The sequence below is a fragment of the Lyngbya aestuarii BL J genome, assembly GCF_000478195.2.
GTDB lineage: Bacteria > Cyanobacteriota > Cyanobacteriia > Cyanobacteriales > Microcoleaceae > Capilliphycus > Capilliphycus aestuarii.
Window position 1 is genome coordinate 1 of record NZ_AUZM01000053.1, and the last position, 45,573, is coordinate 45,573.

The following is a 45,573-nucleotide window of genomic DNA, read 5'->3' on the forward strand; positions in this document are numbered from 1 at the left end:
TCTTAACTGTAAAACTCACCACGATTGTGACAGTAACGCCGCACTCAACATAAGAAATGAAGGCATCAGAATAATACATTTTGGCGGAGGGAACCCCGTCTCTGCTGAGGGAGCCTGTTTAAGACCAGATAACCGCGACGGTGAAAGGGCATCGGGCTGAGAAATCAGAAGCTTACACTGTACCGCGGCGGTCAGTGTGAGTAGTTCACTATCATATCCCCTTGCGATCGCCACTAAAATTCTATCTTCTGGATCTTTAGAAAATCTCGGGTAAGGATTTACTCGCAGTCGGACAAATTATTCAATGAAAAAAGGGCTGTGAACTTCACAACCCTGATGGTGTATCGCCAATTGTGGGCGATGTCGTTTAACCCTGAAGTGCTTCCGCGCCCCCAACAACTTCCAAAATTTCTTGAGTAATTGCGGCTTGTCGAGCTTTGTTGTAGGATAACGTCAAGCTTTTCATCAACTCTCCGGCGTTCTCACTAGCATTACTCATCGCCGTCATCCGGGCAGCTAACTCACTCGCTGTTGATTCTTGCCACGCCCGTAACAGTTGGTTGGTTAAATAAAGCGGTAACAAAGCATCCAGAATCTGTACTGGATCTTGTTCAAAAATCATATCACGGGGGATGATTGTTGGGGTTACTGCTACTTTTTCACGAGTAACATCAAGTTGACCCCCGCTTGTTGTCAGTCGGAAGACTTCATCGTCTTTAACTTCCAAACCTTGAAAATTGAGGGGAAGAAGGGTTTGAACGACAGGTTTAGAACTAATCAACGAAACAAACTTCGTGTAAATTAATTCTACCCGATCCACTTCTCCCGATAAAAATAAGGAGAGAACTTCTTCTGCCGCATCGGCAACTTTCTCGCCAGGAGGTGTTTTTTCGGGGTTTTCAGCCGTTCTTTGAATCGGGACATTCCGGCGTTGAAAATACTGAATCGCTTTTCGTCCAACCAGGATATAAGTATAATCAACCCCTTCTGCGGTCAATTCTTTAGCGCGACTTTCCGCCCGTTTGATAATATTACCGTTGTAAGTACCGCACAAACCCCGATTACCGGAAATCACCAGTAATCCGACTTTTTTGACTTCCCGTTGTTCGAGTAGGGGAGAATCAATATTTTCAAATTTTAGACGGGATTGTAGGGCATAAAGAATCCCGGCTAATTTATCGGCAAAAGGACGGGTTGCTAAGACTTGTTCTTGAGCGCGACGAACTTTAGCAGAGGCAACTAAACGCATCGCCTCGGTAATTTTTTTTGTATTTTTGACTGAAGCAATGCGATCGCGAATCGCTTTTAAGTTTGACATAGTGGGGTCAGTTATCAGTTATTTGTTAACAGTGACCAGTGAGATTTGATCAAAGCTAAATGCCCGATTTTTCACTGGCCACAAAACCTGACTAGGCAGAAACGAGGAAGGTTTGCTTAAATTCGTTAATTCCTTCTTTGAGGAGATTTTCTGCTTCTTCAGTTAGGACTTTTTCGGTTTGGATGATTTCGCCATACTTGGGCTTGCTATTTTTCAGGTAATCCCGTAATCCCGCAGCAAAAGCAACCACTTTGTCCACCGGAATTTCATCAAGATAACCGTTAATTCCCGTGTAAATAATCGCCACCTGTTCAAACAATTGCAGAGGCGAGTTTTGGGGTTGTTTTAGGAGTTCGCGTAGGCGTTCACCCCGAGACAACTGTTTACGGGTTGCTTCATCCAAGTCAGAAGCAAACTGAGAAAAGGCAGCCAACTCAGCATACTGAGCCAACTCTAGCTTCACCTTACCTGCAACCTTTTTAATGGCTTTGGTTTGAGCCGCAGAACCCACACGGGATACAGAAATCCCCGCGTTTACCGCCGGACGCAAACCGGAGTTGAACAAGTCAGCCGACAGGAAGATCTGACCATCCGTAATCGAAATAACGTTTGTGGGGATGTAAGCCGAAACGTCACTGGCTTGGGTTTCAATAATCGGTAAAGCCGTCATACTCCCGCCACCGAGTTCATCATTCAACTTCGCGGCTCGTTCTAACAGACGAGAGTGAAGATAGAAAACATCTCCAGGATAAGCTTCCCGACCGGGAGGACGACGCAGCAGTAGCGACATTTGACGGTAGGCTTGGGCTTGCTTGGACAAGTCATCATAGATGACGAGAGTTGCCTTACCCTTATACATGAAGTATTCGGCGATGGAAGCTCCCGCATAAGGAGCGAGGTATTGTAATGTAGCAGGTTCACTAGCGTTGGCAGCTACGATTACGGTGTAGTCCATTGCGCCCTTCTCTGCCAGGGTTCCGGCGACCTGGGCGACTGTAGAGGCTTTTTGACCCACAGCCACGTAGACGCAAATCACATCTTCGCTCTTTTGATTGATGATCGTATCAATCGCGATCGCAGTTTTACCGGTTTGTCGGTCACCAATAATCAGTTCTCGCTGACCTCTACCAATCGGAATCATCGCATCAATCGCGGTAATTCCGGTTTGCATCGGTTCGCACACGGAGCGACGGTCAATAATTCCAGGAGCGGGAGATTCCAGTAGACGATCTTCTGAGGATTGGATTTCACCTTTACCATCAATGGGACGACCTAACGCATCCACAATCCGGCCAAGCATTCCCTCACCGACCGGAATTTGAGCAATTCTTCCGGTTGCGGTTACGGAGGAGCCTTCCTCAATTTTATGGCCATCTCCCATCAATACTGCACCCACGTTGTCTTCTTCGAGGTTGAGGGCGATGCCGATTGTACCATCTTGGAACTCTAGCAGTTCTGAAGACATGGCTTGATCTAAGCCGTAGATCCGAGCAATACCATCACCGACTTGCAGAACTGTACCCACGTTGGAGACTTTTACATCTTGGTCGTACTGTTGAATCTGCTGTTGAATGATGCTGCTAATTTCGTCGGGTCTGATTGATACCATAGTTCTCGTTATTTTAAGTGATCACTGATTGGGTAAACAGAGGGGTGAGTTTAGGGTCTCTTGAGTTAATGTTTGACAACACTGATAATCCTTAAATTGATCAATCTGATTTGTCGCATTAACGGTTTACTCCTTAAATCAACCGATCTGCAAGATTTCTGTTGTTGATGGGTAGAAGCACGGACATTCAAAAATCTCAACCTGATGCGTTCAAGCTTAGAATTACCGTGTTCTGACTGTTGGGAGTTGAGTCTGTCTCAAGCGAGGCTGAGATCCCAACTCACCTAACTGATGTTTTAAGCATTCAGGCGAATACCAATTCGACGCAATTGCCCACGTAGACTGGCATCAACCACCCGAGAGCCAACTTTGATAATCACACCCCCGATCAATGCGGGGTCGATTTTGGTGGTGATTTCGACATGATCTGCGCCAGTCATCCCTTTGACTTTCTCAGAAAGGTGGTTTCTTTGACCTTCATTCAACTCCACTGTCGAAGTCACTTCAGCCAACACCGTTTTATTGAATTGACGCAGTAAAGCGAGATACTGCTTGACGATGGGTTCGAGAAAGGAAATCCGTCCTCGATCAACCAGTAACAGAGTAAAGTTTCGCAGGTAAGGATTCATTTCCTCACGGAAAATTTGTCCAATCACTGCTTTTTTGTCATCCGGTTTGATGACAGGATTTGCCAAGAACTTTCTTAATTGTTCTGAATTTTCCATCAATTCCAACAAACTGCGGATATTGTCTCCGATTTCGTTGGTGAGGTTATTCGACTTGGCGACTGACATTAAAGCCTGTGCGTAAGGCTCTACAATTTCTCCAACAATTGCACTCATTAACTACCTCACAATAACGCCAAACTGCGATCAATTAATTGTTCTTGAGCAGAATGGTCAAGTTGTTCTTTGAGTCGGACTTCTGAGCGCTCTAGAGCCATTGCTACGGCTTGAGCGCGTAAACTCGCGATCGCCCGGTCTCGTTCTCCATCCATTTCTTGACTTGCCGCAGCTTTCATGCGTTCAACATCTTCAATTGCCTGAGCTTCGATCTGAGCTTTGAGTGCTTTGGCTCGTTCTTGGGCTTCGGCTCGAATGCGTTCAGCTTCAGCTTGAGCTTGAGTCAACTTTTGTTGTTGCTGCGCCAGAGTCTCTGCCGCTTGCTTTTGACGTTGCTCTGCATCTGTGATCGCCTGCTCGATACTCGCTCGTCTTTCACTCAGGATTTTGCCTAAAAAACCTCGTCCAAAGTAGATTAGAACTCCAATCAAAATGGCAAGGTTAATCAGGTTGCTGTCTAAAATATCGAAGTTGAATCCAAACTCGCCTTCAGAGGCTGCCTCTGTAGCTAGTAATACTACCGTCTCCATGATGTTCTTCTCATAACTGCGCTGCTAACAGTTTGACCTAAAATTATTGGGGATTATCTCACCAATTCAGGCCCTAATAGCTTTTCTAGAATTTGCCGACTGAGTGGTTCAACCTGTTGCTCTAAAGTTTGTAAAGCTTGCTGCTTTTCGGTCTCAATTTCCTGAACAGCTTTTTCTCTTAGCTTTTGGGCTTCTTGTAGAGCTTCAGCCATTTTTTCTGATGCAATTTTGCGAGCATCAGCTTGAGCAGTTACAATCACGTTTTGAGATTGCTTGCGGGTTTCTGCCAGTTCTTGCTCGTATTGTTGAGCTAACTTTTCCGCTTTGGCTAACCGTTCTTGAGCTTGCAGTCTATTTTCTCGAATATACTCGGCACGCTCATCAATTGCTTTTCCGAGTGGCTTGTAAAAAATCGCATTTAAAATGACTGCAAGGAGCAAAAATTGTACCGCCATGAGAGGCAAGGTTGCATTGAGATCAAATAGTCCTCCCTCTTTGGCCGTTTCTTCAACCGCGAATAGAATCGTCCAGTGCATCATTAGTTATTGTGTCTAGGGTTCCCATGCTGTCTGGTTGTAGAGTTTAGATTTCAGACTTTTTGGGTGAGGAATATCCCGGCTATCTAAAACCTAAACTCCAAACTTTTTACGCGAAGGGGTTAGCAAAAAGCAACACTAGAGAAACGACAAGACCATAAATGGTCAGAGCTTCCATAAATGCCAAGCTCAATAGCAAAGTTCCGCGAATTTTACCTTCAGCTTCGGGTTGACGAGCAATCCCTTCTACAGCTTGACCCGCTGCATTTCCTTGACCAATACCAGGCCCAATTGCACCTAAACCTACAGCTAGAGCAGCAGCAATCACGGAAGCAGCAGCAATTAACGGATCCATAATGATTTCCTTATCTAAACGACGAAATTGACAATTCAAGACTACAAATCTACATCCTCGTTTTAACTCTCAGCAGTATTCATCCCGGCTGAGAATTTTGAGGTCAACTCAGTTTTCGAGCTTAGTGATGTTCTTCACCATGCCCTTCTAGAGCTTCTCCAATATAGTTGGCTGCTAGAGTGGCAAAAATGAGAGCCTGAATGGAACCCAGGAATAAACCCAGTACCATCAACGGCAGGGGAACAAATAGAGGAACCAGAAATACCAATACCGCTACTACTAATTCATCCGCCAACACGTTACCGAACAGACGGAAGCTTAGAGAAAGAGGCTTGGTAAAATCTTCGATCACCCGGAAGGGGGCGAGAAACGGTACGGGCTTGGCATAGTCAGCGAAGTAGCCGACAACGCCTTTTTTACTCATACCTGCGTAAAAATACGCGCCGGATGTCAACAATGCCAAGGCTATCGTTGTGTTGATGTCGCTTGTCGGTGCGGTAAGTTCTCCGGCCGGTAGCTCAATCAGCTTCCAAGGAACTAATGCCCCTGACCAGTTCGACACAAAGATGAACAAAAATAATGTACCAACAAACGGTACCCAGGGGCGATATTCTTTTTCCCCGATTTGGTCTTTAGCCAGGTTGCGAACAAATTCCAGGACAAATTCCATGAAATTCTGCATTCCACTGGGAATACGCTGAACGTTGGTTGTTGCTAAAATAGCTCCCAGCATTAGCACCGCTATCACAAACCAAGAGGTTAGGAAAATCTGTCCGTGTACTCTTAGATTGCCCAGCTCCCAGTAGAAGTGCTGACCAACTTCCAAACTGGCGAGGGGAAAACAGTTAATAGCGTTGAAAAATTCAAGCATTTGCATTCAAAAGGCTTCCCCATACTTGTACAGGCCCCAAGTCTGATTTTGCCTGAAACTGACTAACTCTCAGGCATCAGTGCTGTTTTCAGCACATACAGAATGAGCGCAGCTTTGTACGTCAGAAATCCCAAAAAGATGGGCAGAATCGACAGACTATTCCATTGAGTTGCAACAACGATCAATCCAATGAAGATAGCTAACCGAGCTTTGCTCAGACGTTGTTGCTGTCTACCCAGTTTCTCAACGTCTTTTGCTAACATTCTTAAGTAAACCACACTTACAACCGCTCCTAATAAATAATTTAGAGCAATCTTGAGCGGATAAAAGCAGCAGACCGTCACAAAAATAACGCCTGTCAAAATTACCGTCACGATTAGTAGGTCCTGCTGGAGCTGATAATACTCCTGCATCGAGGCATCCGGTTCAGGATCTAGCACGCCTGAGTCGGAACTATTCTCTACGGGGGGTGTGGTTTCAACTATGGAATCAGACAAGATCACAAAACTCACAAACTCAAACTTGGGTTATTGGCTGCGCTCTGCAAGCCATCACCGATAATACCATGTATCGGGAACAAAAATGGCAATAGTCAAAAGGGAATAGGCAAGAGGCAAAAGGCAACAGGTAACAGCTCATATGGCAAAAGGTAACAGATAACAGGTAATAGGCGATCTCCCGATCTCCCGATCTCCCGATCTCCCCATCTCCCCATCTCCCCATCTCCCTATCTCCCCTGGTCACTGTTTACTGTCTACTGCTGCGGCAATTGATTTCTGAAGATATGAAACGACATCTTCTAAAGCCACTTCTTGGGAGTTGTGGGTCGCCCGTTCAACAATTTCTACTTTGCCGGACTTGAGCGATCGCCCGGTAACAATCCGATAAGGAATTCCGATCAAATCTGCGTCTTTGAACTTCACTCCGGCCCGTTCATTGCGATCGTCGAGTAACGTTTCAATTCCGACTTGATTGAGTTGAGTATACAAGTTTTCTGCTGTTTCTAGCTGCTGAGTGTCGTTAATGTTAGGAATCGTAACAATGGCATGATAAGGAGCGATCGCCACCGGCCAAATTATCCCGTCTTTATCATAAGATTGTTCAACGGCTGACTGCGCTAAACGCGATACTCCTACCCCATAACATCCCATCACCAACGGAATTTCTTCGCCTTTTTCATTGGTACAAGTCGCCCCCATTATTTGAGAATATTTTGTTCCGAGTTGAAAGATATGACCGACTTCAATCCCTCTTGCTGTTTCTAATACTTGATTGGCGTCGTGAACGGCGCGATCACCAACTTTTGCTGTTCTTACATCAACTACAATTTTAGGCAAATCAAACTCTTTTTTCCAGTTCGCCCCAACTACATGATATCCCGACTCATTCGCCCCAGTAACAAAATTTTCCAAGTCTACAGCCGTTCGATCAACCATTCGCAAAAACTTAGAATTAACCGACTTACTTCCGGTAATATATTCATCTGATAAATCCGGGGCAATATAACCCAAAGGCAACGGTTTAGCCGCCCATTTTTGTTGCGCTTCTTCATCAGGAACGGTTAACGAAATTAACGCTTTTGCCTGATATTCCCCCGCCAATTTTGTCAACTCATTTTGCAATTTCACCTCATTAACATCTTGATCGCCCCGAATATTTACCAATACTAATACCGTCATTCCAGTATCATAAACTGCCTGATAAAGAACATTTTTGACCAATTGTGTTGGCGAACATTTCAGAAACTTACAAACCGTTTCTATCGTTGCTGTATTCGGTGTTTCTCGTTTTTCATAGGCTTTAAAGGTCGAAGGTTCGGCGTCAGCAGGCAAAGAAACCGCCTTTTCAACATTCGCCGCATATTTGCCATCTTCGGTGTAGAGAACTTCATCTTCTCCCGCTTCAGCTAACACCATAAACTCTTGCGAACCCGATCCACCTATCGCCCCAGAATCGGCTTCTACCGCCCGAAAAGCTAACCCAGAACGTCGTAAGATATTCCGATAAGCTTTATCCATATCCTTGTAAGTTTCTTTCAAACTGTCTTCATCAGTATGGAACGAATAGCCATCTTTCATAATAAATTCTCGTCCCCTCATTAACCCAAAACGAGGGCGAATTTCATCTCGGAATTTAGTTTGAATTTGATATAAATGTAGGGGAAGTTGTTGATAAGAACGGATCATTTCTTTGGCAATGGTGGTGATCACTTCTTCGTGCGTTGGGCCTAATGCTAAATCACGGTTACGGCGATCGCGTAAAGCAAACATAATCCCTTCTGCTTTTGTATAAGTATCCCATCGACCCGACTCTTGCCACAATTCCGCGGGTTGAACTTGAGGAAGTAAACATTCTTCGGCGCCGGTGGCGTTCATTTCTTCGCGGACAATTTGGGAAACTTTTTGCAATACCCGCCACATCAACGGAAGATAGGCATATATTCCGCTTCCGATGCGACGGATATAACCCGCACGAACCAAGAGTTTATGACTGGGTATTTCTGCTTCTGCCGGATCTTCGCGTAACGTTACAAATAACATTTTCGAGAGTCGCATCGTTTCTAATTTCCTGTAGAGAGCAATTTGTCATCATTTCCAGATTACTCCCAATGGGTGCATTTCGTGGAGTGCATTAGCTAATCGATAGGTTGTCTAACTATAGAGAGGTGCAATCATACCAAATCTAGCTCAAATAGGAGCCAACTACAATCAGATGAGTGATCGATTTAGTGACTTGACCCATCTACTTGGTGTTAAATAGCAAATATTAACAAGCTTTAGACCATGAAAAGTCAACAATCTATTACGGGTAAAGAACCTTGGCTAGCTGTCAGCCTATCAACTGTATTCCCCGGGTTTGGTCAAATCTATGCAGGCAAAACCTCAAGGGGATTGCTCCTAATTTTTATCGCGCTGATTTTGTTTGGATTTGGTAAATGGTTGATTTTAAGTCCTACGGGGAGCGTTCGGCTTGGAACTCTGTTGGAATTCGGAGAGTATCTACTTTATATTTTTAATCTATTTGATGCTTATCGTTGTACAAAAAAGGCTAACAGTCTTGAGTTTGAAAGTCTCCGAAAGGATGGTAAAGATCCCTGGAAAGCCGTATTTCTCACCAGAATTGTCCCCGGCTTTGGCCATATCTATGTAGCTAGAAACGGGCAAGAACAATGGGGGTTCGTTATTCTGTTCTTAATCTTGATGAATGGGGCGGATGCTTTATTTTCATCGGCAGAATTTTATTCATATTTGCAGGTTGCTATACGTTTGCTTGCTGTTTGTTTGTTTTCCTATCATGCTTATCTTTCAACTCCAACTCATCGCGAAAAGTATCGGCGTTTCATTTTGGGGATTTGCTTGATTTTGTTGGTTCTTGATTTATGTAGTAATATTGTTAGATTTTCTTTAAGAGAATTTATTTTTGATACACATTGCATAACACAATATGATCACAAGTCAGTGCCACCCGAACTGCAAATCCGTGATTGTGTCGTCGAAGAAAAAATTAGTTACCATTTTTCCGATCCCAAACGGGGCGATATTGTTGTGTTCCGCACCACCGATGAAATGAACCATAAAAAGTTGAACTCGACAGATGTTTTGATTAAACGGATTATTGGATTACCCAATGAAAAAGTAGAAGTACGGGACGGCTTAGTTTACATCAATGACAAGCCTTTCAATGAGAATTACATTGCAGCCGAACCAGACGATCAATGGGGTTCACAAGTAATTCCAGATGATACTTACCTTGTTTTCGGAAACAATCGTTACCGTTCATTAGGAGGCTATGGCTACGATCCTCACATTTTAGTTCCCCGTGATAATATCACTGGTAAAGCAACTAAAATATCTTGGCCCCCTAAGAGGATGGGAATCATCAAGTAAGTAAGAGAACCAAGTGTTATTGTAGATCCTCCTTGTGTTGAAATTTATTTCTAATTTAAGAGTTAAACCGGGGCGGAAATACTTTTGATAACTCTAAAGAAAACTCAGGAAAACAAGGCAATATAACCGTTTCATTCGGTAAAACGATTAATTTTCTTCGATAACCGAAGGTTCGATCTAATTTTTGGTAGGGTTCGCCGTAACATTCCAGTTGATAATCAATTAGGTTAAAAATCCAATACTCTTTTATATTATGTTCAGCATAAGCCCTCAGTTTAACTTCTTGATCGTACTCTAAAGACGAGTCGGATATCTCAATTAAAAGTAAAATATCCTCGGAAGTCGGATGAGAACTTAAATAATCATCTTCACGATTTATGACAATTGTAAAATCCGGTTCGGGTTCGCTGTTTTGTGATAAAATAATCGGAGATTGACATTGTAGGGTAGCTTGAGTTGTGATTAATTGACTCAGTTCCCGTAATAATTTTCTTAAACAAGTTTCGTGTAATACCCCTTTTGCTGCCATATCAAACAATTCTCCGCCAATAAGTTCAACCCGATCATCTTCGGTAAAAAAACCCAATTCGGTTAAGCGGTGATATTCTTCTACTGTAAAACGTTTGGGAGTTGCGATCGCCATAACTTTCAACGGACTCGGTAATGATGTTAATTATAACAAAAAAACGGATGAGGATTCTATAAATTTTTCTCCTCACCCGTTCAATTTTAACTGAAAATCAAACTTACCAGATAAATGGAATTAGTCGCCGAGTTTTGAGTTTGTATTCCTGATATTCGGGATATTTTTCGCTCATGCTGAGGTCTTTTTGATTGATTCTTAGTAGATAAAGAGCCGTTACCAACCCCGGTACAATGTAAGCCCAGAGTGAACCCGCAACCACAGCAAAACTGAGATATCTCATCAAATCTCCGAAGTAGTTAATATTGCGAGAAAGACGCCAAATATTATCTTTAACCAAACCCGCACCGAACTCTTTTGCGGTTAATTTTTGTACGTCCGCACTGGCATTAATTAAACTGCCAAAAAAGAACAGAGGTAAACCAATTCCAACGGTTAAAAATGAAATAGGTTCGGGATTAACAAAGGCTAAATAACCGGGAAGGGCGTAAATAAACCCAATAAATAACAACGATAAAGTAAACCCGCCAATTCCCACAGGTTCACTAAATAATACTTCTCGGCGTTTGGGATAAAACCACTGTTCAACCAACCACCAAACGCAATAACCAATGTGCAAACACAGATAAATCACCTGACGCATATCCCGAATTCCTAACAGGATAGCGCATCCAATTAAAAAGAAAATTGTTACAGTTTTTGCGACATTAATCGCCGTCATTTGAGTAATTTGAAATTGTTTATTTGCGGTACTTTCCATGATTTGAGTGAATCAACCTCAACTAATAATTTAAACCGAATTTCAAAACTATGCGCCGAACACTACCATGTTACCTTATCCCGCAAATTTTCGGTCATTTTCGGGCCTATTCCTGACACCCGTTGTAAATCTTCTAAAGAGGTAAAGGGTTGTTGTTGGCGGGTTTGAATGATGCGTTGGGCTAATTTTGGGCCGACTCCGGGTAGGGTTTCTAATTCTTCTAAAGTGGCGGTATTTAAGTTAACTTTGTATCCCAAACTCCAACGGGGGGGTTTTGAAACGGTTTCAATGTTTCCTTGACAAGCTTCTATATCCCGTTTAAATTTGGCTAAAATTCCCCCAGGAAGTCCCAAGGTTGCGGTGTTGTAAAGTCGGTTAAATTCCCGGTTAAAATGGGCGGCGACGGCGGAATTTTTAATCACAATTAAGGTTTCGTCGTTGGTTGTATTCGCCGCTTCCGTCCAGTTTTGAGAACCCGAAATTACAACTTGATTATCAACAATTCCAAACTTATGATGTAACTTATCACCGGGGGATAAATTGGGAACGCCAACGGTAGAAATAGGTTGTTTCCAGGGACGATTTTTGGCTTCATATTTGCAGTTACTCACCGCCGCAACTCCCATCATATCCAACATTTCGCTATAATTACGATAGGCAAAACCTGGATCAATAATTCCTTGTAAAGTTATTGAACGTTGAACCGTTGTTTCCATAACATCAACTAACCTTTGATCAGAAAAAACAAACAACGCAAAATCGATTGATTCCTGGGCTTGAGTTAAGGTTTTAGCAATCAAACCATTAACACTATTTTCCCAAGTTTGACTGCGAGTAGTGGGTGCAAATTGAACGAAAACGGGTGTATTTCCGACAGTAATATTCTCAACCCTTCGATCAGGTTTTTTCGTCCCAAATAGACTATCCGGTTCACCTCCGGGGCCATCTCCCCACATGAGGTTAAATTCTTGAGTAAATAAACGGGCGAGTTGTGAACTTTCTATTTTTAATAAATTATTGGCATTTCCCCGACTTTCCGGTTCATCTAAGTCGCCGTGAGTTCCACTGAGGGTAAAATTAGCCGAAGTCACAATTACCGTTTTCCCGTCAACAATCACAAATTTATGGTGCATTAAACCGCTACCTTTTGAACCATCTGCGGTATCATCAATCAGAGGAATTTTAGTATTATTCAGAATCACTAAAGCATCTCGTTGATTGATTTCTTCTGTCGAGAGTTGACCATCTTGATTAATATCAATTAATTGAACTGCTTCTAAATAGCGATCGCGTTCTTGTTGGGAGAGTTGAGCGACTTCATTTTCGCTTAAAAAACTCCAAGGACGACTGTAACTATTTTCGAGAATTATTCTAACTTTAACCCCCGCTTGATGTCGGTTAGCAAGAACTTCGGCAATTTTCGGTAAACGCAATTCTTGAACCGCCACATCAACGCTAGAATTTGCCGTTTTAATGCTATCTATGATAATTTGTTCGAGATCGTCTCCGAAGCGAGTTTGTTGGCGGTAGGGTTCAGTATAAACAGAAGCTTGAGACTGATTAAAATAAGCTTGAATTAGGGGTTCTTGGGGTAAAGTCTCTCGCAGCGGTTGAAGTGTCGATTGAGATGGTTTTTTATCCAGCAATAAACGACCTAAAAAAAGTAAAGCCAACAGAATCGCTAAACTAATTAGAAGCCGTTTTTTTTTGAGTAAATGCACGGGTTAATCAGGTGAGTGAGGATTGATAATAATTATTTTAGCGAGGCGTCAACGATCTAAAGATAGATAGTTATTGACATTGATAAATTCTCTGATGAAGATTTATTCTGTCCGGCCTTGCAGGAAAGGTCAGCTTTTGACGGGCTAGGTTGAGTTTGATAATCTTAATATTTCTCCTATCTTCTCAAACCCGTTCATCTTTTACACTTTTAATACTACAACTAACGAGAGTAACTTTTTCAAACCTATCCGCTTGGGGATGTCTCTCAAGGCAGGTAATCTATTAAATAGAGCTTAATTTGAATTTGTGCAGAATGATTTTTGCATAACTACCCGCAACCTTTTTACAAGGGCTGTAGGACTTCCTATTTTGTTCGAACGACCTGGGTCAGAACCCTCACATTAGTGTTATGCCTAGAAGAAAGAGAACATTTCCGTGTGGCCACAAAGGATATGGAAAAATCTGCCATCGCTGTAAACAAAAACAGATGGTAGAACAGCAAGAAGATCAACAACTAGCAGAGAAACGAAATAAAAAGCAAGAATGGGAAGCATCCTTCGAGCAAGATATTATCGATCTCAGAGGCTTACCCGACTATGTGGTCATCAAAGCGCGGGCTATTCTTGCTGGACTCAGCGATCAGAAAACTTATCGTGACTTTGGAGGGAAGCGACTGCGACATAATCGGCTGATTATCAGTATTCCAGTGACTCGCAACTATCGTATGCTATGCCATGATCACGGTAATTTTGTTGTCCCGCAGAAAATCCTCTCTCACGAAGATTACAACGTTTGCAAGCCCGGAGTCTGAACTCACAATCATAGTAGACGAACAAACAGACTTTTCTGTTCCCTAAAAAAGTTCGCTAATCTTGAAGCTTTGATTGGAATCTTCTGATTAACACCTTAAACCAGCCAATAAACCCATGCAAATTTATTTAGACTATAGTGCAACCACTCCCACCCGTCGAGAAGCGATCGCAGCCATGCAAGCCGTTCTCACCCAACAATGGGGGAATTCTTCGAGCTTACATGAATGGGGTCAAAGGGCGGCGACCGTCTTAGAACGATCTAGAAGCCAAGTTGCTCACCTGATCAACGCCCCGCCCGAGTCAATTATTTTTACCTCTGGAGGTACTGAAGCCGATAATATGGCAATCATGGGCGTAGCTCGATGTTATTCTACTCCCCAACATCTGATTATTTCCAGTGTCGAACATTCGGCGATCGCAGAACCTGCAAATTTACTAGAACAATGGGGATGGGAAGTCACCCGTCTTCCGGTTGATAGTTTAGGGCGAGTTCATCCGTTAGACTTGCAAGCGGCTATTCAACCCAATACTGTCTTAGTCTCGGTCATTTATGGACAAAGTGAAATCGGCACCTTACAACCCATTGAAGCATTAGGTAAAATCGCCCGTTCTCAGGGGATATTATTTCATGTTGATGCTGTACAAGTCGCTGGACGAATCCCCATCAATGTTGAAACCTTACCGATTGATCTGTTGTCGCTGTCGAGTCACAAATTTTATGGCCCTCAAGGATGCGGCGCCCTTTATGCAAAACCTGGCGTCGAGTTGCAACCTTTGTTAACTGGGGGCGGTCAAGAAATGAAGTTTCGTTCAGGAACTCAAGCGATTCCAGTCATTGCCGGGTTTGGAATGGCCGCAGAACTGGCGATCAAAGATATGGTAACAGAAACCCCTCGGTTAATTCAGTTACGCGATCGCTTGTTTGATGGATTGGCAGATGTTCCGGAGTTAATTCCCACAGGTGATCGGATTCACCGACTCCCTCATCATGTCAGTTTTTGTTTCCAGCCACAAACCGGAGAAAGTTCATCACCCATTACCGGAAAAACCCTAGTTAGACAAATGAATCTCGCCGGAATTGGCATTAGTGCAGGTTCGGCTTGTCATAGTGGTAAACTGAGTCCAAGTCCAATTTTATTGGCGATGGGATATGACGAAAAAACCGCTTTGGGTGGAATTCGCCTGACGTTAGGACGAGACACCGATCAAGTTGATATTGATTGGACAGCATTTGTGTTAAAACAAATTCTACAAAGACTGCAACCCTTATCTGTGGTTGTGAGTGTTTAATGCGGTTGAGATCCCCCAAGTATCTGAGGCTTTGATTCAGTATAAGGGGGGATCAATCTTAATAAATTTATCGTCATTATTTTTTTAATTCGGATAAAGTTAACCTCTTAAATTACGATATAATACTGACAGAAATTAGAGTTTTGACCAATTTATTGAAAAAGATTAATCGTTTATGACGCAATTACCTAAAAGCATAGAAGAAGCTGTCGAACAAGCCACTCAAGCCACTCAAGCCGCACTCGATGACGGTTACAAACTTGTGCAAGTGGAGTTAGTTTTCCCCGAAATCGAACTTCAAGCCCAATCCATTGCTCAACAATTTATTCCCGCTATTGAAGAATCTGGAACTGTCCTCAAAGTCTTTTTTCCTGATGCGGGTGCTGCTGCATTAGCCCGTCGAGATTGGGGCGAAATCCCCTTTAAAATCAGTGATCTTGGCAGTAGTCGATCTCCGATAGATAGCCGGGTTGAAGACGATGATGGACGTTTCTTAGTGGTTTCTCCAACTCCGGTGGAAGTCGAACAGGTGGAAAAATTATCTCAGTTAGCAGGCGATCGCGCCACGATTTTACTCAATCCCCGTCTAGAAGATGTTGCTATTATAGGAATAGGCTATGCTGCTCGCGCCTTGCGTGATCGGTTTATTAATACGATTGAATCCTGCTATTATCTCAGACCCCTAGAAGGTGATGCCGCCCTCTATCGCTGTTATCCTTCTCTCTGGGAAGTTTGGCAAGAAATTGACGGAGAATACACACTCCTGGCTCAAGAACAAACAAAGCCAGTCGGAGATCAACTCGATCAAATTTTAGCAGGAAATAGCTCCAGTGAGGGAGACTCAACCCAGTCCTCAAGACCACAGCCGAAAAAACAAGGCTTTCTGGCGGGACTGCAAAGCTTTCTCAATGCTCTCAGTCGATAAAGCCTGATCTGATCGATCATTGAGCAACCCCGGTGAAAGAAAATGTCGAACCGACGCCTGATCATTGGTGATGTACATGGTCATTATGACGGTATGATCACCCTGCTTGAACAATTTGCTCCAGGGTCTGACGATCAGGTCTATTTTCTCGGAGATTTAATGGATCGTGGCCCGAAAAGTGCTGAAGTTGTTGAATTTGTTAAAAATAGTCCCTATCATTGCTTGATGGGAAACCACGAACAATTGATGTTAAATGCCCTACCGGAAGTCGGCAAAAATACTCAAGCTTGGCAGGCTTGGCTTTATAGTGGCGGATATGCAACGATTTCTAGTTATCAAAAAGCAGGTATTATGCCGCGAGAACATCTAGAGTGGATGCGATCACTTCCGATGTTTTTAGACTTAGGAGATGTCTGGTTAGTTCATGCAGGAATTCACCCGTATTTATCCCTGTCTCAGCAAACTGAAGCCGAATTTTGCTGGATTAGACGAGAGTTTCATAATATTCCTAAACCCTATTTTAGCGATAAATTAATTATTGTTGGTCATACGATTACTTTTACTTTTGATGGGATAGAACCGGGGTCTTTAGTTCGAGGACAAGGATGGTTAGGCATCGATACGGGAGTTTATCATGCGAAAAGTGGTTGGTTAACGGGTCTTGATATTACCAATAATAAGGTTTATCAAGTGAATGTTTTATATAATAATAAAGTGCGGATTCTATCGTTAGAAAAAGTGGTAACTCAGCTTAAACGTCCTTCTTTTTTGGCTCGTTTGCGATATGTTCCTCCGAAGAAAAAACTAGATTAGAAAAAGTGAATAGATTAGACAACCTTTATTTTTTCGTTGATATACCATTCGTTATCGCACTTGAGAGGAGTTGAAATCAAGTTTTAGGTGGGGTTGCGGATCATCGACAATGACTAAAATCACAACGTTTCAACTTGAATTTCTGGTAAACTTGATGGTATTATAGATTCAGTTTGGAAATTAATTTTGTCATCCAACCTTTTCAAGATTAGTCATTGGTTTTATCAAAAAAAATTGTTGTATTGTTATCTATTTTAGCCTAAAAAGACAACCTAAAAAACAATAAAATACATTAATGAGGTTTATTGTTTATTAAATCTAACTTAGAAAATCAAGGGCAAAACAGACAACAATAGAGACAATCCACAAAAGAAAGTTAAAAACTCATTTTTTCTAGAATCAACTTCCTCTGTCAAAAATGTCTAAAAACTTAATCTTAGATCGAGGAAATTCTCATTCCTCGGGTGCATTTACTTATTCCAAAATCTACTCTAACTCTGCTCTTGCCCTAATTGATTTTACCATAAACAACCCTACCGATCTGATTACAGGTATCAGTCCGGGAACCAAAATTGTATTGCTAGATCGCGATCGCAATGGTATTATCGAAATAGCAGAAATCCTGAATCAACATCCTCCCTTTGCATCTGTTCACCTGATCAGTCATGGTTCACCTGGATGCTTAAAGTTGGGGAATATCCAGCTAAATTCTGACAGTCTCCCTCGGTACACCTCTATACTCAAGTCTTGGTTTCCGCCATCTTGTCTACAAGGAAGTGTTTTAGTTTTATACGGATGTGAACTTGCTGCGGGTAAACAAGGTCAGAACTTTCTCAAACAACTCAGTGATATTCTAGGAATAGAGATTATTGCATCTTCCCAGCGAGTGGGAAATGCAGAGTTGGGGGGAAATTGGGATTTTGATTGGAAGACAGAAAAACAAACCTTTTCCCAGATTTTTTCTGAGAGTTTTAAACAGACTTATCCCGGAGTATTTGCGAGTATTCGGGTAAACAGTAACGCTGACAATACCACACCGAGTGATGGTTTAGTTACCCTACGCGAAGCCATTATCGCTGCGAATAACAATACAACAACCGATCTCGGAGATACCGGATTAGGGGCGGATACAATTATATTTGATGCCAGTTTAACTAATTCTACCATAACCCTGAACGGTTCACAACTGAATATTAGCAGTGATCTGACAATTGACGGTTTGGGAACGAATATTATTGTTAGTGGGAACAACAACAGTTTCCGGGTTTTTCTAGTTGATGATAACACCAATACCAAAATTAATGTCACCCTACAAGGATTAACCATTCAAGACGGAGTAGCAGAAAATGATGACGGTGGCGGAATTTATAACAAAGAAAATCTTACCCTAAATCAAACGATTATTCGCAATAATGTTTCAAACGATGATGGGGGAGGAATTCGTAATGACGGAACTTTAGCTATTATAAATAGTAGCATTGTTAACAATATTGCTAAAAGTATTAGTAGCAATGTTAGTGGCGGTGGTGGAATTCTAAATACAACCAATGGAACCGTTACCATTAGCAACAGTTGGTTTGAGGGAAATATTGCTAAAAATGGGAGTGCAATTCGCAATGATGGGATTTTAAGCTTAACAGAAAGTACCGTTAGTAATCACAGTGCGATCGCGGATGGTAAGTATCCGAGTGCTATTATAAATACTACGGGAACCCTAACTATTGAAAATAGCACAATTAGCAATAACCAAGTTTCGGGAATTGTTAATGGTGGGTTAATTGATCAGATTAATCATAGCACAATTGCCGGAAATCAGGGGAAAGCAATTGATAATCAAAATACGATTAAACTTCTCAGCAATAGTATTTTAGCGGGGAATACAGATAACATAGTTATTGGAACGACTACTCAAACGAATAACTTAACCGGAACTTTTGCAGAAGTTGGACTCAATTCTACTCTTGCTAATAACGGGGGTTCAACTCCAACCCATGCTTTGGTATCGGGAAGTTTGGCTATTAATTCAGCCGATAATTCTACCGCAACAATAACCGATCAACGGGGAATATCTAGAGATAGTTTACCCGATATTGGTGCTTTTGAGGCAATATTTTTCCCTCTGAGTGTTGTCATCAATGAAATTGCTTGGATGGGAACACCTAGTAATGCTAATGATGAATGGATAGAACTTTATAACCCCGGTGAGACAAGCATTAACTTGAGTGGTTGGAGTTTACAAGGAACTGGTGGTGTTCCCATTAATACGACAATTCCTAATGGAGTTATTATCGAACCCAAAGGTTATTTATTATTAGAGCGAACCGATGATATTCCCCTGAAAAATATTAAGGCTGACTTTATCTATAAAGGAGGGTTAAATAATCAGGGAGAAACGCTAACTTTAAAATCTCCAGATGGGAATATTATTGATCGTGTTAATGGGGATGGTGGGGGTTGGGTAGCGGGAGAAAATTCTCCTAAATTTACAATGGAACGGATCGATCCCACTCTACCCGGAGATGATAGCAACTGGCGAACCAATGACGGACTAACAATTAACGGAATTGATGCCAACGATAACTTAATCTATGGTACACCCAAATCAGCTAATTCTCTCGGTGCAATTCCGAACCTCTCAGTTAACGATGTTAATAGTTTAGAAACAGATAGCGGAAGTTTAGATGCTACTTTTACGGTTAGTCTTTCTCACCCCACGAGTCAAACGGTTACAGTTGACTACACCACCGCAGACGATACCGCAACCGCAGGAAATGACTATATTATTAACACCGGAAGTCTAACGTTTGAACCCGGAGATACAACTAAAACGGTTAACGTTAGTATCACAGGAGATAGTTTATTTGAAACCGACGAAAGCTTTAATTTAGTTCTCAGCAACCCCTCCCACGCGGGAATAGAAAAAGGAACTGGAAAGGGAACTATTTTAAATGATGATACGGCGCCGATGGTTAATTTTACAACCGCCAACTCTAGCGGTGAAGAAGGGGAAGTTATAACAGCTATTATTCAACTTTCTGCTGTCGCGGGGGTTGATATTACCGTTCCGTTTTCAGTTGGGGGAACAGCGATAAAAGATAGCGACTACACTATTAATTCTAGTTCGATTATAATTCCTGCGGGGAATTCTCAAGGGGTTATTTCGTTGAACTTGAGTCAAGATAACCTCGATGAAGTTGATGAAAGTATTATCTTAAACTTAGACAACCCAACAAACGCTACAGTTGGGGAAAGTTCAACTCATACGGTTACGCTTGTCGATATTGATCCTTCTCCGAATGTTAGTCTGAGTTTGAATAATTCCTCGTTTTTAGAAACCGCAGACACAACGACTCTTACCGCAAGTTTAGATACTGTTTCCAGTCAAGATGTAACAGTTAATTTAAGCTTTGGAGGAACAGCAACTTTAGGAACAGACTACACTATTAATAATACCTCTATATTAATTCCAGCAGGAGAGACTGAAAACAGCATTACATTAACCGGAAAGATAGATAATCTCGCAGAAGGAAATGAAACGGTAGAACTTAGTGTAAATAGCATTATAAATGGAACAGAGACGGAAACTAAAACCGTAACTACAACACTTCTTGATAAGAATACTCCTCAAGTTATTGTAACTCAGAACACCCTCGATATTAGCGAAGGAGAAACAACCACTTACACCCTCCAACTCGCGACTCAACCGACTCAACCTGTGACTATTGCTGTGGAGACGGGAAGTCAAGTTGAAGCGGTTTCTCCTATTATTTTGAATGAGACAAACTGGAATATTCCCCAAACGGTTAGTATTACAGCAATAGATGATACTGTTATTGAAGGAAACCACAGCCAAACCTTAACTCATACTGTTACTAGCGATGATGGAAATTACGATAATATTGGGGTTGAGAATGTTGAGGTTAATATTGCAGATAACGAGATTAGTTATAGTTTATCGGTTGATAATACAGAAGTAACAGAAGGAAATAATAGCAGTCAAACGGTTACTTATACGATTACTCGAACTGGGGATATCAGTCAACCGAGTGAGATTAACTATAACATTGAAGGGACAGCTACTCCTGAAATAGATTATCACAATATTCAGCTTGAGGGAACGCTTACAAATACCAGCGGAAATATTAGCTTTGATGTCGAAGAAACGACTAAAACCCTAACGGTAGATATTTTAGGAGATGAGACTTTTGAACCGGATGAAACTCTAGAACTTAGTCTCAACTCACTGGAAACAATCACTTTAGCTAATTCTCCTCTAACTGTTGCGATCGCAAATGATGATCAGCTTCCTATTATTAATTTTGAAACAAAGAGTTACACGGTTGATGAAATTACGGAAACGGTAACTATTAATGTCAGTCTCAGTAACCCTTCGAGTTCAGCTATTACAGTGAGTTATTCAACCGCAAACGGAACAGCAACCGCAGGAACAGACTACACAGAAAGCACAGGAAGCCTAACGTTTAACCCCGGAGAAACCGAACAAAGTTTTACAATTTTTGTTCAAAACGATGATATTATAGAAGCGGATGAAACGGTAAACCTCCAACTTTATAATTCCACAAATGCGACTTTGGGAACAGTCAGCGAAGCCGAACTTATTCTCGCGGATAATCAAACCGCAACGGTTAGCTTGGAACAGGTTGATTATACTGTTAATGAAAGCGAGGATGTAGTTGAAATTATCGTTAATCTTGATCAAGTTGTAAGTATTCCTGTCAGTATAGACTATACAACATTGGGAGGAACAGCAACCGCAGAAGTTGACTATACACGCACTCGCGGAGTTCTTAATTTCAATCCTGGAGAAACCCAAAAAGCCATCGGGGTTCCTATTATAGATGATCGAGAAATAGAAGCAGATGAAACGGTTAATTTTGCACTCACAAACCCCAACCCCAAACTAACATTGGGTTCACCAGATACAGCAACTATTACCATTATTAGTGATGAGGTGACAGTCGCCAATAATGACACGGCGATCGCAGAAGAAGATGAGTCTGTTGATATTGCTGTTTTAGAAAATGATAGTATTCAAACCGGAACCCTAACGTTAGTCGAACTTCCCCAGTTTGGAAATGCGAGTGTTAAGACAACAACTGGAGAAATTGTTTATACACCCAACCCCAACTTTTCGGGAACCGATAACCTCACTTATACTGTTACCGATAATTTTGATAATACTTCGTCTCCCGCTACGGTAACGATAACGGTTAATGGGGTTAACGATCCTCCCGAACTTTTAGAAGCGATCGCGGATCAGACTATCGAAGAAAATCACAATTTTAGTCTCAATATCGCCAATAATTTCCAAGATTTCGATCCGGATGATGTTCTGAGTTTTGATGCGACTTTGGAGGAGGGTTCTACACTTCCGGTTTGGCTTAATTTTAACAACACTACGGGTTTGTTTACTGGGGTTCCTCGTCGGGAAGATCTGGAAAAATTGCTAATAAAAGTTACTGCTAGCGATAAAACTAATAGTCTTGTTTCTGATACTTTTACTCTCACAGTTCTTTCTCAACCCACTCCGACTCCAACTCCGACTCCAACTCCAACTCCAACTTCGGGTTTTGAACCGACTATTGAACCCACTCCGACTCCAACTCCAACTCCAACTTCGGGTTTTGAACCGACTATTGAACCCACTCCGACTCCAACTCCAACTCCAACTTCGGGTTTTGAACCGACTATTGAAGCAACTCCGACTCCAACTCCAACTCCAACTTCGGGTTTTGAACCGACTATTGAAGCGACTCCGACTCCAACTCCGACTCCAACTTCGGGTTTTGAACCGACTATTGAAGCGACTCCGACTCCAACTCCGACTCCAACTCCAACTCCAACTTCGGGTTTTGAACCGACTATTGAACCGACTATTGAACCCCAACCGTCTAATATTTTTGAGGTTCCAGGTTCATCAGATATCTTTGATCTGACTGCTTACATTCCTCCTATTAAACCCCCTAGCCGACCTTTAGATCTAAAATTTGATGTAGAATTAGAATTACAAGAAGAAGCGATCGCCGTTTCGACAAATGCTTCAGATCGTGTGATCGGAACATCCGCAGATAACCAAATTTTTGGCTTTTTCGGGGAAGATACCCTATTTGCGGGTGAAGGTAACGATATTGTGATCGCCAATAAAAATAATGACTTCCTCAGTGGAGACGAGGGAGACGATACGCTTCACGGTGGACAGGGAAATGATACTCTCCAGATGGGTTCAGGTCAAGATCAAGGGTTTGGAGATCAAGGAGAGGATTACATTTGTGGCGAAAATGGAGAAGATCGTTTATATGGAGGGGAGGGAAGCGATCGCCTTTTTGCTGATGACGGGAATGACTGGGTAAACGGAAATAGCGAGGCAGATTATATATCAGGAAACCAAGGAAATGATACTCTTTATGGCGGAAAAGGTCAAGATACTCTGCAAGGTGGAATAGATCATGATTTTATTGAAGGAAATCTCGCAGAAGACTGGATCGAGGGAAATGCGGGAAATGATCACCTGTGGGGAAATGCGGGGGATGATACACTCTCAGGTAATCGCGATCATGATATCCTGTTTGGTGGTGACGGAAATGACTGGCTAGATGGAAACGCCGGAGATGATGAAATTTTTGGAGATCTCGGGGATGACACGCTAGATGGAGGGGAAGGAAACGATCGCCTTTCAGGAGGGGATGGGGATGACTGGTTGGTGGGAGAGGAAGGCGAGGATACCTTGTCGGGTGGAGAAGGAAACGATCGCTTTTTTGTATCAGAGGGTCGAGGCTTAGATGTGTTGCTAGATTTTGAGGAAGGTAAGGATCTGATCGTTCTCGATGGCGGCTTGCAGTGGGAACAATTAGGCATCTCCCGGCGCCCACATTCTCTCATTTTAACTATAGCACAAACCGGGGAAGAATTGATCGAGTTATTCGGAATTGACCGTGAAATGTTCACAGTTGATGATGTTTTATTCAGATAAATTCTGAGATTAAGTGGGAATAAATTTCCCCACTAACCAGTTAATGATACTCTTGGTATAGGATTCACAAATTTTATTCACGGCTGTTTCTGAGTAGACACAGTTGTAAAAACTAATAATATTTCCGTATACGGCGTCAGGATAAAAGAGGGTGTTTTCATCGAGAGATAGCGATCGCAAGTCAAAAATTTTAGGTTGGGTATTTGCAGCATAATCAATCATTATACTAAAACCATAGCCACATTGCTGTAAAGTGTGTAGACTACTCATTGTACCCTCTAAAAACGGAGTAGACCACCCTTTTTCACCACTCCCGCGACGACTTCCTCCTCCGTATTCAAACATGACGACTTTGGGAAGTAGAGGTTCGGGTAAGTTGAAAAATTGCTTGATAATAACTGATTCCCAACCTTCTATATCGAGTTTAAAGCAAGTAATTTTTTGAGTATTTATAGTTTCTAATAGCTTCAATAAATCTAGGGTTTGAACTTGTCGTTTTGACGCGGAAGAACCAAACCAACTTGGGGAAAGAGAACTAAAATTGGAATTCATCAGATTGCCAAATTTTCCCTTGTAAAGTGTTTGAGTTCCATTTTGATCGGATAAACAACTTTCGATTAGGGTGATCGGATATTGTTTACAAAGTTTATAAAGCTTGGCTACAGGTAAAGGTTCAACTGCAACGGTGGAGAAATTTAATTGTGAAAATAGTTCACAGTAAAATGCAAATGTTCCAACGCCAATATCAAAACAAATTCCTTCTCGATCTGGATCGATTTCTGGTAGAATTGACTTCAGCAACGCTTGACAGCAAGATTCAACACGCATTGAGTTCGATTAAGAGATTTAGAGATTGCTTGATTTAATTTACCAGGTTTTAGCCGTAGATCAGCTATTTATCCAGAAATTGTATAGATGATCCAACAGTTGACATTTTTCTGAATCTTAGCGATCGCACAATACCAGGATACTCTGATTGCTGAACAGGATTTCTGTCTTCAGACTTTTCAAGATTCCGGGTATTGATACAACTCTATTTTATCCAATACAAACCACAGATCAAACAAAATCATCCTTTTTTAAACATTTTCACGACAACTCTATCCATTCCCACAGATTTTGTTAGAAAATCGATTCATCCTCAAAAAACGTTAGAACTAACTAATGAATATTATGGAGTTGAATTATTGTTGTTTCAGTCAAAAGCAGTAGACTATTATGCAGACTAAAATAAAGTCAAGATTAATTAGATAACTGTTCAACAAACTGCTGATGTTCAACTGTTGTTAACCCCTGTTGACAAACGGCCAACACTTGCGCTAGATTCCCCGCTAACAACGCTGAAACATCTAACCACAATCCCGGAAAAACTTGACTACACAAAACCCCGTCAGCATTAACATTTAGAAGTTTGTATTCTCCCTCAGTTAAACGATACCAATCAAATTCACCGTCATAAACTCGCCAAACTAAATACTCTTGAACTTGATTGCGACGGTACACTTTGAGTTTATCATGCAAGTCAATTGATGCGCTACTGGCTGCGATTTCTACGATTAATTCCGGCGCACCTTCTACATAGTCATCTTCACTAATGATGGACTGTCCCCCAACTTCAATTCTTAGGAGTGCATCGGGTTGGGGTTCGTTATCCGCATCGAGTCGAACTGTTGTATTATCTGCAATACCCACACCAGGGGTATTTGCGACATAGGTGAGTAGCCAACCCATAATTTGAGCATGAGGTACTCCATGATTACGATAACGTAAAGGTGAAGCCATATAAACCACTCCTTCTATTAATTCCGCTTTCTTAATCTCTGACATCGCTTGATAACGCCGTTCAAATTCTGGGCGAGTCAGAGAATCACCGCTTTCGAGAGGAGGAGTTTTTAGAGTAGGAGAAACTTGTATTTGAGTCATAGGTCTAATAAATCACGGTTCATCTTGATCTGAAAAACCTACTTCTTCTAAAGTTTTACCAGATTGAGAAGGTATTAACCATTCGGCAAATTCTTCAGAAAAGCGATCGCGAAAAATAGCATCTCGAATGCGTTGAGTAAAGCGAATTAACTCAGTAACATTATGAATGGAAAGCAGCGTATAAGCCAAAAGTTCTTTAGCTCTGACTAAATGACTAAGGTAAGCGCGACTAAAATTTTGACAAGTGTAGCACGGACAAGTTTCGTCAAGGGGTTGAAAATCTTCTCGAAATGGAGAATTTTTCAGATTCCAACGTTCTCCTTTAACCAACGCCGCCCCGTGACGCGCCAAACGAGTGGGTATCACACAATCAAATAAGTCTATACCAGAGGCGATCGCTTGTGCCATTTCCCGATAAGTTCCCACGCCCATTAAATAACGGGGTTTTTCGGGGGGAAGAAAAGGCGTTGTCACCTTAACAATTTTTTCAATCAGTTCGGCGGGTTCTCCCACACTCACGCCCCCAATTGCGTAACCGGGGAGATCGAGTTTCGTCAGTTGTTGGGCGGCTTCTTGTCGCAACTCAGGATAAACGCCCCCCTGAACAATGCCAAATAAAGCTTGATCCGAGCGTTGATGAGCGGTTATACAGCGTTCTAACCAACGATAAGTCCGTTCTGTCGCTGCTAACACCTGTTCTCGACTGGCGGGGGAGGGAGGACATTCATCAAACGCCATGATCACATCCGCCCCCAATTCATTTTGAATTTGAATAGAGCGTTCTGGCGTGAAATGAATCATTAGACCATCGTGAGGCGAACGAAAGATCACCCCCTCATCGTTGATGGTGCGAATTTCACTGAGACTAAAAACTTGAAATCCACCAGAATCGGTTAAAATCGGCCCCTTCCATGCCATAAACCGATGCAACCCCCCTGCGCTGGCAACAATTTTCTCACCCGGTTGCAGATGCAGATGATAGGTGTTAGACAGCACCATTTGAGCGCCTGCGGCTTCTAAGTGAGCCGGAGTCAGCGTTTTAACATTAGCTAACGTTCCGACTGGCATGAATCGTGGTGTTTCTACCTGTCCGTGAGGTGTCCAGAAAATACCCGCTCGCGCTGAGGATTGAGAACAGCGAGCCTGAATATCAAATGAATTGGGTTCTGACATGAATTAACAGATGAGGGACTAGCACTTAGAAGTGATTCCAGTTTCCTTCTAAATGTCTTACTCCTCATTGTCTCTAAAAAGGGCAATCCTCATCAAGCTGACTATCCCAATTTCCTGACAAGACTTGATCCATAACCGCATCAAGAGCCGCTGCATTGAATTTGCGACTGGCGTGTTCTTCTAGTGGGTTAGAAATGGGAATCAAGCGGAGTAAACGTCCCTCTTGAATGAGATCGAAATAGGTTTCTTTCTCGGGAGATTGTTTCAGTTCGAGATAATCAAAACTATTAACATTCAAGTAGAGGGCATGATTTGCCACTAGGGTTGCTTGCTGCTCCGAGGCAAACACTTCTACGACATAGCCTTCAGCCTCGTTGCACACCTGTCCGTCTTGGATATGAAGATAACGAACACGCGCCAGATCAACAAGCAGTTTTTGCATATCACGCTTGTTAACAACTATGCCTGTATCAATGATACACGGAGCAGACACCCTGCAATCTAATTGATCGTAACTCATGGAGCAAAAGCCTCTGATGTAATAAGTTCCTTTGGTGGTAACTCTATCTAGTCCAATTCGTAATGTTGTGGAAAGAAATTGAACACTTCATTTTCCCCACACTTAAGTATATCCGAACTTGAGATAAAAGCTACCAATTTGAAGTTGCAGTTCAAGACGACTACTTTTGTTAGTCATTTGTTTTGGAAGTTCTGTATCACTTCAGACTGAATTGATTTTTTCTTCAGTCCCCAAAAAATACTGATCCCTTCCACTTAAATACCTTTACCTAAAGCATATACAGAAAATCTATACAAAACTTTAGATAAGCGTTGATTAACTTAGCATTATTTGTGATCACACTAAGGTTAACGCTCCAATTCTAGCAAAGCTTAGACGAAGTGATCTCATACATGAGTTTGATCACTCTGCTTTTGCTGCGCTGATCGCAACACTTTGCTCAATAATGAGAATGACAGGACGAAATTTCACAAAATTGATCGAATTGGCACCCTTTGGAAAGAGGAAAATCTGAAAATTTCCGAACTAGAGCAAGCGATAAGAGAGTTATTATTTCAATTGTGGCATAGCTTAGAAAATATTCATCCCCTCTATTAAAAAATTGCTTGTCGCCACCTCACACCTCAATAACAGACAAAGGAAAAATTTCAGGTAAAGTAAAGAAATCGAGCTGACCGTAATGTTATGGCAAATGACAGACTCATTCAGTCTATCCAAAAATTTTGGCGACAACAGACCGCCGCCTTCGCCGCTGCGATCGCCTTCTATACCTGCTTACCCGTACCGCTCTCCTGGACGCTAGAATTTCGCGGTATTGCTCGACTCGCCCCTCTAATTGGCTTGATGATTGGAGCGCTGTTAGGACTCATGGATACGGGGTTAAACCTGCTTGGGTTTCCATCCTTGCTGCGTTCGGCTCTGGTTGTCTTGGGGGGTGTCGCCATTACAGGGGGATTGCACCTTGACGGGGCGATGGATACAGCCGATGGATTAGCCGTGACTGATCCTAACCGCCGACTCGAAGTGATGGCTGATAGTCTCACCGGAGCCTTTGGAGTCATGGTTGCCATTGCAATTATGTTATTAAAAACAGTCGCTCTGAGTGATTTAGATGAATATCGCACTCTAGCATTAATGGCGGTAGCCGGTTGGGGACGATGGGGACAATTAGTGGCGATCGCTCGTTATCCCTATCTCAAAGCCGTCGGAAAAGGTGCTTTTCACAAAGATTTAACGTATACCCCTTTTGACTTTATTCCAGGAATTCTACTGTTGTTAAGTTTGAGTGGTTTACAAATTATGCTCAACCCAAGTCGTTGGTTAGTTGCTGTCGGAATGGCTTTCGGCGGTGGTGCGATCGCGATTTTGATTGGGGCTTGGTTCAACGCTCGACTCGGTGGACATACAGGCGATACTTATGGCGCCGTGGTCGAATGGACAGAAACTTTTCTTTTGTGTTTATTAGTGGCTTTAGAAGGCAGTTAAATGACTCAGTTAAAAACCCAGAGATGATTCCTCAAATTTATTCATCAATCTTCTGATTTTGTGGATTGACTTTTATTCATTAACAGCTCTCGCTCGCCGCAGAGCGTTGATTTTTGCTTTTGTACGAGCCTCACCCCTGACTCCTGCAACCCATCAAACACATAGAATAACTCAATGGTTCTCAATCAGTATCCTTGATCTCTGAAAAAAGTTTGACTGTATTGTTACCTGAGTTGAAAGATCAACATAAAGAAAGTATGATTATAATAGAGAATACTTTATAAATTCAGGAGGATAGCTCAGATTGCTTAAGTTTAGAGACCTAAACTGATCGCAGAGAATACAGTAGAGATTCTGGAGAGTCTCTGGAAAATCAACACGCTCTACCAGGAAACTCCGGCAAACCAGTAGACTCAGCGGTTAATCTTCCGGAGGGCATGATTTCCATCTGTAAGCGTAGATCATGTCAGTCAAAGCTAGTCTGAGTAAGAGGAGTAAGAGGCTTTCTGACTCGTACCCCCATCAAATCTAAGCTAGGATTAATGAATAAAACCGAGTCATCTTCGAGGTCACTCCATGCAAAATAACAAACTATATCAACAGGGTTTAATCAAAGCCCGACAAGGAAACTATAGAGGCGCATTGGACGACTTAAATCAGGTACTCAGTCGCAATCCTAACCATGCTATTGCTTATACTAATCGCGCCTTACTCTACTACCATTTAAAAGATTATAAAAACGCAATCAAAGACTTAGATTATGCTCTGCAAATTAATCCTAAGTTATCAGATGCCTATCTAAACCGAGGGAATGCTTGGCGTCATTTAGGGAAGTATGAAAAAGCGATAAAAGACTTAAAAATGGCTTTAAAGTTCAACCCGACTAGCGATGCAATTTACAATAATTTGGGTTTAGCAATTGCTCAAAGTGGAGAATATGAAGAAGCTTTAAAATATTACAATAAAGCCTTATTATTCAATCCCAAAAATCATAGAACCTATCACAATCGAGGTCGAGCCTTTTATATGGGTGGACGAAAAACAGATGCCCTTCAAGACTTTAATAAAACGATAGAACTTTCTCCCAGCTACACAAAAGCTTACATTAACCGAGGTCTTTGCCATCATCAACTCGGAGATCATCAAGCCGCAATTGAAGATTACAATACCGCTTTAAAAATCGATGCCTATAACGTGTATGCCTATTATAACCGAGGTTGTGTTTACTACAGCTTGAAAGAGATGAGGTCTGCAATTGATGACTTTAATCAAGCAATACAACTCGATCCAACCTATATCAAAGCTTATCTTAATCGAGGATTAGCTCGTTACAAATCAGGTAATCAAACTGAAGCCAATAAAGACTTTTATCATGTGATGTGTGTTAACGCTGATGCTTATGTTTACTATCAAGCCCAACGGGGAACACCTAACGATGGTAGCTATTCTCGTAATGCTCCTCAAGTCGAAGTTAATCAAGGTGGAGAATATTTTCACACCACTTTTTTAGAAGGATTATGGGATGAAGTCGATCTCAATTACCGAGAGTCAACGATTTGTGAAGCTGAATTTCTGGATGATTAACCTCATCTTGATTCTCATATGATCACAAAACATTAAATAGGGGAAATCATAATCTCCCCTATCTTTTTTAAACTTCTTTATTCTCTGATGGGATTTTCTTTTAAACTCATGGAGTTCCGAAAACCTGAGTCCAATAATGATTCCAGTTTTCATTTCCGGTATCATTTTCAAGGAAAAAATAACCGACTCCAATTTCTGTAAAATCGGGATTGAGAAGATTCGCCCGATGTCCTGGACTATTAATCCATCCTTCTACAACCGCTTCTGGAGTTGAATAACCCGCCCCAATATTCTCTCCGGCTGTAAAATAATTATAACCGATAATGGAAATGCGATCAATCACATCATCCCCATTAACGCCTTGATGATCGAAGAAATCCTGTAACGCCATATTTTCGCTGTGATTTTCGGCCGCCATTACCAATTGAGAATTAAGACTTAGAGGAGATAAACTATTTTCAGCCCGAAATTCATTTGTTAATTGTACCACTTGATTGATTAAATTTTCAGAAGTATCAACAGGTTGAGAAAGACCAGAAGCATTAACAAAATCATCAAGAGTAATTTCAGTCGGTTGAATTCCCTCCAGTTGGGCGATCACTTCTCCAGTCGCTACTACCGTAATTTGAGTTAAATTTGAGCCATTATTTTCAACTCTAAATTCCGTCACACTATCGGGAAGTTGCATCAAATCAATACCATCTTCAAAGTCTGTAATCACATCAGTTTCTTGACCATTTTCTCGCAATCCAAAAAGGTCTGCACCTGAACCCCCCGTTAACGTATCTACCCCTAAATCACCAGAAAGGGTATCATTTCCACTTCCGCCAGAAAGTTGGTCATTTTCTCGACCTCCAAATAAACTATCATCATCCTCACCACCAATTAGCGTATCTTCACCCAAATTACCAAACAAAATATCATTACCCGCTTCTCCATCTAAGGAGTCATTATTCTTTCCCCCAAATAATGTATCATTTCCATTTCCTCCCAATACAAAATCATCACCTTGATTAGCAAGAATTGATTCAGAATCAATTGAACCATTGATAGTATCTTCCCCTCCTAATGTCAATACACCCAACGGAAAACCCGTTAATTGATCCGTATAAAGTGTAATTAACTCAGAAGAATTGTCCCCAATCCAAGCCCCTAATTCTGTATCTGGTACTAAAACCATGATTCAACTCCGATTTTATCCGTATTTTGCTAAAAACGACAGTAAAGTTTAGAAGCAGCATTTCGCGATAATGTTAGGCTACCCCAATTTTTCTATTTCAAAACAAGCCCTTCTCATTTTAGAAAAATCAACAAAACTTTACTTGTATTGTGTCACTGATTAAACTGTCTACAATTTTTAACCGTTATCTTCCGTAAAACTTCAGATTTTAGATGAAGCTTAAAGAAGTATCACACTGAAGGTAGAAACTTCTTGAGAAGATTTTAGACTTTTAGTATATAGGAACATTCCTCAATCAACTTTCGACAAATTTATTGAAATTAACTTCTGTCTTGCTAACCCTTACCCCCAAGTCCTTACCATGAACTATCCCATCAAATCAATTTCTCGTTTCGGTGAAATCAAAGCAATACTTAACCAACCAACCCTCTATATTTTTGAAGGAAAAGAAGGACAAAACCTGACTCTGGGAGTTTACGAAGGAACTTCTAAAGCAAAACTTTTAACGCCTTCAGGAGAAGGATTAACGACTCTTTATTCTGGTGAGTGGAAAGGGATTTTACCGGAATCAGGTATTTATCGAGTTTTAGTTTATCCCCAACAAGAATCTACAAATTCAGCTATTAAAGTTGATTTAAGTCAACATTTAACGATAAATTCTGAAAATTATTCTCGATTAAATGACTGGCGCTTATTGGAATATACTTATAAAAGTAGTCGTTTAATTAAATCTTTTGAAAATGAAGGTAAATCTTCTCTAGAAATCAGTTTATTTGCAGAACAAATTCAACCTCTAAAAGTTCGCTGTAAACTTGGTCAAACCCTGACAATTAAAGCAAATGCTGTCACTATTGCGGTTAAATCTCCGACGGGTCAGTTATTAGCCTTAAAAGAAGAATTAGTTTCGGTTTCTGTCACCCAAAACGGTGTTTATCAGGTTTTAGTGATTGGTGAAGATTATCCCATGACAACTCCAATCAGCATAAATTTGCAGTAAATGCAAGGGAGAGTTTTAGCAAATAGGTCTTAAAACTTTCTCTTATTTTTGCCTTAATTGTCAACAGGATGCTGTCCATAAAAGGGTAATGCTTCCGACCAGTGAGGATATTTTTCTTGTTTAAAGTCTATATTGGCTAACTCTAATAAACTGATTGCTGAATCTCCAAAACCTCCTTCAAGTTGAACAAGTTTATAGGGATTTTGCCACGTTTCTAGTGTTTTTTGCCACGTTTCCAGCGACATCACACTATCGGGTAAACATTCAATTAAATTATCTTGTTTAGAATAAATTGCCACAAAAAATTGATTGCGTTGGGCTGGCATTTGTAGGGCTAAATTCTCCGATAAAGTTGAATCTTTTTGAAAGATTTGCCAAGCCATCCCTGCAAGAGTTGAAATTGAAAATAAAGGAATATCTAACTGTTGGGCGAGTATTCTCGCGGTGACAACACCCATACGAGTCCCGGTAAAACTTCCTGGGCCTTTTGCAACCGTAATAAACTTCAAATCTGACCAGGTTTGAGGTTGAATAAACTCCGCTAGATATTGATGTAATTGTACCGATAAATCTCGTCCTAAATTCCAAGATTGAGAACGAATTTCTCCGGTAAAATTACTCAAGGCTAACCCAAGTTCGGGGCTACTGGTGTGAATTGCTAAAGCATATTGTGAGTGATCAGATGACATTATTTCAAAAATATTGTATCGTTTCCTAATCGTTTTCTAATAGTTTCCTTTAGAGTAAAACATCGGCATGGCAATAAAAATCCCGGCTAAAATAATCCCAAAAAATCCTTGATTTGCCTCCTTAATTTGCCAAAAACTAAAGAGTACAAATAAACTCGCTATCGTACCAAACAAAATACTAATTTCAACTTCACTGCTTTGAGAAACTAGACTTTTCACCTTGAGAAAACCCAAAGCAATTACAAAAGCCATAAGTGGGGTAAAAACAATGATATTGGTTGTAAAAATAAAGGTAATCATTGACCCCATTAAAATATCCATCCAAAACTCTTTTTGGTTGATTTTACTCATCCAAAACTTATGAGAAGTGACTTGAGAGAGTTGTAAATACCGAGGATGAGTTTGAAGCTTAATCAATTGATTTTTGAGTTGAGTTTTCCGATTCAGAATTAAAAGCTTTTTCCATTCGGGAACATTATTTTTATTGAGTCGCCCTAACAACTTCACTTGACGAACGTTCTTCAGTTGAAGTTGTGTAAGTTGATAACCAATTATTTTCGATAAATAAGTATAGTTAACAACCGTATTTTTGGAACGGTTAATCACAACAGTAAGCTGATGTTTTTTAACCAAACTCACTTGAACTTTGACCTGATGATAATTCAAAACCTCTTGTAATTTGGCTTGAACAATTTCTCCTTGTTTGTGTTGAGATTTAGTTCGATATTCAGATCGGGTGCGAGGCTGAAGTTCAGAATAATCTCGCCCAGAAGTTAAATTTTCATCTGCTTTTTCTACAAGATTTGACGACCTTTCATCAGGAATTTTTAACCCTGGAAAAGCATCAATATAAGTCGGACGAGGATTCAAATATCGCAATACCGCCGCCGCAGAATGATAACGTCGGCTTGTCGCCCCTTGCAACATTTTATCTAAAATACTTCCTAACTCATCACTCACAGGAGTCTTTAAATAATCTCGCCAAATCCAATTTCCTTCTTGACTATCAAACAAATCAAACGGCGAAATTTCGGTTAATAGATGAATACAAGTTACGCCCAAACTATAAATATCACTCGCAAAAACAGCTTTTCCCATCAACTGTTCTGGGGCGGTATAAGCCGCACTTCCGATCATTGTTCCCGTTTTGGGTAACATTCCACCTGTAATTAACTTCGCCGCCCCAAAATCGACTAAAACCAGATTTCCGTTTGTTCCTGATGTCAATCGACGACGAATAATATTTTCCGGTTTGATATCTCGATGAATAATTTTATGACTGTGAATAAACTCTAAAACAGGCAATAAATCCTTTAAGAGTTGTCGAATTTTTTCTTCCGAATAAGCACCTTTTTCCCATAACTCTTGGGCTAAATTTTTACCTTCTATAAATTCTTGCAGTAAATATTGATAACCATCCTGTTCGAGATAACCTAACCATTGAGGAATTTGAGGATGTTCTCCTAAATGTTTAAGTTGTTTCGCCTCTTGCTGAAATAATTCAGCCGCTTTTTTACCGTTCATTCCTTGAGGAAAAAACTGCTTGATCGCGCATTGAGGTTGAGAAACTTGAGACTCATCCACCGCCAAAAATGTCCGACCAAATCCTCCTTCTCCAATTAATTGAATCCCTCGATAACGAGAAGTCAGAGTTGTTTCACCTTGAGGTTTCAAAACCAAAACAGAACCGCAATTTTGACAAAATTGGGCATCATTAGGATTGTGCGGACGAGTGCAATTGGGATTAAAGCAATGACTCATTTGAATATTGAATGCAGAGATTCATGGATTTTCAATTTAAAATCTTAATAGAAAGAACTTGAGGGAATAGCCAGAAGATCAAAAGATAGAGAACAGGAAATATCAAATGATTTTAGATTTTAATCGTGCTAATTATGCTAGATCAAATCTCCTCTCCTGTCTGGGGGATTTCCTAATTTTTCTCCATCCTTTGATCTCATCCGCCCTGTATTGTTATGTAGGAATCAACTCACCGGGACGTAACTTCGCCCATTTTCCCATTTCTTCGGTAAAACTCTGACAACCCACAACATCCCATTCCATCTCAATCTCCTCGTCTCGGGAACGAATGTTAACATTGATTGTAGGTTCAATCGGCTCGAAGGTTGGGTCTTCGGCAATGTGAGATTCCTGGTGCTGTGTTTCTACGGCGTGGTAGGTGATACAGCGATCAACATAGTGACAATTGACACAAATACACATTTTTAAAAAATCCTCTGTGCATTTCAGCAGACTGAATTTCATTCCAGCCCTTTATTAGCTAATGTAGCTTAGGCAAGACCTTACTGGCCGAAGAAGTCGGTTGATTTTTGTTGCAATGTCAAAAGCGTTTAACTCGATCGGGTTTACAGATACTTGGCCATTTACTCTAGAGTGGCTACCCCAACCTGCTTATTTAGTCGGAGGTGCAGTGCGAGATGGCTTGCTTGGGCGCAAAGCAGACTATTTAGATTTAGACTTTGTTGTATTGGAACAAGCGATTCATACTGCACAGAATATAGCTAAATATTATAAAGCCGGATTTGTCTTATTGGATGCTGAACGTCAGATCGCCCGAGTCGTTTTTCCCGGTGCAACCGTTGATTTTGCCCAAGCCCAAGCCAATAGTCTCGCCCAAGATCTCCAACGACGAGATTTTACACTCAATGCGATCGCCTATAACCCCTTTACCCAAGAACTGATCGATCCCCACCAGGGTCAAACCGACATCCAAAACCGACTCATCCGCATGATTTCCTCTCAAAACCTGCGCGATGATCCCTTGCGACTTCTGCGGGGCTACCGTCAAGCCGCCCAACTCGGATGTCAACTCGAACCTCAAACCCAAGCCACTATCCGTCAACTCGCCCCTTTCTTATCTCAAGTCGCCGTCGAACGAGTCCAAACGGAGTTAGGGTATTTGTTGAATACGGCGAAAGGTGTCGTTTGGATCAAACAAGCCTGGGAAGATCATTTACTCTCTGGCTTTTTTCCCAGCGCCTCAGAACAATTTGACCGACTCCTGAAAATTGATCCTGCTGTTGAGACTCTCCACCAACATTCACCCACATTAACCCCAAGATTATCCCATCCGCTCCGCAATACAATCAAAACCTCACAACTGGCGATCGCTAAACTCACTTGTTTACTAACTCGTGACCCCAGCGTTGCTGAAGTTGAGTTAACTCAGCTTAAATATAGCAAAGCCGAAATTCGCGAGTCTATCGCCATTCTTAAGGGTTTAGCTACATTACAGCAAACTCCTCCCTCCCAGATGTCTCTCAGACAGCAGTATTTTCTCTTTCAGGAGGTCGGAACCCTATTTCCAGCCTTAGCAGTCTTAGCGGTGGCTTCTGGAGTCCCGGTCGCGAGTCTATCGCCTCTCATTGCACGTTACTTGAACCCCGATGATCCGGTTGCTCATCCGCAGGTGTTGGTCACGGGGAACGAATTGATGAAAATATTAAATTTGTCTCCCAGTCCGAAAATTGGTCAACTGCTGATGAAGATTCAACTTGCACAAGTAGAAGGTCAAATCTTGACTCGCGAACAAGCCCTAAGATGGGTCGCCCAAAGCCTCGAACACGGCGAGTAAGTCTTAATTTCTTCTCCTTGTGCCGTGACTCAGACCGGGAGAATCTGTTTAGACCGTTACCCGATTCTCAGTTGCGTTTTAATTTAATAGGGTTTGCGTCAAATTTTTAACGGTTTAGGAGTGTTGGTGATGAGTCGCTGGACTTGGATGGAGTGCATTGTTTGGGTGAGTGCGATCGCTGCAATTTCTTCGATTTCGCGTCCCCAGTCTGATTTTCTGATTTCTGTTCAGTCTAATTTGGGTTCGGCTCAATTGCGATCGGTGGTGATCCCTCGGGAGTGTGACCAACCTGACGATCAAGAATTGTTACGGTTGAGCTTGATTAATCTTTCCCCAAAATCTGCTTCTGAGTCGGCTTGTGAGTCTTTTCATCGTCACGATCAACAGCATCAGGAAAATTCCTTTTCTCATTTGGGTTTTCGCGTGCAGTTGATCCCAACTCAGTTCAATACGTCAGACCAGACCCCAAAAACGACTCGGAGTTAGTTGAAATTTAAGACGTGATTCTATTGGGATACACGTCTTTTTTCTTGACAAAACCAAACTGTACAGTCTATCATAGTTATATATCATCTGATCTGCCTGCTTTTAATTTTCTTTAATCAAACTGTACAGTCTAGTGAAATGGCAAATTGATAGATGGACATTATTTCACTCTCTTTACTTTTAGGACTAATAGTTGTATCTGATCACATCCTCAACGGTCAATTCAAAATTTCACACAAACTGTTGAACTGGCTAGATGAACCAACAAAGGATTTCAAGCGTCAAGACCAATCCAACTCCAAGCCTCAACGTCCAACCGAATAACCGCTCAAAGTTAGTTTTCTAGAAAAAAGCAAAAACCATTTCCCGGTCTAACAGGCTTGATCGCGTCAATGAGCAACATCGTTCAGGAGTGACTGCATAAGTGATGAGTTGGCAGACATAAGTACAGATGAGTTCAATAGACACCTCAAGCAACAGATCTTATGGTTATGCAAAAACACAACTCAAAGGTTATCCAAAACCAAAATCCTAAAAGCAATCGCGACCCCGGTGGAAACCCTCGAAGCACCTTGCCTTTCAAACCCAATATTGCTCAAAAATTAGCAGTAGCAGCCGGTATTGCTTTCAGCTTAGGATTTATTAATGTCATGCCGATCCAAGCAAACCGCTTTGAATTCCAACAACAAGTCGGAGAAGAACAGCTATCGGGTGTCTTTGAAGGCACAGACAAAAACGCCGATGGAGTCGTAGACCTCTCAGAATTAGAATCCTTTGAAGCCCGTTGGGGTAGCTATACCTGGACAAAAGAAGATTTAGAAGTCTTTAGCTGGGGAGAAAAAACAATTAGTCAAAATCAAGAGAAAATTTACGGCATCAATGGCTTAAATCTATTCGCCCGAGGACGCCAACAACTCAAATCTCAAGCATTACAAGTCTGGAACCGAGAAGTCAGTACACCGGAAGGTCAATCAAAAAATCAAGGCATTTACGGCATCGAATACGCAGCCAATACACCGGACAATCTCTTATTTTCCCAAGAACAACTTTCTCTAGAAATTAATCATAACCATCAATCACCCGTGGATATTTCGGTGTTAATGATGTTATTGCTAGTGGGGATAACAGGTTTATTGGTATTAAATCCCTACGGTTTTTCTGTCCACCCGCCAGAGAACAAACCCTGTTCAAGTTCAGGAAAAATTTAAGGTAGGTTGACGATTAACCCACCTTGACTAGATTGTTTGATTGACTACTCCCCCGAATAAATTCGTGGGGAATCCCCGAAGGGTATTTCAGAACTTCTGACAACAAAAATTCGCGCCTGCTCTTAGGCAAAGTCAAATTGCCTCTAACACACCGGACAAACCGGATAGCTTACTTTTAATTAAATGCCTTTCTCAACCTCCAACACAAGTCAGTGCGATACGCTCAGTTCCCTGCCATTATCAATCTCGGAGTTGCAATGCAATATTGTACTTTCGGATTTTCGGGGTTTCTCCGATCTCGGAAAACTTCAACGCGCAGTTGGTAGAGCTTTACTCAGTCATTTATCTACTATTTTACGGCAACTAAAGTTGCCCGTGTCACCTTTGGGCCCCTGAATAAATTCAACGATGCTCCCAGTTTACCGGACTGTTTCCCGTGTAGAAATTTTAATCTGATTAAATCCTAGAGAACCCCTTTAGAACTCGGAATTGTACCCGCACGTCGGGGATCAATTGCAACCGCCATCGAGAGCGATCGCGCCAAAGCTTTAAACGTCGCTTCAATAATGTGATGGGAGTTAATCCCGTCAAGCTGACGAATATGCAAAGTCATCAAACTATTATTAGCCAGAGCGACAAAAAACTCTCGGACAAGCTGCGTGTCATAGGTACCAACCCGTTGAGTGGGAATTTCTAAGCCATAAGTCAGATGAGGACGCCCCGAAAAATCTAACGCCACCTGAATTAAAGCTTCATCAAGAGGGGCGACAAAATGACCAAAACGGTTAATCCCTTTGCGATCGCCTAAAGCTTTTGCTAAGGCTTGTCCGAGGGTAATGCCAACATCCTCATTGGTATGATGATCATCAATTTCCACATCTCCAACGGCAGCAACATCCAAATCAACCAGGCTGTGAGAGGCGATTTGCTGCAACATATGATCTAGAAACGGAATCCCTGTATTGGCCTGACAGACACCTGTTCCATCGAGGTTAATTGTTACCGTGACATCGGTTTCCTTGGTTGTCCGTTTTACTGTGACCTTGCGTGTTGTTGGGATCAGATCAGAAGAAGGGGTTGTAGGGCTTTGGTTGTTTGTTAAGTGAGTTTGCATGATGTGTTATTAAGACTCAAAAGGCAAAAAGCAAGCAGAGGAAGCCGGGGAGCTCTAGAAAAAGGTGGTCAGATGATCACTGATTACTGTTGACTGTCAAAACTGTTCACTGTTCACTGATCACTGTAAAGTTACATTCCCATAATGCAGTAGCCCGAATCCACATACAAAATTTGACCCGTAATGCCACTAGCAAGATCACTACAGAGGAAAGCTGCGGTATTTCCGACCTCCTGTTGAGTTACGGTGCGACGCAGGGGCGCAACTTCTTCGACATGATGAATCATATCTAAAATTCCCCCAACGGCCGAAGAAGCCAAGGTGCGAATCGGGCCTGCTGAAATCCCATTCACCCGAATTCCTAGAGGCCCCATTTCTCCGGCCAAATAGCGAACATTCATTTCTAAAGCGGCTTTGGCAATTCCCATGACGTTGTAGTTGGGGATGACTCGAACCCCCCCGAGATAAGTTAAGGTGACAATACTTCCCCCTTCACTCATCAAAGGTTTAGCCGCAGCGGAGAGTTGGACAAGCGAGTAAGCACTAATATCGAGCGCCCGAGCAAATCCTTCCCTGGAAACTTGACTAAAATCTCCTGATAAGTCGTCTTTGTCAGCAAAGGCTAAACAATGAATCAGAATGTCCAGCTTTCCCCACTGATCGTCAATAGTTTTGAAGAGAGTTTCGACTTGGCGATCATCTTGGACATTGCAAGGCAAGAATAGACTGGGTTTAAGGGGTTCTACGAGTTCTCCGACTTTCTTTTCAAACCGACCTTTCTCATCGGGAAGGTAAGTGACTCCCAAGTTAGCTCCGGCAGCATGAAGTTGTTGGGCGATCCCCCAAGCAATCGAGCGATTATTGGCGATTCCAGTGACTAGCGCGTTTTTTCCGTCCAGGTTTAACATCGTCTTTATTCTAGAAGCTATTGGTCTGTTGCTCTCGGCTGACATTCCAATCCCTTATCATAGGATGAATTGGCACTCGTTACCACTCCCGGCGAATATTGCGAAGATATGCTAGCGTATGAGTCGGTAGGGAATACTGCCAAAACTGTATACTCAGTGATCATTGAAAAAAGCTCAAATTTCAATGGTTGATTTTGATTAGAGCTGCTCGTAATCTGAGGTTCTCTGTTAAGCTTATGCTAAGACAAGTCTATGATGATACGAGTTGAGCAATGGTCACAGTAGGCTCCGTTGTTCTAGGGTGAACCAGTAGTACAGTGTCGTATTGGGATTTTCCCAAGTCAAGCGCAATTTTAGCAAAGTTTGCGGTTGTCGTAACTGGTCAACCCGAAAGACGGATTAAAGGGTGACTTAGAGATCAAATTCTCTGAAATTAAAAATAAGTCGTAAAGTACAGTAGGGCATTGGTTAGCGCAAGGGATCGGGACGTGACGTATGATAGACCGTTAGCATTAATGTTTCGCCAGATCGGAGGCGGAGCATATCCTCCCGTTGTAGAAACGTTTGAACGGGGGAAAACCATATTTTTTCCAGGAGATCCAGCAGAGCGCGTTTACGTTCTCATCAAGGGAGCGGTCAAACTATCCAGAGTCTATGAAGCTGGAGAGGAAATAACCGTAGCCTTATTACGAGAAAATAGCGTCTTTGGTGTCCTCTCCTTGATTACGGGTCATAAGTCAGATCGGTTTTATCATGCCGTCGCTTTTACTCCCGTAGAATTACTCTCAGTTCCGATTGAACAAGTCGAAAAAGCTCTCAAAATTAACCCAGAACTCTCAATGGTGATGTTAAGAGGGCTATCATCTCGGATTTTGCAAACGGAGATGATGATTGAAACTCTAGCGCACCGAGATATGGGATCGAGATTGGTGAGTTTTTTGTTAATTTTGTGTAGAGATTTTGGTGTTCCTGGCCAAGAGGGGATTAGGATTGATCTCAAGTTATCTCATCAGGCAATAGCCGAAGCGATTGGTTCAACCCGAGTGACCGTGACTCGTCTACTGGGGGATCTCAGACAAAAGAACATGATCTCCATTCACAAAAAAAAGATAACGGTTCATAATCCTGTTACCCTCAGCCAGCAATTTACCTAGATTACAAAGCCGTTCATAGAAGCTTCTTTTTTGTTGGAAACCACCGACTTTAGGGGATGGAAAAAAACGAATCGAAGTCTTTCGGCATCTGTGTTTTTTGGGGCGTGGGAGTGCCAATCCTAACCGTTAACAGTACATCAAGCCAGGAGCTGACTTTTCACCGGACGACTGCTACAAAAAACTGAACACGGATTACTGAAATGACCGCCGGATTCATCCTAGTAATTGCGATATTAGTGTTGGGGGGCGTGATCGCAACAGTCAGCGATCGCTTGGGGACAAAAGTCGGTAAAGCCCGTCTGAGTCTGTTCAAACTACGTCCTCGAAGCACTGCTGTTGTTGTCACCATGGTCACGGGTACCGTTTTGTCGGGTATGACACTCGGCATTTTATTTGCAGCCAGTAAACCTCTACGTCGGGGAGTTTTTAGAATTGATGAAATTCAAGAACGACTTAATCAATCTCGCAAAGATCTCACCCGTACAGAAGATGAAAAAGAAAGGGTAGAAGCTGAGTTAGAACAAGCCAGAAATACTTTAAATTCAGCTTTGGCTCAACTTAACCAAATCAATTCTTCATTGGATCAAGCCAATACCCAAGCAACAGAAACAGAAACCAAACTCCAACAAACTCAAAGTCAACTCGAAAAATCTCAAGCTCGACTCAATCAACTACAAAGCCAATTGAGTGAGATTGATCAGGCAAAAAATCAAACCGAATCTGAACTCAATCGCACAGAAAGTCAACTTCAGGAAGTCTTTAAGCAAAAACAATCCCTTCAGTCAGAAATTGAACAACTACAAACTGACCGGGAAAAGTTAATCCAACAGCGAGAACAAGTTCAAGCTCAAATTAAAGATCGCGATCGCGAAATTGCCGAGCAAGATCAAGTCATTTCTGAACGAGATCAAGTGATTGCTAAACGCGATCAAGTGATTGTTGAACGAGAAAAACTCCTGAAAGATCTCGAACAACAACAAGTAGAACTTGAACAACAACAAGCTTATTTAAAAGAGCAATTTAAGCTGGTTGAGCGAGATTTTCAACTCTTACGAGAAGGAAGCGTTGTCTTGAAACGGGGTGCAGTTTTAGCAAGTGGATTAATTCGAGTAAAAGACCCCAAAAAATCTACAGAAGTGGTTAATAGTCTATTACAAGAAGCCAATCGCAATGCGATGAATTCAGTACAAATGGGGAATTATACTGTCGAGAAAGAGCAAGTCATTCAGATTACCAAAGCTGAAATCGAAGAATTGATTACAGAGATTGATGATGGTCGAGATTATGTTGTACAGATTATCTCCGCAGCCAATTATTTAGCCGGAGAAAGTCGCGTGGCTGTGTTTACAAAAGCCGAACAAAATCGCTTACTTTTCTCCTCCGGAGAAGTGATTGCCGGAACTTCAATAAAACCCTCAACGCTCAGTAACGATCAGCTTCAACAACAACTCGAACAATTGTTAGATGCGTCTCGATTTCGCGCCCGTTTTGTGGGAATATTAGATGTAGATGGGTTAATTCAAATTGGGGATGCTCACGTCGAAACCTTGGTGGACTTTTTTGAAAAGTTGCAAGAACACGATCAACCCGTTGAATTACAAGCCGTCGCCTCCGAAGATACTTACACAATTGGGCCGTTAAAAATTGATTTACTCGCCCGTCAAAATGGGGAAATTGTTCTCAGTACCCGCCCCCAAGATCAAGAAGTAATTACTAAAGAAGAAACGGAAACTCAACAATGGCAAACAGAGGAGATTAAACCCGAAGATCTTGATCCAGAAAATTCACCGTTTATTATCGATCGCACCCATTCTCTGACCAATGATTAACAATTCGTTTCTCAAGGTGGAAAAAGCAAAACAGGAAGCAAATTATGGAAATGATTCTCGGTTTCGATCCGGGTAAAGATAAATGCGGAATTGCGGTAATGGAGAATAATAATCAACTGCAATATCATCAAGTTATCCCCTCGATAGAAGCGATAGAAACGTTAAAAACATTGTCTCAAAAATATCCCATTAATTTATGCGTGATGGGAAATCAAACCACCTCTAAAAGTTGGAAACAAAAACTCTCAGAAGCGTTACCGACAACCATACAAATTATTCAAATAGACGAACGTTATAGCAGCTTAGAAGCACGCGATCGCTATTGGGAAATGTATCCGCCTAAAGGGTTAACCCGTTTAATTCCTCAAGGAATGCGAACCCCACCTCGACCCATTGATGATATTGTGGCGATTATTTTGATTGAACGTTATTTATCACAAAAATCATAAAAAACACATTAATATTCCATCGGCGTCCAATCCCCAACGGGAACAAACGCCGCCCAAAAATAGGGATGTTGATAGTCTTGAGAATTTAACATCTCTAACTGAGTTTGACGCCACGCCTCTGAACGCCCTTGATTTTGCAACAACCGTTGATAATATTTAATCATCAATTCCTTCGTTCCTTCATCACTAACTGTCCATAAACTCATCAATAAACTTTCCGCCCCCGCTAACGCAAACGCCCGCCTCAACCCATAAACCCCCTCACCATTTTCTATTTCTCCCAACCCCGTTTCACAAGCGGATAACACCACTAATTTTGTGCCTCGCAGCTTTAAATTTGCCACTTCCAACGCCGTTAACACCCCATCATCCAAACCGCTTTCACGGGGATTAAAACCCGCCAACGCCAAACCGGAACGCAGCAAAGGATTTTCTTGAATTGGGGTATTTTGTTGAGTGTTTTCCGAGATTAAACCAAAAGAATTATCCGGTTCAACTCGGGGAAGATTTTTTAAGAAAAAGCCATGAGTTGCGATATGTAAAATATTCGGGGATTGCAACTGTTTAACCGCATTTTCTGTTGCTTGAGATTGGGTCAATAACGTCACATCAGACAATAAAGGTGCAATAACCTTTGCTTCTTCTGCGGTTCCCGGTAACGCCCTAAAACTCATGTCAACCCCTCTCGAAAGTTGATTAATTCCGCGAGTATTTGAAACAGCAACCGTTGTCGGTTCTCCGGGTTTATCATAGTCCGGGTTAGCAACAATAACGGGTGGTTGTTTGTGAGAATATTCGAGTTGTAAACGAATTAAATCCCGTCCGGTTGTGAGATAAGTAATTTGATAAGTTTCTAACAAATAGCGATTATTTTCATCAACCAACGCCGCAAACGGAATCAAATTTAACTGAGCATCTGGTGAGATGATAATATGATTAATATTCCCCAACTTTTCCCGAATGGGTTGCATGAGAAGTTCATCAAGTTGGCGTCCAGTTTGTTTAATGTCATCTGTATTTCCGATAAAAGCATCTTTTTTATCTTTCAGGGCTAAAGTGAAACGAAAGAAAGCCGCTTTGTGAATGGGTTCAACTTCCCCTAAATCAACCCATTGCGGTTCGCCGGAAGATTTAAGAATATAAGCCGCATAATGATCTTTTCCCCATTGTCTTGCTTTAATATCAGCAGGTTTATATAAAATAAATTCAATTAACGCTGCATCTTCGGGAATCAACTGTTGTACCGCTTCAATGGTAATGGGTTCTGAAAGGGTTCTAAATTCGGCACTGCGGCGAGAAAGTTCCGCTTCGAGTTGCTCCGATTTTTGTCTTAAATTTGCAACCAGTTGACGGTATTGTTCATCGGAGAGATTTT

38 protein-coding genes are annotated in these 45,573 nt (G+C 41.7%); 15 read left to right on the forward strand and 23 right to left on the reverse strand.

The window, feature by feature from the left end:
* Positions 1-367: 367 nt before the first annotated feature.
* From M595_RS19540 to proS, 9 genes are all read right to left on the reverse strand, one after another.
* Positions 368-1,318 (reverse strand): F0F1 ATP synthase subunit gamma, encoded by a 951-nt coding sequence (locus M595_RS19540; protein ID WP_023068142.1) that lies wholly within the window; start codon positions 1,316-1,318, stop codon positions 368-370.
* Between the two features lie 91 nt (positions 1,319-1,409).
* Complete coding sequence (gene atpA, locus M595_RS19545; RefSeq protein ID WP_023068170.1) at positions 1,410-2,927, reverse strand: F0F1 ATP synthase subunit alpha; 1,518 nt, start codon at positions 2,925-2,927, stop codon at positions 1,410-1,412.
* 296 nt (positions 2,928-3,223) lie between these two features.
* The gene (atpH, locus tag M595_RS19550; protein ID WP_023068154.1) at positions 3,224-3,769 is read right to left on the reverse strand and encodes an ATP synthase F1 subunit delta; all 546 of its coding nucleotides are present in this window, start codon (positions 3,767-3,769) and stop codon (positions 3,224-3,226) included.
* A gap of 8 nt (positions 3,770-3,777) precedes the next feature.
* Positions 3,778-4,299 carry a F0F1 ATP synthase subunit B gene (locus tag M595_RS19555; RefSeq protein ID WP_023068158.1) on the reverse strand — a complete coding sequence of 174 codons (522 nt, stop codon included), beginning with the start codon at positions 4,297-4,299 and terminating at the stop codon, positions 3,778-3,780.
* 53 nt (positions 4,300-4,352) lie between these two features.
* Positions 4,353-4,838 (reverse strand): F0F1 ATP synthase subunit B', encoded by a 486-nt coding sequence (locus M595_RS19560; RefSeq protein ID WP_023068178.1) that lies wholly within the window; start codon positions 4,836-4,838, stop codon positions 4,353-4,355.
* Positions 4,839-4,944: 106 nt separating this feature from the next.
* Positions 4,945-5,190, reverse strand: coding sequence for an ATP synthase F0 subunit C (gene atpE / locus M595_RS19565; RefSeq protein ID WP_009782610.1), 246 nt, complete (start codon positions 5,188-5,190; stop codon positions 4,945-4,947).
* A 121-nt stretch (positions 5,191-5,311) separates the two neighbouring features.
* Entirely contained in the window at positions 5,312-6,067 is a 756-nt protein-coding gene (atpB, locus tag M595_RS19570) for a F0F1 ATP synthase subunit A (protein ID WP_040484385.1), read from the reverse strand.
* 56 nt (positions 6,068-6,123) lie between these two features.
* Positions 6,124-6,474, reverse strand: a complete 351-nt coding sequence (locus M595_RS19575; RefSeq protein WP_083492849.1) for an ATP synthase subunit I — start codon at positions 6,472-6,474, stop codon at positions 6,124-6,126.
* Between the two features lie 327 nt (positions 6,475-6,801).
* Positions 6,802-8,616, reverse strand: coding sequence for a proline--tRNA ligase (gene proS / locus M595_RS19580; RefSeq protein WP_023068172.1), 1,815 nt, complete (start codon positions 8,614-8,616; stop codon positions 6,802-6,804).
* A 228-nt stretch (positions 8,617-8,844) separates the two neighbouring features.
* On the opposite strand from proS, the gene lepB reads away from it, so the two are divergent.
* Positions 8,845-9,948 carry a signal peptidase I gene (gene lepB, locus M595_RS19585; protein ID WP_023068153.1) on the forward strand — a complete coding sequence of 368 codons (1,104 nt, stop codon included), beginning with the start codon at positions 8,845-8,847 and terminating at the stop codon, positions 9,946-9,948.
* Positions 9,949-10,003: 55 nt separating this feature from the next.
* Here the strand turns inward: lepB and M595_RS19590 are convergent, their stop codons facing one another.
* From M595_RS19590 to M595_RS19600, 3 genes are all read right to left on the reverse strand, one after another.
* Complete coding sequence (locus M595_RS19590; RefSeq protein ID WP_023068173.1) at positions 10,004-10,591, reverse strand: Uma2 family endonuclease; 588 nt, start codon at positions 10,589-10,591, stop codon at positions 10,004-10,006.
* Positions 10,592-10,694: 103 nt separating this feature from the next.
* A complete protein-coding gene (locus tag M595_RS19595) occupies positions 10,695-11,351 on the reverse strand; it encodes a DUF1295 domain-containing protein (protein WP_023068156.1) in 657 nt (218 codons plus the stop codon).
* Between the two features lie 62 nt (positions 11,352-11,413).
* Complete coding sequence (locus M595_RS19600) at positions 11,414-13,072, reverse strand: DUF655 domain-containing protein (RefSeq protein WP_023068169.1); 1,659 nt, start codon at positions 13,070-13,072, stop codon at positions 11,414-11,416.
* Positions 13,073-13,482: 410 nt separating this feature from the next.
* On the opposite strand from M595_RS19600, the gene M595_RS19605 reads away from it, so the two are divergent.
* The 5 genes from M595_RS19605 (at position 13,483) to M595_RS30695 (ending at position 23,904) form a co-directional block, all read left to right on the forward strand.
* A complete protein-coding gene (locus M595_RS19605) occupies positions 13,483-13,884 on the forward strand; it encodes a DUF7682 family zinc-binding protein (RefSeq protein ID WP_040484386.1) in 402 nt (133 codons plus the stop codon).
* A 115-nt stretch (positions 13,885-13,999) separates the two neighbouring features.
* Positions 14,000-15,175: a cysteine desulfurase family protein gene (locus M595_RS19610; RefSeq protein ID WP_023068168.1), complete on the forward strand. Its 1,176-nt coding sequence runs from the start codon at positions 14,000-14,002 to the stop codon at positions 15,173-15,175.
* 175 nt (positions 15,176-15,350) lie between these two features.
* Positions 15,351-16,100, forward strand: a complete 750-nt coding sequence (locus M595_RS19615; protein ID WP_023068155.1) for a DUF1995 family protein — start codon at positions 15,351-15,353, stop codon at positions 16,098-16,100.
* A gap of 42 nt (positions 16,101-16,142) precedes the next feature.
* Positions 16,143-16,913 carry a metallophosphoesterase family protein gene (locus M595_RS19620; protein WP_023068148.1) on the forward strand — a complete coding sequence of 257 codons (771 nt, stop codon included), beginning with the start codon at positions 16,143-16,145 and terminating at the stop codon, positions 16,911-16,913.
* Positions 16,914-17,331: 418 nt separating this feature from the next.
* Positions 17,332-23,904, forward strand: a complete 6,573-nt coding sequence (locus tag M595_RS30695; protein ID WP_023068150.1) for a Calx-beta domain-containing protein — start codon at positions 17,332-17,334, stop codon at positions 23,902-23,904.
* Between the two features lie 9 nt (positions 23,905-23,913).
* Here M595_RS30695 and M595_RS19630 read toward each other — a convergent pair whose 3' ends face one another.
* From M595_RS19630 to M595_RS19650, 4 genes are all read right to left on the reverse strand, one after another.
* Positions 23,914-24,732, reverse strand: a complete 819-nt coding sequence (locus M595_RS19630) for an FkbM family methyltransferase (protein ID WP_023068161.1) — start codon at positions 24,730-24,732, stop codon at positions 23,914-23,916.
* Positions 24,733-25,146: 414 nt separating this feature from the next.
* On the reverse strand, positions 25,147-25,827 hold the full coding sequence (locus M595_RS19640) for a Uma2 family endonuclease (protein WP_023068160.1): 681 nt from the start codon (positions 25,825-25,827) through the stop codon (positions 25,147-25,149).
* 12 nt (positions 25,828-25,839) lie between these two features.
* Entirely contained in the window at positions 25,840-27,000 is a 1,161-nt protein-coding gene (gene tgt, locus M595_RS19645) for a tRNA guanosine(34) transglycosylase Tgt (protein WP_023068147.1), read from the reverse strand.
* Positions 27,001-27,073: 73 nt separating this feature from the next.
* Positions 27,074-27,520 carry a hypothetical protein gene (locus M595_RS19650; RefSeq protein WP_040484387.1) on the reverse strand — a complete coding sequence of 149 codons (447 nt, stop codon included), beginning with the start codon at positions 27,518-27,520 and terminating at the stop codon, positions 27,074-27,076.
* A 684-nt stretch (positions 27,521-28,204) separates the two neighbouring features.
* Here M595_RS19650 and cobS point away from each other — a divergent pair.
* Together cobS and M595_RS19660 are read left to right on the forward strand one after the other, a co-directional pair.
* Complete coding sequence (gene cobS, locus M595_RS19655) at positions 28,205-29,005, forward strand: adenosylcobinamide-GDP ribazoletransferase (protein ID WP_023068167.1); 801 nt, start codon at positions 28,205-28,207, stop codon at positions 29,003-29,005.
* Between the two features lie 576 nt (positions 29,006-29,581).
* Entirely contained in the window at positions 29,582-30,589 is a 1,008-nt protein-coding gene (locus tag M595_RS19660; protein ID WP_023068151.1) for a tetratricopeptide repeat protein, read from the forward strand.
* A 106-nt stretch (positions 30,590-30,695) separates the two neighbouring features.
* Here M595_RS19660 and M595_RS19665 read toward each other — a convergent pair whose 3' ends face one another.
* The gene (locus M595_RS19665; RefSeq protein ID WP_023068177.1) at positions 30,696-31,769 is read right to left on the reverse strand and encodes a CAP domain-containing protein; all 1,074 of its coding nucleotides are present in this window, start codon (positions 31,767-31,769) and stop codon (positions 30,696-30,698) included.
* A 361-nt stretch (positions 31,770-32,130) separates the two neighbouring features.
* On the opposite strand from M595_RS19665, the gene M595_RS19670 reads away from it, so the two are divergent.
* Positions 32,131-32,766 carry a hypothetical protein gene (locus M595_RS19670; protein WP_023068176.1) on the forward strand — a complete coding sequence of 212 codons (636 nt, stop codon included), beginning with the start codon at positions 32,131-32,133 and terminating at the stop codon, positions 32,764-32,766.
* 53 nt (positions 32,767-32,819) lie between these two features.
* Here the strand turns inward: M595_RS19670 and tsaB are convergent, their stop codons facing one another.
* From tsaB to M595_RS19685, 3 genes are all read right to left on the reverse strand, one after another.
* A complete protein-coding gene (tsaB, locus tag M595_RS19675; protein WP_023068163.1) occupies positions 32,820-33,455 on the reverse strand; it encodes a tRNA (adenosine(37)-N6)-threonylcarbamoyltransferase complex dimerization subunit type 1 TsaB in 636 nt (211 codons plus the stop codon).
* Positions 33,456-33,491: 36 nt separating this feature from the next.
* A complete protein-coding gene (locus tag M595_RS19680) occupies positions 33,492-35,216 on the reverse strand; it encodes a serine/threonine-protein kinase (RefSeq protein WP_023068149.1) in 1,725 nt (574 codons plus the stop codon).
* A gap of 213 nt (positions 35,217-35,429) precedes the next feature.
* Positions 35,430-35,678 (reverse strand): Ycf34 family protein, encoded by a 249-nt coding sequence (locus tag M595_RS19685; protein WP_023068146.1) that lies wholly within the window; start codon positions 35,676-35,678, stop codon positions 35,430-35,432.
* Between the two features lie 115 nt (positions 35,679-35,793).
* Here M595_RS19685 and M595_RS19690 point away from each other — a divergent pair, with 115 nt between their 5' ends.
* The 3 genes from M595_RS19690 to M595_RS19700 all read left to right on the forward strand — a co-directional run bounded on the left by M595_RS19690 (position 35,794) and on the right by M595_RS19700 (position 38,744).
* Positions 35,794-37,050, forward strand: coding sequence for a tRNA nucleotidyltransferase/poly(A) polymerase-related protein (locus tag M595_RS19690; RefSeq protein ID WP_040484388.1), 1,257 nt, complete (start codon positions 35,794-35,796; stop codon positions 37,048-37,050).
* Positions 37,051-37,179: 129 nt separating this feature from the next.
* Positions 37,180-37,536, forward strand: coding sequence for a hypothetical protein (locus M595_RS19695; RefSeq protein WP_152983596.1), 357 nt, complete (start codon positions 37,180-37,182; stop codon positions 37,534-37,536).
* Positions 37,537-38,021: 485 nt separating this feature from the next.
* Positions 38,022-38,744 (forward strand): hypothetical protein, encoded by a 723-nt coding sequence (locus M595_RS19700; protein ID WP_023068175.1) that lies wholly within the window; start codon positions 38,022-38,024, stop codon positions 38,742-38,744.
* A gap of 463 nt (positions 38,745-39,207) precedes the next feature.
* Here M595_RS19700 and hisB read toward each other — a convergent pair whose 3' ends face one another.
* Entirely contained in the window at positions 39,208-39,858 is a 651-nt protein-coding gene (gene hisB, locus M595_RS19705) for an imidazoleglycerol-phosphate dehydratase HisB (RefSeq protein ID WP_023068145.1), read from the reverse strand.
* 131 nt (positions 39,859-39,989) lie between these two features.
* Positions 39,990-40,766 (reverse strand): enoyl-ACP reductase FabI, encoded by a 777-nt coding sequence (gene fabI / locus M595_RS19710; RefSeq protein ID WP_023068152.1) that lies wholly within the window; start codon positions 40,764-40,766, stop codon positions 39,990-39,992.
* Positions 40,767-41,254: 488 nt separating this feature from the next.
* On the opposite strand from fabI, the gene ntcA reads away from it, so the two are divergent.
* From ntcA to M595_RS19725, 3 genes are all read left to right on the forward strand, one after another.
* A complete protein-coding gene (ntcA, locus tag M595_RS19715) occupies positions 41,255-41,920 on the forward strand; it encodes a global nitrogen regulator NtcA (protein WP_040484390.1) in 666 nt (221 codons plus the stop codon).
* Positions 41,921-42,120: 200 nt separating this feature from the next.
* On the forward strand, positions 42,121-43,749 hold the full coding sequence (locus M595_RS19720; RefSeq protein WP_023068157.1) for a DUF3084 family protein: 1,629 nt from the start codon (positions 42,121-42,123) through the stop codon (positions 43,747-43,749).
* A 50-nt stretch (positions 43,750-43,799) separates the two neighbouring features.
* Positions 43,800-44,198 (forward strand): pre-16S rRNA-processing nuclease YqgF, encoded by a 399-nt coding sequence (locus tag M595_RS19725; protein ID WP_023068171.1) that lies wholly within the window; start codon positions 43,800-43,802, stop codon positions 44,196-44,198.
* Positions 44,199-44,206: 8 nt separating this feature from the next.
* Here the strand turns inward: M595_RS19725 and M595_RS19730 are convergent.
* The coding region (locus M595_RS19730; RefSeq protein ID WP_023068165.1) for a CHAT domain-containing protein at positions 44,207-45,573 on the reverse strand (1,367 nt) is incomplete at its 5' end.

Bases quoted from the DNA above. Each gene is read 5' to 3' on its own strand.
- hisB (WP_023068145.1), bottom strand. From the start codon at position 39,858: ATGCAAACTCACTTAACAAACAACCAAAGCCCTACAACCCCTTCTTCT.
- M595_RS19690 (WP_040484388.1), top strand. From the start codon at position 35,794: ATGTCAAAAGCGTTTAACTCGATCGGGTTTACAGATACTTGGCCATTT.
- cobS (WP_023068167.1), top strand. From the start codon at position 28,205: ATGGCAAATGACAGACTCATTCAGTCTATCCAAAAATTTTGGCGACAA.
- M595_RS19720 (WP_023068157.1), top strand. From the start codon at position 42,121: ATGACCGCCGGATTCATCCTAGTAATTGCGATATTAGTGTTGGGGGGC.
- M595_RS19590 (WP_023068173.1), bottom strand. From the start codon at position 10,591: ATGGCGATCGCAACTCCCAAACGTTTTACAGTAGAAGAATATCACCGC.
- M595_RS19685 (WP_023068146.1), bottom strand. From the start codon at position 35,678: ATGTGTATTTGTGTCAATTGTCACTATGTTGATCGCTGTATCACCTAC.
- M595_RS19540 (WP_023068142.1), bottom strand. From the start codon at position 1,318: ATGTCAAACTTAAAAGCGATTCGCGATCGCATTGCTTCAGTCAAAAAT.
- proS (WP_023068172.1), bottom strand. From the start codon at position 8,616: ATGCGACTCTCGAAAATGTTATTTGTAACGTTACGCGAAGATCCGGCA.
- M595_RS19670 (WP_023068176.1), top strand. From the start codon at position 32,131: ATGAACTATCCCATCAAATCAATTTCTCGTTTCGGTGAAATCAAAGCA.
- atpA (WP_023068170.1), bottom strand. From the start codon at position 2,927: ATGGTATCAATCAGACCCGACGAAATTAGCAGCATCATTCAACAGCAG.
- lepB (WP_023068153.1), top strand. From the start codon at position 8,845: ATGAAAAGTCAACAATCTATTACGGGTAAAGAACCTTGGCTAGCTGTC.
- M595_RS19695 (WP_152983596.1), top strand. From the start codon at position 37,180: ATGAGTCGCTGGACTTGGATGGAGTGCATTGTTTGGGTGAGTGCGATC.
- M595_RS19620 (WP_023068148.1), top strand. From the start codon at position 16,143: ATGTCGAACCGACGCCTGATCATTGGTGATGTACATGGTCATTATGAC.
- M595_RS19660 (WP_023068151.1), top strand. From the start codon at position 29,582: ATGCAAAATAACAAACTATATCAACAGGGTTTAATCAAAGCCCGACAA.
- M595_RS19665 (WP_023068177.1), bottom strand. From the start codon at position 31,769: ATGGTTTTAGTACCAGATACAGAATTAGGGGCTTGGATTGGGGACAAT.
- M595_RS19700 (WP_023068175.1), top strand. From the start codon at position 38,022: ATGGTTATGCAAAAACACAACTCAAAGGTTATCCAAAACCAAAATCCT.
- tgt (WP_023068147.1), bottom strand. From the start codon at position 27,000: ATGTCAGAACCCAATTCATTTGATATTCAGGCTCGCTGTTCTCAATCC.
- tsaB (WP_023068163.1), bottom strand. From the start codon at position 33,455: ATGTCATCTGATCACTCACAATATGCTTTAGCAATTCACACCAGTAGC.
- M595_RS19560 (WP_023068178.1), bottom strand. From the start codon at position 4,838: ATGATGCACTGGACGATTCTATTCGCGGTTGAAGAAACGGCCAAAGAG.
- M595_RS19595 (WP_023068156.1), bottom strand. From the start codon at position 11,351: ATGGAAAGTACCGCAAATAAACAATTTCAAATTACTCAAATGACGGCG.
- M595_RS30695 (WP_023068150.1), top strand. From the start codon at position 17,332: ATGTCTAAAAACTTAATCTTAGATCGAGGAAATTCTCATTCCTCGGGT.
- M595_RS19575 (WP_083492849.1), bottom strand. From the start codon at position 6,474: ATGCAGGAGTATTATCAGCTCCAGCAGGACCTACTAATCGTGACGGTA.
- M595_RS19640 (WP_023068160.1), bottom strand. From the start codon at position 25,827: ATGACTCAAATACAAGTTTCTCCTACTCTAAAAACTCCTCCTCTCGAA.
- M595_RS19630 (WP_023068161.1), bottom strand. From the start codon at position 24,732: ATGCGTGTTGAATCTTGCTGTCAAGCGTTGCTGAAGTCAATTCTACCA.
- atpB (WP_040484385.1), bottom strand. From the start codon at position 6,067: ATGCAAATGCTTGAATTTTTCAACGCTATTAACTGTTTTCCCCTCGCC.
- M595_RS19615 (WP_023068155.1), top strand. From the start codon at position 15,351: ATGACGCAATTACCTAAAAGCATAGAAGAAGCTGTCGAACAAGCCACT.
- M595_RS19555 (WP_023068158.1), bottom strand. From the start codon at position 4,299: ATGGAGACGGTAGTATTACTAGCTACAGAGGCAGCCTCTGAAGGCGAG.
- M595_RS19680 (WP_023068149.1), bottom strand. From the start codon at position 35,216: ATGAGTCATTGCTTTAATCCCAATTGCACTCGTCCGCACAATCCTAAT.
- M595_RS19610 (WP_023068168.1), top strand. From the start codon at position 14,000: ATGCAAATTTATTTAGACTATAGTGCAACCACTCCCACCCGTCGAGAA.
- atpE (WP_009782610.1), bottom strand. From the start codon at position 5,190: ATGGATCCGTTAATTGCTGCTGCTTCCGTGATTGCTGCTGCTCTAGCT.
- fabI (WP_023068152.1), bottom strand. From the start codon at position 40,766: ATGTTAAACCTGGACGGAAAAAACGCGCTAGTCACTGGAATCGCCAAT.
- M595_RS19650 (WP_040484387.1), bottom strand. From the start codon at position 27,520: ATGAGTTACGATCAATTAGATTGCAGGGTGTCTGCTCCGTGTATCATT.
- M595_RS19725 (WP_023068171.1), top strand. From the start codon at position 43,800: ATGATTCTCGGTTTCGATCCGGGTAAAGATAAATGCGGAATTGCGGTA.
- atpH (WP_023068154.1), bottom strand. From the start codon at position 3,769: ATGAGTGCAATTGTTGGAGAAATTGTAGAGCCTTACGCACAGGCTTTA.
- M595_RS19605 (WP_040484386.1), top strand. From the start codon at position 13,483: ATGCCTAGAAGAAAGAGAACATTTCCGTGTGGCCACAAAGGATATGGA.